This is a genomic window from Lysinibacillus sp. FW301-JW8, from assembly GCF_058788755.1.
Map to the genome: position 1 here is coordinate 1 of NZ_JBYTBB010000035.1, position 53,877 is coordinate 53,877.

The following is a 53,877-nucleotide window of genomic DNA, read 5'->3' on the forward strand; positions in this document are numbered from 1 at the left end:
GAACACGGAAGTTAAGCTCTTTAGCGCCGATGGTAGTTGGGGGCTTCCCCCTGTGAGAGTAGGACATTGCTAGGCAATAGTAAAACCAGAGTACATTACTCTGGTTTTTTCTTTTTTTCTGTAAAAAACTATTTCATGCTTGATTTGGGAGTCAGAAACTCATGATTGTTTTATTATAATAAGAAAAATTGGTATTTATCAATTACATCCCAGCGTAATTGCCGTCCAGATTTTTTCGAACTTGCTCGAAAAGTTCATCTTGATAAAAATTCCATTCATCTCGCACCTATAGAGGTGATAGTATTTTGTACCGAACTTCGCTTTCGGTACAAAAACATTTGTTGCTGTCACTCCACTTTCATACACTAAAAATCTGCTGATTTAAAATAAACTGATTACAAATAGGTAAATTTTGGATTCCTAAAATTGTGCAAATCCATTAAAACATAAAATTTGAGTTGATTTGATTGATATACTCCTGATTAGGTAGACAGATAAAATCCAACTACTTAATCAGGAGTATTTTTTATGGATCGATATAAACATCTAGTTAAAATAAAATTATAAGCGTTCATTCGAAGAGTGTAACACTGGTGAAACTGTTTGCAAACTATTAAGAGACAGCATAAGCATATGGCAGTCTCTAATTCAATGAATGAAAAAATTTGAGACAAATGGGAAGTAGAATTACCAGACTGGATGAATATAAGAAGGATAAATATTATTTACATCGTTATGACTTTTTAGACGGATTATATTTAGTTCTATAAACATCATTGCTATCTAAAGCTACACGATCTGAATCTATTGAAATTCATAGTTCAAGAGCACTTACCACTTGGCAAGGAGAAGTTCAAATCAATTCTATATGCTCCAATTCTAAAATTTAGAACTCTAAAGCATTTCGAAGATTATTTAAATAAGATTGACTTACGGGTAGTTCGCTTCCATCTTTTAAAGTAATTATAAAATTTGAAGTAAGATCTCGCGCCATTTTTTTTATGAAATAAATATTCACAATATAGGATCTATGAATGCGAATAAAGAACGAAGGTAAACGCATTTGTAGCTCCTTTAGTGTGATACTAGTTTTGAATTGATCTCCCTCCACATAAAACAACGTTTTTTTCTGTAGGCTCTCAATATGAGATATCTTATCAATAGCCACAGGATTCCATTCTTCCTCATGTTTGCCTGTTAAGAATTGAAATGGTTCTAATTTCTTTTCTGTAAAGGCTGAAGGTAATACTACAACAAGTGCTGCAGGTGCATCTAAAATGTGTATCGGATAGCCTATACCATAATAGGGTGTTTCAAATAGGGAATTATCTAAAATTGCATCTGTCCGTTTTCCTGTACGGATCACCTGCTCCGCAATGCTACCAGGTTGGACTTGTTGCCCCACTTCCAAGTTGATGTTTTGATGTCCAGAATGAAAATAAATATAAGAATTTTCGACAGCAATTGCAATGGAAGAATAGGCTGGAATCCAGTCCTTTAATATTGAAATAAACTGTTGTGAAATATCTTTTGGTAAAGAAAACGACTCATTATTCATTGTGAATATCCCCCTTGTTTGTAAACAGTTTACCAAATTTCGTCGTTGAAAAAAGTGGTTTTATCATTAAAATTTGGTCTTTTATCTAAAAATAATGAAAATTCAGATGTTCTGTTATATATTAATTTACAACAAATAAACCTGTTATGGAACAGTTAATTAAAAGTTTTTTAACAGAGTGAATTGTATACAAAGGGGAAGGTGGAATTTCAATATGTCAACACGTCAAGAAAAAATTCAAGTACTAGAAAAAGAATGGGCAGAGAACCCACGTTGGGCAGGTATTGAACGCTCATATTCAGCTGAAGAGGTTATTAAGCTACAAGGTTCTATTATACTTGAACAAACTTTAGCATCTAAAGGTGCTGCTCGACTTTGGAAGTCTCTACATGAAGAACCATTTATTAATGCATTAGGTGCATTAACTGGTAATCAAGCTGTACAACAAGTAAAAGCAGGATTACAAGCAATTTACTTATCAGGCTGGCAAGTGGCTGCTGATGCAAACCTTTCTGGTCAAATGTACCCTGACCAATCTTTATATCCAGCGAACTCTGTACCAGCAGTAGTAAAGCGTATTAACCAAGCTTTACAACGTGCTGATCAAATCGATCATGCTGAAGGACGTGTAGATCAATTCGATTGGTTCGCTCCAATCGTGGCAGATGCTGAGGCTGGCTTCGGTGGTCCTCTAAATGTATTTGAACTTGTAAAAGGAATGATTGAAGCAGGAGCTGCTGGTGTTCACTTAGAGGATCAATTAGCTTCTGAGAAAAAATGTGGTCACTTAGGTGGTAAAGTTTTACTTCCAACACAAAATGCTGTTCGTAACTTAGTTGCTGCTCGTCTTGCAACAGATGTAATGGGTGTAGATACAATTTTAATCGCTCGTACAGATGCAGATGCAGCTGATATGGTAACATCTGATATTGATCCACGCGATGCTGAATTTATTACAGGTGAACGTACACCAGAAGGTTTCTTCCGTACAAAACCAGGTATTAAACAAGCAATTGCACGTGGTTTAGCTTACGCTCCATATGCAGATTTAATTTGGTGTGAAACATCTAAGCCATCTCTTGACGAAGCACGTGAATTTGCAGCAGCTATTCATGCTGAATTCCCAGGTAAGATGCTTGCGTATAACTGCTCACCTTCATTCAACTGGAAGGCTAACCTTTCAGAAGAGGAGATTGCTGAGTATCAACGCGAGCTTGGCAAACTGGGATATAAATTCCAATTTGTTACATTAGCTGGTTTCCATGCATTAAACCACTCTATGTTCGAACTTGCGCATGATTATAAAGATAATGGTATGGCTGCATACTCTAAGCTGCAACAAGCTGAGTTCGCATCTGAATCAAAAGGTTACACAGCTACACGCCATCAACGTGAGGTTGGTACTGGTTACTTTGATGAAGTTTCTCAAGTTATTTCTGGTGGTACTTCTTCAACAACAGCAATGGCTGGCTCTACAGAAACAGAACAATTTGTTTAATTATAAATTAATTACGCTTATATCCTAAATTCATAATCATAGATTGGTCTCCTCCGCTCCTCCTAAGGCGGGGGACGACTCAACTTAAAATCACAAAGGTGGGGGAAACTACTAATGGAACAAGCAACAACAGGTAAGCTTAAAATTGTTGGGGATCAAAATGAGCAAACAAAAGAAATCTTAACACCAGAAGCCCTTGAGTTTGTTCTTGCCCTGCACGAAAAATTTGATGCTCGACGTAAAGAATTGCTAGCAGCACGTCAAGAACGTCAAAAACGACTTGATGCAGGTGAGAAGCTTGATTTCTTACCAGAAACTAAGCATATTCGTGAGGGAGATTGGACAATTGCACCACTTCCAGCAGATTTGCAAGATCGCCGTGTTGAAATTACAGGACCTGTAGATCGTAAAATGGTTATTAATGCATTAAACTCTGGTGCAAAAATGTTTATGGCTTGCTTTGAGGATGCATCATCTCCAACATGGGAAAACATGATTGGCGGTCAAATTAATATGCGTGATGCTATTAATAAAACAATTGAATTTACTCAAGCATCCAATGGAAAAACGTATAAATTAAATGAGCAAACAGCAGTGTTATTAGTTCGTCCACGTGGTCTTCATTTACTAGAAAAGCATGTACTCGTGGATGGAGAACCGATTTCAGGTAGTTTCTTTGACTTCGGCTTGTATTTATTCCACAATGCTAAAAATGCATTGGCAAAGGGTACTGGTCCATACTTCTATTTACCAAAGCTTGAAAGCCATTTAGAGGCACGCTTATGGAATGATGTCTTTGTGTTTGCTCAAGATTATATTGGCATCCCACAAGGTACAATTAAGGCTACTGTTTTAATAGAAACAATCTTAGCTGCATTTGAAATGGATGAAATTTTATATGAACTACGTGAACACTCAGCTGGATTAAATTGTGGACGTTGGGATTATATTTTCAGCTATATCAAACGTCTACGTAACCAGCCTGATGTAATTTTACCTGACCGTGGGCAAGTAACAATGACAGTACCATTCATGAAGGCATATACGTCATTATGTATCCAAACATGTCATAAACGTAATGCTCCTGCAATGGGCGGAATGGCAGCACAAATTCCAGTTAAAGGTGACGATAAAGCGAATGCAGTAGCATTTGCAAAAGTTGCTGAGGATAAGCGTCGTGAGGCAACAGACGGTCATGACGGTACTTGGGTTGCACATCCAGGTATGGTTGCCACGGCAATGGAGCAGTTTGATGCAATTATGACAACGCCAAATCAAATCCATAAAAAACGTGAAGATGTAAATGTTATTGCGGAAGATTTAGTAGCTGTTCCAGAAGGTACAATTACACTCGATGGTCTTCGTGTAAACTGTAGTGTAGGAGTTCAATATATTGCCTCATGGTTACGAGGAAACGGAGCTGCACCAATTAATAACTTAATGGAAGATGCTGCAACTGCGGAAATCTCTCGTACGCAAGTATGGCAATGGATTCGTCATCCTAAGGGTATTTTAGATGATGGACGTGGCATTACATTGGCATTCGTACTAGAAATCTTGGAAGAAGAGCTTGTGAAAATTAAAGAGGCTGTTGGGGAACAAGCCTATAACAGTGGTCGCTATGGTGAAGCTGCCGAGCTGTTTAAATCTTTAATTGAGCAAGATGAATTTGCCGAATTCTTGACACTTCCAGGTTATGAAAAATTAGCTTAATCCAAAACAATCTACTAAACGAACATATCCAACTTTCCTAAATGATTGTGGACTGAACTCGAATGCAGTCCACCCAATTCCACTATTGAAATGAGCGGGGTCTGTTCCCCCGTTCCTTTCTAAACGAAATGAGCGCGTTTTTGCAATAAAAAGGGGTCTACTTATAAAAGGTAAGAGATTTAAATGGGGTGTAAGATGTCTTGCAAGCTTAGATGGGGAGCTTGTAGGACATCTTTTTCAATATGAAAGTAGTAAGAAGGCAAAGTCAGAATGGCTTTTTTCAGGGAGATGTCTCAGCTATTTATGAGACATCTCTTTTTAATTACTTAACGATCGCTAGCACAAAGCCATCATAGCCCTTATTACCAACAGTTTGTATAGCTGTAGATTCAATTTTTGATTCTTCTTTTAATAAATCCATGAATTGTCGTACACCTTGTACTCGTTCATCTTCACTTTTTTCGTCAATTACATCGCCATTGCGCACTACATTATCAGCGACAATCACAGCTCCTGGGTTAGCCAATTCTAAAGCCCACTTCAAATAGTCTGGATTATTAGGCTTGTCTGCATCGATAAAAATGAAATCAAAAGCTGGAGCTGCATTTTTCAGGGTAGGCAATGTGTCTAAGGCTTTACCAACGATAATTTCCACTTTATTTTCATAACCAACATTCTCAATATTTTGCTTTGCTAGGGAAGCGTACTCTGGATTAATCTCAAGTGTATAGATTTTACCTTCTTTTGGAAGGGCGCGTGCTAACCATATACTACTGTATCCACCTAAAGTTCCGATTTCTAAAATGTTCTTTGCCCCTTTCATTTTAGCCAATAAATACAACAGCATGCCTTGAGTTGGTGAGACATCGATTTCTGGAATACCTGCTGCTTTATTAGCCTGTAATACAGCTTCAAGTTTTCTATCCATCGGTATTAGCTTTTCCAAAAAATAATTATCTACATGATTCCAAACAGTTGAATTAATCATTAAATATTCTCCATTTCCACATTTTCTCTTGCAGGTTAAGTGTATGTTAGAATAAATTATAATAAAAATATATTATTATTATTGATTCATAACTTAAGATTATGAGTGTGGGGTGAAACTATGAATATTCATGCATTGAAATTATTTTATCAGGTTGCTACAACAGGTAGTTTCACAAAGGCTGCTGAATTACTCTGTATTAGCCAACCAGCTGTCTCAAGTCAAATAAAAAAATTTGAACATGAAATGGGTGTTCAATTATTCAAACAGCAAGGAAGAGGTGTAGTATTAACAGATTTTGGAGGAGCCTTAGCGGAAAAAGCCAGAAACCTTGTTGCGCTTGAAGAGCACATTGAATCCTTTATCGAGGATTATCGACTTGCTAAGGCTGGTAATATACATATTGTTGCAACGTACTTACCAGCTAACTTTCTAATTCCTAAGTGGGCAGCTGCCTTTAAAGGAGCGCATGAAGATGTGAATCTAGTCATTACAACAACCAATACGAAAGATGCCTTTGAGCAGCTAGTTCACTATAAAGCTGATATCGCCGTTTATGGTGGTGGTATTTCAGAAAGACCAGAAGAAATAGCATGGGAGGAGCTGTTTGAAGATGAATTATGGTTTGTCGTTTCATCTGCTCACCGCTATGCGAATCAAACCATTGCACTTGCTGATATGGTGAAGGAACCCTTTATAATGCGAGAGGAGGGTAGCTCTATGAGGGAGCATCTTTTTTCTTTATGTCAAACCTATCAAGTGAAACCGCCAAAAATAGCGCTTCAATTCAATGGCATTAATGAAACAATTCGTTCTGTTATGGCGGGCTATGGTGCAAACTTTATTTCATCACTAGCAGTACGCGAGTATGTGGATAGTGGTCATTTGGCAAGAGTTTATGTGAAGGATATTCATATTAAACATAAAATTGCTATATGTACAAGAAAGAATGAAAGACACAGCATGCTTGTCCAAAAATTTATAGAGATGGTTAGGAGCTCTTTATAATTTAAACACTTTCTTTATACATAGCAATCAAATATTTGTTATATTGTTTATATAACAAATATGGAGATGATTGAAATGTATATTCAAATTGAGCCTCGATCTGACGTTCCCATTTATGAACAGGTAACACGTCAAATTATTGAAGGGATTGCAAGAGGAGAAATGAAACCTGGTGATACCTTGCCATCTGTGCGTAATTTAGCGGCTGATTTAGGTGTTAATATGCATACGGTCAATAAAAGCTATCATGAGCTAGAAGAAAAGGGAATTATCACAATAAGAGCCAAATCAGGAGCTATTATTCGTTCAGAGGAAGAACGAGCCTTAACACCTGAACAATTACAGCTGATTGAAAAAAATTTAAAGCCTGTTGTGGCAGAAGGAATGGTGCTCGGCGCAACTGCAGAGCAAATTGAGCATATGATGAAAAAGGTATTCGCGGATTTGCAAATATCAGTAGAAGGGGTATAAAGAAATGCTACTTGGTGTTTTTACCACAATCTACGTCATAAATTTAGCTTTACAAATTTTTATTCCCTATATCGTACGAGAAACGATTATCTTTGGTGTTACTGTACCCGAGCAGAATGTAAAACATCCAACATTAAGGAATATGAAAAAGCAATATGCACAAATTGTAGGCGTTTTTGGAATTGCGTTTTTAATCATTATGATTGTAGGTTATTCTTTTGCACAATCTACCTTTGTACAAGGGAATTTACTACTTGGGTGCTTTTTTGCTATGATTGCGGTAAGTATGGGGTTATATTGGATGAATCATCACAAAGTTTTAAAACTCAAAAAGCAAGAGCAATGGGGCTTGCATATCAAGCAAGTGCGCTCCGTTGATTTAACAGCACGTAGCAAAGATGAAATGCTTCCATGGCCATTTTATGTAGTACCTTTAGGTGTAACAATCTTTTTAGTCATTTTTACTTTGCTACATTATGAACAAATACCCGATAAAATTGCTGTTCATTGGGGGCCAAGTGGTGAGGCAGACTCTTGGAGAACTAAATCGTATTTTACAGCCCTATCTTTACCACTGATCATGCTAATGATGCAATGTATGATGTGGGGAATTGTTGATTCTATAAAACGTTCAGCGATTAAATTAGCTGTTAATCGTAAAGAGGAATCGTTAGAGGATCAACTAAAAAGTCGAAAATATATGAGTTGGAGCCTTATGCTTATAAGCTATACACTAACAATTCTATTCACGGTTTTACAGCTAAGCAATATTTATCCTTCGATAGCTGAGGGCAATAAACTGTTGCCGTTATTTATTTTATATTTAGTAATTATTCTAGGCTCACTACTTGCTTATGCATGGAAAAAACGCCAGTTGCGTGTGAAGTTTGAAGAAAATATCGATTCTAAAGTAATGGATTTAGATGATGATCGCTTTTGGAAGGGCGGACTAATCTATATGAATAAACAGGACCCTTCTGTTTTTGTAGAGAAACGCTTTGGCATAGGCTGGACGATGAATCTAGCAAATCCAAGAGGGTATATTGTCATTGGATTACCACTAATTATTATATTGTTAATTTCTATCTTCGCACTCTAAAAAACTTCTCGCTGCTACAGGAATGTATAGCAAATATTTTGCTATACATCTGCAAAAATAAGCGAGTTTTTTTGTATCCAAAAAGTAACATATGATAAATTTTAAGGAGTGTAAGGAAGGACGGAGGGTCAAACTATATGAAAATTCTTGTTGTGGATGACGATGTTCACATATTACAGCTTGTGAATATATATCTTACGAGAGAGGGCTATCAAGTATTACAGGCAGAAAATGGACAGCAGGCACTACAATTACTTGAGGGGAGCTTACCTGATTTAGCAATTGTAGATGTGATGATGCCTGGAATGGATGGTTTTACGCTTACGGAGATATTGAGCCAGGATTACGATATTCCTGTATTGCTGTTAACTGCAAAGGGAGAGCTTGAAGATAAGGAACGAGGATTTTTAGCGGGCTCGGATGACTATGTTGTGAAGCCCTTTGAACCTAGGGAATTGTTATTTCGTGTAGCGGCAATATTACGTAGATTAGATAAAAAAAATCAAATTACTATCCAAGTAGGGAAGCTATTCATTGACCGCCGAAGCTTTGAGGTTGTCGTTGGAGAAGATACACTAGTATTGCCATTAAAGGAATTTGAGCTACTAGCATTACTCGCTTCGCGCCCAAATCAGGTATTCACGCGTAGTTTCATTATGGAACAAGTATGGGGCTATGACTATGAAGGTGATGAGCAAACGTTAAATACGCATGTGAAGCGTATTCGAGAGAGATTGCACCGCTATATAACAGATGTTGAGATTACAACAGTGCGTGGTGTTGGTTATAAGCTTGAGGTTATTACATGATGAAAACATTATATAGTAAGTTCGTTGTCACAACGATGCTTGTTATGATTGGCAGCTTGTGTATAGGCTTTTTAGCGACAAACACTTATTATCATCAAGTTGTAAAGGAAAAAAATGATGCCAAAAATGTGAATATTGCACGGGAAATTGCGAGCTATATTGAGACCACAAAGCCTAAGGATCTTGATAAATATTTAACTACCCTGGGGGAAATTGGCTACCAAATCTATATTACAGATGGTGATGAAGGGCAATTTTTTGGAGGAGAATACCGAGATAAAACATTGTCTTCTGAAGTTGTTGAGCGTGTTACAGGGGGTGAAATTTATCATGGTATGCGTGAATTTCCAAAAGAGACATTTGTGACAGGCTTTTTTGCGAATGAGCTTATAAATACGATAGGTGTCCCATTTACAATTGAAAAAAAGCATTATGCATTGTTTATAAGACCCGATATTCGATTATTATTCTCTGAGGTCCATACAATTCTAGCTGGACTTATTTTAGTAATGACAGTTCTTAGCTTATTAGCAATGCTACTATTTGCTAAAGCATTAATTCGCCCCATTACACAGCTAACTGAGGCCACACATCAGCTAGCTCATGAAAAATTTGATACGTTATTGGATATTGATCGTGCAGATGAAATTGGACAACTTGCAATTAGTTTTAATGTCATGACTGAAAAATTACAGGAAAATGATCGCATACGTAAGGAGTTTATTAGTAATGTATCACATGATTTTCAGTCACCATTGCTAAATATTCAAGGTTATGTAGATTTATTAAAGAATCCTTCGCTAACAGAACAGGAGCGACAGGAATATACAATGATTATTGAGCTGGAAACAAAGCGTCTTTCTACATTAACGAAGCAGTTACTTTTACTAACTTCCCTCGACCAATCTACAAGATTGTTAAAGCGTGAATCTTATCGCTTAGATGAGCAATTAAAGGAAACAGTTAACAAATATCGCTGGCAGCTTGAGGAGGCAAATGTACAATTATCCTATCAGCTTGAGCCACTTATTTATAACGGCGATGCAGGGCTGTTACAAAATATTTGGGATAATTTATTGACCAATGCCATTAAATATAATGTCGAGAACGGAGAAATTCATATTCGTTTACAGGAGCAATCGACCTATGTTGAAGTACTAATCGAGGATAGTGGTATAGGAATAACAGCCGATCAATTACGGCAGGTATTTGATCGCTTCTATCGAGTAGATGCTTCAAGAACAAAGCAAGGGACTGGGCTTGGACTAGCCATTGTTAAACAAATCGCAGAGCTACATGAAGGTACGGTTGAGATGGAAAGTGTTATTCACACGGGTACAAAGGTTTATATCCGCTTACCAAAACTGTAATAAGGAGTTCATGTAAAGTTCATGTTCCTACGATAAACTGCTGATAGTTGAAAAAGCTTAGGGGGAATAATCGTATGGAACAAAAATGGAGTTTACGTTTAATACGCCTTGCTGCAATTTTTGCATTGTTTGGAACGTATTTAGGCTCACATATGTCTGGTTCAGGAAGTTATCAATTTAGACCAATACATGCACACGTTTTACTAGTAGGTTGGTTAAGTATGTTTGCATGGGGAATTTTTTATCGAGCGTTCAAAGTGAAGTCTCAAAAATTAGTTACTGTACATGGCTGGACAGCGATTTTAGGTGTTTTTGGCTTAACATTAGGCATGTGGTTTTATAATATAAATCCATTTAATTTTAGCAGTACATTTACATTAGTTTTCTTTATTGTAGGTGGGACAACCTTGTTAATAAGCTTTGCATTATTTATCGTTGTAACATTTATGATTCATCAAAAAGAAGAAATGAAAAATTAAAGGCTAATACCGTGTCATTTTTAAACTGGCTGATGACACGGTATCTTTGTTTAAGAGGGCTATTCTTTTATATTTTCAAGAGACATCTTGAGCCATTTTGTTGCCTCATTATAATCTTGAGCAACACCCTGCCCCTTTTTATACAACATACCTAGCTGGAATTGGGCCTTTTGATGGCCTTGATAAGCCGCTAGGCGATACAGTTGTGCGGCTTTTGCAAAATCCTTTGGTACACCTTGTCCATGACTATGCATTTGAGCTAATTGATACCGTGCTTTGGCATGACCTTGTGCCGCAGCCTGTTCAATCCACTTTGCTGCCTCAGTATAATCCTGTTTGACACCTTTTCCCTTATCAAATATATTTCCAAGCTGGTATTGAGCACCTGAATGCCCTTGAATGGCCGCTAGACGATAGCAACGCCGCGCCTCTTCTAAATCTTGTGCAATTCCTAAGCCCTGTTCATACAATAATCCTAATTGGTACTCTGCATTAATATGAGACTGATCTGTGGCTGCTCTCCACCATTTCACTGCCTCATTATAATTTAATGTGACGCCAGATCCATTTGCATATAATAATCCAAGCTCGTACTGGGCATCAGCATAGCCTTTTTCTGCGGCCTTTTTAAAGTAAGGTAACGCTTTGTCAGGCTGTTCAAGCTGATGTACATACATACATCCAAGCTCAAAACCTGCACTTATATGTCCATGGCTAGCGGCGAGCTGCAACCATTTTTCAGCTAATGCCATATCCTTCTCCTTTTGATACAACAGGCCGAGACAATATTGAGCATTTGTATGTCCGCTATGTGCCGCAAGCTTAAACCACTTAATAGCCTCTATATGGTCCTGAGCGATACCTTGACCGGTGTTATAGAGCATCGCTAATTGAAACTCTGCATTGGTATGGTCTTGGAGTGCTGCCATGTGGAACCATCTAGCAGCTTCTTCGAAATTTTGTGTGATACCACGACCTTTTAGATACATATAGCCAAGATTATATTGGGCACTTGCATCGCCTGCTAAGGCAGCCATTTCAAAATAAGTGATAGCTTCTTCATAGCTTTGCTCTACACCAGTTCCATTATGATAAAGAAATCCAAGATTATTTTGTGCGCTCGTATAGCCTTGATTGGCTGCAGCAATATACCATTTTGCTGCCTCAAAAAAATCTAAAGGTACACCAAGTCCTTGATTAAAAAGAACACCTAAATTATACTGAGCATCTGCATTTCCTAAATTCGCAGCCTCTTTATAGTAGTGAGCTGCTTTCTCATAATCCTGCGAGACGCCCTGTCCTAAATGATAAAGTACCCCTAAACTGTATAAAGCATTTGCATCTTTTTGCGCTGCTGCTCTCTCATACCACTTTCTTGCTAAAGTATAATCTTTTTTTACTCCACGTCCGTGATTATAAAGCACCCCTAAATTATATTGGGCACTTGGATTTCCCTGTTTTGCTGCCATCTCGAACCAGCCTGCTGAATTTTTATAGGCCTCGGCTGACTGTTGATCTTGATGTAGCATACTGGCATTAACAATGGATGCTAAATTTTCAAAATTAGAGCCTTTGCCTGGTAATTTGGCCTTGAAGCTTCGATCAAAGCGTTTAATAAACCACTCTACAATATCACTTATATAATCAAGTACAATTTTTGCAGCCTTTGCCTCGACAATCTCATTGCTTTGACTGGAAGCCATTTTATTCACAAGGTTCATTAATAAATAAATACGACGCGGATGTATTTTAGCGACAAAATTACGATGATTAAGTAAAGAATGTATGCTTTTCAGCCTCGGCTCTGCATGCATTTCTAACTTATAAATTTCATATAAAATTTCCTCTAGTACAAGCAGTGATTTATGTAGGGATAGAGCTGGCTTCGAAATAGCGAATGCATTTGCACCCTGTAAATTTTCAGCTAAATTTAGAAAGGATAACGCTCTTACTTTCTTACATTGATGTCGTAGGATTTCCTCTTGTCTGACGATTGTCCTCACCTCTTTCATCCTCTTTTTTCATATATCGGGAAAATATCTATATTATTGATATGTTTAATGGGATTCATCAGTTGAATTGTCATCGTTACATGATACTATGTGATATAAGGGAGATTTTCAAAAGGAATTGTTAAAAAGTACATCTGCCAAAGTTTCATTTTAATGTCGTCCGGAGGATAGTAATAATGAAAAATATCGCAGCCATTATTCCAGCATTTAATCCACAATCTTCATTAATAACCTATGTACATCAGCTTTTAACAACAAAGATTTCACAAATTATTATCGTTAATGATGGAAGTGACGATAAATATGCAGATATTTTCGAAGAGCTGAAGAGCATTAATTGCTGTCGAGTGTTACAACATGATAAAAATATTGGAAAGGGCGGCGCACTTAAAACAGCATTTTCATATATATGGTCGCAAAAAAATCTGTTTCAGGGTGTAATTACAGTCGGTGCCCACAATCAACATACAGTGCAAGATGTAAAATTGGTGTTAACGATGACAAAGGTGTTCTCAGAAGGAATTGTACTGGGAGTACGTAATTTTCATTCATCGGACAGCACACTCTTATCCTACTGGGGAAATCGTGCAACAAGCTTGTTTTTCGAGCTTCTATACCATAGAAAGCTAATGGATACTCAGACTGGTCTAAGGTATATCTCTATTAAAGAGCTTCCATGGTTGCTGCGTGTAAAGGGAGTGCGTTATGAGTATGATACAAATATGCTAGTTGCTGCCCTTAAAAGAAAATGTCCAATTTTTGAGGTGGAGATTGGACAGTTACGTATAAAGAAAAACACAATTATACAATACGATGAAATAACAAATGCAGGGACAATTATTACTAAAATGCTTATGAATTATTTAAAACCAAGGGAGAATAATTAATAAGTTGAATAAATGTGCAAAAAAACATTAATTACTCAAGAACGTAGCGAGTATGGAAAGAAGGGGCAATGATGATGGAGTATTCAGATCAAGTAAAAAATCGTGTTAAACGTATGGAAGGTCAGCTACGTGGTATTTTGAAAATGATGGAGGAAGAAAAGGATTGTAAGGCAGTCATTACCCAATTGTCCGCAGTACGTTCAGCAGTAGATCGTACGGTTGGAGTGATTGTAAGTACAAATCTTTTAGAGTGTGTACAAAATGCTGAAGGGGATGGCGAGAAAATGAATGAAGCTATTCAGGAAGCAGTTAATTTAGTAGTAAAGAGTCGTTGAAAAAAAGGGGAAAATACCCATTAAACTCACTGTTTTAGGTGGGTTTTTATTTTTTGCAAAAATATAGTTTATTTCGGTTCTAATTTAAAAAAGCTGGGGATTTTAACCTATGTAATTTTATGGTTTCTCTAGTTAAAAGTCACAGTTAGTGAACTTGTACGATAGATTTATAGTTACTTTTTCTGTTATGCTAATTAGTAAGAAGATTACCATAAAAGGGAAGGTGATTATTATGAAAAAATGGTTGATAAGTGGAGCAGCTTTATTGATGCTAAGTCCAACAGCAGCCTTTGCTCAAAATACAGATACTCATCCAGAAAATACTTCCCCAGTGATTGCTTATAATGTAGTAGCTAACTCTAAAGTAACTACTTGGGATCAATTCACAGCAGAAATCGTCAAGCAATTAAATAATTTCGCACCAGAAATTAAAATTACATATAGTGGTCCAATGACTAATTTTAAAGATAAATTTATGGAAGCCTATGAAAAGGCACAGAAGCAAGCCGTCTATGCGAGTGGTCATTTGGAGAGTACCGCTATATCTGCGGATTCAGCTGGCAATGTGACATTTAAAGTCAAATATTTCACAAACCAAACACAAGAAGTCGCTGTACAAAAAAAGATTGATCAAGTATTAAAAACAATTATTAAGCCTTCTATGACAGAGTTTGAAAAAGTAAAGGCAATTAATGATTATATTGTGTCAAATAGCGAGTATGGTACTAATACAAAGGCTAGTCCTCATAGTGCATATGCGCTGTTAATGGAAGGGCAGGCTGTATGTCAAGGTTATACGCTAGCAGCTTATAAAATGCTGGAACAAGTAGGAATCGAATCGAAGTATGTTGTTGGCTATGTGAACGGCAATGAGGACCATGCATGGAACTTAGTAAAGTTGAATGGCAAATGGTATCATTTAGATACAACTTGGAATGATCCATTACCGAATCGAGTAGGTGTTTCTTCATATGATTATTTTTTAGTAACAGATGCACAACTTAAAAAAGATCATACTTGGATAACATCAGATTATCCTGCCGCAACAAGTACAGCATATAGCTATATGCAAAATATTCATTATGCCTATCAAGATAAGAACACTTTATACTTTAGTAATACAGCAGATAATGATAAGTTGTATAAGCTTGATTTAGCAAGTGGCAAGAAGACTAAAATTATTGATAAGCGTGCCCTCTATATTACTGGTGCGGATAACTTTTTGTACTTCAGTGACTACAGTAATAGCGGTTTTTTAACAAAACTAAATCTTAAGACATTAAAAATGGAAGTGCTTGTAAAGCAATCTGTTTCAGATTTAAGAATTAGTGATAGTCATTTAGTTTACAATATGAATAAGAAAGAACAAAAACTTAAAATTAACTAGGATTCTAAAGATATAAAAAATAGAACCTCTTAAAATTAAATATCTGTAAATAAAATGTAAGCACAAAAGAACTTTCTAGTGAGTTCTTTGTGCTTTTTTTGTATATAATGAAAAGAAGAAGATGGTTGGAGGTGAGGATTTTGTGGAAAAAATTAGCCATTATCGTAATAATCGTTATATTTATTGACCCAATTTATACGGCTGGAAAGGCAGTTGTCCAACAAGTAATAACTTGGGCAAATAATGATGAAATTGAAACAATGATACTCTCAACAAAGGAAAAAATAGTAGATGTCACTGCCAAATTGTCAGAGAACGCCTCCATTGAAACAGCCACACCTCTAGAAGAGGGACCAGAAGCTGGCGTTGCTGTCACAGCTCCTGCTGCTCCAAAGCCTGAAGCAAAATTAGTTGTAACAAATGCAAAAGAAATGGCTGATGCAATGTATGCTTACTACAGTAGTTTTTCGCCAACTTTTGAGATTCAATATAAAGGAAGTACACAACGGATTGAACAAATCGTGGAAGAAGCCTATGACAATGCTATAAAGCGAGATGATTATGTATATGGACATATTAGCAAACACTCAATCCGTTTTGAATATGGCAGAAAAACAGCGACAATTTATGGTAATCAAAGCTATTTGATGACTCCAGATCAAGCCGCATATGTAGAAACGAATATTCAAGATATCGTCACTTCTATTCAAAAAAGTTCTTTAAATGATTTAGAGAAGGTTAGGGCTGTCAATGACTTTATCGTTGCTAACACAGCTTATACCGATCAAACATCCTCAAGCCCGCATAGCGCATATACTGTACTGGCTGAGCATGGTGGTGTTTGTCAGGGATATGCATTATTAGCACATTCGATGCTCCAAAAGCTAGGTATAGAAACTAAATATATAGTGGGCTATGTTGGACAGGAAGGACATGCTTGGAATTTAGTTAAGCTTGATGGCCAATGGTATCATCTCGATACGACTTGGAATGACCCAGTCCCTGATCGTAAAGGGGCGGTACGATATCAATACTTTTTAGTGGATGATCGAACGATGGCAAAGGATCATACATGGATTGCAGAGGACTATCCAAAAGCGACGAATACCATGTATAACTATTTTCATAATGTAGATTTTCCGGCTCAGGTAGGACAGCAAATTTTTTATAGTAATGTTGCTGATGATAATAAACTATATATGCTAGATTTGAAATCAGGTCAGTCAGAGCGTATTTCAAACTCTCGAGCACAATTTATCGTATATGCAGATGGCTGGCTCTATTTTAGCAATTATTCACAAGGTGCATATTTAACAAAAATTCGTCCTGACGGAAGTGGAGAACAAGTTCTAAATAGAGAGGATACGAAGAATTTATTTGTAAAAGACGGCTATTTATATTTTACGACAGATGGATTGAAAAAAATGGCGCTCTAACATTGTATAATGTGTTTTTCTATATAAAAGGCCTATGACATTATAAGTTGTCATAGGCCCTTTTTGTACGCTCTATTAGGTAATAAATAGGCTGATGCTGGCATAAGCCAACCTCAATTTGTGGATACATGGATTTCATTTCCTGTGAGAAGGTTTTAAAAATAATTGGGTTATGCTTAATAGCACCACCGTTGCAATAAAGGTTAAATGTGCCGCCATTATAGCCAATTTTTTTCAATACTGCACAAGCTAAAAGCACTAATTCATGGGCAGCACGCATGGATATTTGAGTGGCACAAGAATCCTTTTTAGTTACTGCCTCTGCCAGAAATGCACCCATTTTTGCGAGCTGTGCATTCGTGTAAGATGGACGGAACAGCCATGCCGCTAGTTCCGTAACATCTTGAATGCGTAAATAATGATAGACTGCATTTTTTAAGATCGTTGGTTCCCCACGTCCATCCTCCATCTTAAAAATAGCACGAATTACTTCTTGTCCTAACCAATAGCCACTGCCTTCATCCCCTGCACGATGTCCCCAACCACCAGCGCGTGCAATTTTAGAGCCATCATACGCATACGCAATAGCACCCGTGCCAGCAATTAGTAAAGCACCTGCCTGTTCGGCGGTGACCCCTAGTAAGGTAGCTTGTGCATCATTTTCGATAATAAGTGTATCTACTTGCAATGAGATAGAGGAGATGACGTGATGTACAATAGCTGATACAATTTCATGATCTTTATTAGAATCAATCCCAGACAATGCAAAGGTTGCTACTGCAATTTTTGAGCTCTCTTGTTTTTGTAAAAAATCATACACATTTGCTAGTAATGAATGCAATACCGCTGTAGCTGATTCAGTACCAATAGCTTGATAGTTGGAGCCCTTTGTTGAGTTTGAATATTTAATTTCACCGGATTCAGCGTGTACGACTGCACAAGCCGTCTTAGTAGCACCACCGTCAACAATAAGGAGCCATTTCGTCATTGATTCCAGTCCTCTAAAAATACAGTTAATTGCTTTTCTGCTTCAATGATTTTTGTCTCCTTTGCATGAATCCAGGCATAAAGATCTTGAGCTTTTACCTTAGATCTTTCAAGCGACGCCTTCATCGTTTCTGGTGCTGGACCACCAGGCAAAGTACGAACACCTACAAAAGTTTCAGGTTTTAAAGTGTTATAAAAATCCTCTTCAGAAATATTTAACGGTTTACCAGTAATTAGCTTAGACTGTGTATTTGCTAATCCCCATGTAAGGCTTACCAAAGATTCCTCACCGTGAGCAAGCAGTACTTTTATGCATTTGCTGACAATACTATGTGACTGACGGAAGGATATCCCCTCTGACCGTACTAATGTATCAGCAAGCTCTGTAACGTTAGCAAAGCTATTTTCTGCTCTATTTTTTAATTTTTTCTTGTTCACATTCATTGTCACAACAAGTGAACCAAATAGTTTGTAAATACCTAGTAAACGATCAATAGCACGCCATAAATAGGGCTGCATATCATCTTCTGTGTCTACGATATCTCCAAACGGTGTATTATGTACCATTTGTAATACTGTACTAGCATCCCCAACAACCGCTGAGAGCAATGAACGAGTATGCTCGATTGAAACAGGGTTACGCTTTTGTGGCATGATGGAGCTAATTTGTACATACGGACTTGCTAGTGTAAAGGCATTGAATTCCTGAGTTGCCCACAGTAAAAAATCCTGAGATGTGCGACCAAGATTAAGTGCCGCAAGCTGTACAATGCTTGCTGCCTCGGCAATATAATCTGCACCTGCAACAGCATCCCAAGCATTTTCTATAATATCATCGAATGCCAATAAATCACGCATGCGCTCTCGGCTAATTTTGAAGCCTGTCGTTGTTAGTGCCGCTGCCCCCATGCTGCTGCGATTAACTGTTTTGTAGACGTGCTGCAAACGTTCGAAATCTCGCTCCAGTTGATCGATAACAGCCTTCAAATAATGTGCAAAGGTTGTTGGCTGTGCCTGTTGAGTATGAGTATAGCCAATCATAATAGTATCCACATGTTCTTCTGCAGCCGCGATTAAATCATCACGTAATGTCAATAATTCACGCATAAGCAATAATAATTTTTTTCTTAATGTCATGCGATAAATGGCAATACCCATGTCATTACGACTTCTGCCTATGTGAAGATTTCCAGCAATATCACCAGCTAGTTCTATTAATTTATTTTCGATACGGAAGAATAAATCCTCGTATCTTGGGCTGTAATCCTCTAAGCGATAATAGTTTAAATCTAGCTTTTTAAGTGCGACGCCAATTTGTTTTGCTTCTTCATTTTTTACGAGTCCTTGTTCTTCCAGCATTTTTAAGTGTGCAATATTAATTTGTAGCATGATTGATAAAAAGTTTTTCTTTGCTTCATCATAGGCCGGTTGTAAGACAATTTTGCGATAAATATTAGAAGGGAAAATCATCCCATCTTCTTGCTGTGTTTTATTGCGGAAATCTTCAAACATGTTCATTGCCTCCTAGTAGATTAGCAGTTAGATGGCTGAGCCAGCACTGCCCTTAGATAACTTCTCAGAAATAATCAGTACAATTAAAATTAAGCAAATTTGTAAAACACCATATGCACAGGCAGTTCCAAATTTAAATGAATATAGTTTTTGGAATATAGCGACGGACAGTGGAATAGTAGATGTACTGTAAATAAGAATGGATGCTACAAACTCACCAATGCTTTGGACAAGCGCTAATAATGTACCAGCAAGAATTCCAGTAAAGGTGAGCGGTACTACGATACGTCTAAACGTATACCACCAAGTGGCACCTAATCCTCGAGATGCTTCTTCGATAGACTGATCTAATTGCACAAGTGAAGCAGATGTCGAGCGAAAGACAAGCGGTAAATGTCTAATAAAGTAAGCTAACGGTAAAATCCAGAACGTCCCAATGAGCACTTGATTAAAAGCGAAGACGTTTTCAGTACTAAAGGCTGCAATTAAGTTAACAGCTACAACTGTCCCTGGTAATGCCCATGGTACCATAATTAATATATCAAGTAACGTTTTACCTTTAAAGTTTAATCGTACCATAGCATAGGCAGCTGCAACTCCAAAAATTATATTACCAATCGTCGCAACAACACCCATTTGTATGGAATTCCAAATTGGTCGCCATGTGCGTTCATCTGTAAACAGTGCAACATAATGATTCATTGTGTATTCTGTTGGGAGAATTTGCGTTTTCCATGCACCATCCACAGAAAATGAAATTAAGACTAGTACTAATATGGGTAAAATTAAAATTAAGGTGCTGATGAATGATGCAGCAACAGCAGTTATTTTCATTCCCTTTGAAGATACTTCTGATCGATGGATACTGACGCCTTTGCTTAGATTTTGGTAGTTACGGCGATTTTGATACCAACGCATCAGCAACAGAAATGAGATGGACACAAAGGATAAAATCATAGATTGTGTCGCCGCCATATCTAGATTGCCATTTGTTCTAGATAAATAAATTTGCATTGTCATTGTACGCTCTACACCGAACATTAATGGTGCCGTGTAGGATGCCATAGATATCATAAATACTAATAATGAAGATGCCACTATTGAAGGAGTCAGCATCGGTAAAATAACCTTTGTCCATATGCGAATACGTCCAGCGCCAAGGCTCGTTGCTGCTTCCTCTAAAGCTGGATCAAGCCCCTTTATAGCAGCAGAGGCCGTCAGGTAGAAATAGGTATACATCGTGAATGTATGGACAACGATAACTCCCCAAATTCCTTTTAACGAAAAGGGTACCTGACTCAATCCAAATAAATGCTGGAAGGCACGGGGGAAGATACCGCTTTCCCCATATAAAAATGTAAAGGACAACACACCTACTAACGGTGGAAGAGCCATGGGTACTAATACCAAAACTGATAGCAGCCGTCTTCCTGGAAAATCATAACGTTCTAGTAAAAATGCCATTGTCACTCCAACAATTGCACAACATATAACACTAATGACTGAAATATATAAACTAGTCCATAACGCTTCTAAATTGGCGGGGCTAGCCAGATCAAAAAATTTTTTATAGGAGAAAAATGGATCATTTCCTGAAAAACTCTGTAAAAAAGTTTGATAGAAGGGATAAACCACATAGGCAAGCAATATTAAAAATAATGGCGATATGAGGATGTATACAAACCAATTAGAATACGTAACTCGTGACCATATATTTTCTTTAGGAGTGTTGACAGGTGTTTTGTTCATGTCAGCTTCCCCCCTATTCACCTAAAAAATATAATGCATCATAAGGAATATTTAACGTAATATCCTCACCAATCTTTTTTAATGAATCACTTGAATTAACAATCATTACTTTTAGCGAAAATTCTTGAAAATCGACAATGTAATTCACGCTAATTCCAGTAAATTCAACAAAAGAAATTTTACCAGTCAATGTATTGTCACCTGTATCTAGATGAATCGATTCTGGACGAATAGAGATAAACACTTTGTCTCCAATCATATGCGATAAAGATAGAGAGCTTTGGTGTTTTCGCCCAGTGAGAACAAGTCCATTTGCTGTTTTTGCTTGTATATGCTCGTCATCAATAGTATCAATGGTTGCTTCGATTAAGTTTGTTTCGCCGATAAAATCTGCAACGAAGCGGCTTAAAGGACGATGATAAACTTCCTGAGGGGTACCAATTTGCTTGATATAGCCATTTTCCATCACCATAATGCGATCAGACATGGCCATTGCTTCCATTTGATCATGCGTCACATAAATAGTTGTGACACCAAGCTCGCTTTGAATTCGTTTTATTTCAATTCTAGTTTCCTCACGTAATTTTGCATCTAAATTCGATAAAGGCTCATCAAGTAATAAAATATCTGGCTCAATCACAAGTGCTCTAGCCAATGCGACTCTTTGCTGCTGCCCGCCTGATAGCTCATTGATTTTTCGATTTCCATAGGGCTCTAGATGAACAAGTCCTCGAATTCGATCGACCTTTCGTTTAATTTCGCTTTTGCTAAGCTTTCTAACCTGTAAACCAAAGGCGATATTTTCATCAACCGTCATATGGGGGAAAAGAGCATAGTTTTGAAACACCATACCGATATTCCGTTTATTGGGCTGAAGCCGAGTCACATCCTGATCATCAAATAAAATTTTCCCCGCTGTCGGGTAATAAAAGCCAGCAATCATTCTCAAGGTAGTTGTTTTACCACAGCCGCTTGGACCGAGAAATGTAAAAAACTCCCCAGCTTTAATATCAAGGCTTAAATTTTTTACACCATGCACCTGACCAAATTGCTTAGAGACATTCTCTATTTTGACACTTCTCAAAAAAGTGCTCCTTTCTCGCAGAAAGTTAGAATACATGAAGGCTTCCAAATAAGAAATTCTGTTGTCCTTTCTTGTGAGCAGTAGGTGGTCATTTATACAAAAATAGCAAACTAGTGATAACACTAGTCATGTTGTTGAAATACTATTATGTCAATGACATCAAGGTGACATATAAAAAAGTATAGCCCTTTTTCAAAACGAGGGGTTGATCTCCGTTCCGACTGAGTGCTTTCCTGGGGGCGTCCGATGAGCCGCTTCACTCGCGTAGCTCGCTCCAGGGTCTCATCTGTGACGCTGAATCCCCGAGGAGTCACTCAGTCTACACTCCAATCAACCATTACTCATAGTATTTTCTATTGGCATTTCACATAAATGTGTAGTGATAAAATGAAGTCTTAACCATCACTATTTTGCGCAAAAATTGAGCTTTGATATAACATTTTTCTTTTGCGAAACAGAGCGACAGCAATAAGTGACTTTATGAAAAGTGACAAAGTGGTTTTATCCATAGAATGTAGGATAAACAACTATAGAATTGTACCACTACTCTATCTAATTAATGTTGGTAAGTAATATGCTTTTACTTTACTTTTGAGGGAAGAAAATATTCAAAGTTCGACACTATTGCTGATTGGAGTGCAAGGCAACTCGACTCCCGTGGGATAGCGAGACAGACGAGAAACTGAGGCCAACATGATGTTGGTCACGAAGGTGTTGTCACAGGACGTGACGAACTTAGCCTTCGTTCCTCAGCGCAGGAAGCCTTGCTCTGTGCGAAAGCGAAGCGTCAGCGGCAAAGCGAGTAGTCTGGAACGGAAATCACCTTCATTTTGACTAAATATTTACAAAGGGTCCCTTGACTATTTAATTTTTCAACAACATGACTAGTGATAACACTAGTAAGCTATTTTCTATAATCTTATTTGCCGCGTCCTTTAATATTATTATCCCAGTATTCCATCCACTCGGCTTCTTTTTCTGACATAAGCTGCCAATCAATATCAAAAGTTTTTAAATCTAGCTCTTGATACCATTCAGGCATTGTTGCTTTATCAATATCTGAACGTGTAGGAATTTGATAATAGTCATTAGCCAGTTGCGTGACCATACCCTTTTCAAATAAGAATTCAACGAAGAGCTTTGCATTTTCTAAGTTTTTCGCATTATTGACAACAGCTACACCATCTACTAAAATCGGTGCACCACTTTTTGGATAAATGTAATCAAATGGATAATCCGTTGTATATTTTTTTAATAAAATATCTTGCAGATTCCATAACGAAACACTGCCCTCCTGACGAGTAAGCTTTAAATAAAGTGCATTTGGATCTTGTGTATATTCCTTTGTATTGGCATCTAGTTGTAATAGCCAATCATAGCCCTTATCAGGGGAATCGGCGCCTTGACGTACAATCATGGAGGAGTAAATAGTCCGCATTGTTCCAGATGCTAAAACACCACGAATTAAAACTTTATCCTTCCATTTAGGATCTAATAAATCATCCCAATCCTGTGGTCCAGATTCTTTCGTTAATACATCACTGTTAATCATAATTACCTCAGGGAGCAGCATTTCGCCAAACCAACGTCCTTCTGCATCTTTATGTGCAGTATCGATGGAGTCGATAAAGCTAGGCTTCCATGCATGAAGCAAATCCTCATTAGCCCCAACAATAAGTGCTGATTGTGTACCGCCCCACCAGAAATCAGCCTGTGGGTTTGCCTTCTCACCGCGTAGACGCTCTAAAATTTGCTGAGCCCCCATTGTCAAAAACTCTACCTCAATGTCTGGATACTTTTCATTAAATTGATCGATTACCTTCTGTACCATCTCCTCATCACGACCAGTGTAAATAACTAGCTTGCCTGATGGTGATGTTTCTACATCTGCTTTTTCAGAATTTGACGTTTTGTCATCATTTGTAGAATTCTTGTTGTTTTCACTACTACATGCAGCTAAGACAATGAGCATCAGCACAAGGAAAAAACCGAAAATACGCGATTTTTTCATAATCTTCTCCTTTCTCATAGTGAGTAACTTGCATATAGCAGTATAATACGGAGGTAACACAATAATGTTAGAATTATTAAAAATTTCTAATTGCCCTCATCATAAACTAAATAAATATTGGTTATCAATGCCATAATTACAAAATTCGAAAAAACTCCTTAAAAAGGGATGAACCCAATATTAAGGAGTTTTAATTATGCGTTTTTATTGTTGATGGGTTCTAAAATAATATCCTTTTGCCGACGTTGGGTAATAATTGCAGGTAGCATCATCCCAACAATGACAAGAATTATCCCCATTACTTGTATAGCAGTTAATGGTTCATGTAGAACAATAACAGAAACGGTAACTGCTACTGGAAGCTCGATGGCACTTAATATGGAGGCAAGGGCACCGCCTATTTTTGGAATGGCTATTGAAAATAAATAAATCGGCAATATAATGCCAAAAAGCCCTAAAGCTAGTCCAAACTTCCATAAACCATGAACAAACAATTTTCCATTCCATATAATTTCAGGGTTAAGGAAAATGCTAATTAAAATCAGTGCAACGAAGGATACAATTAAGACACGGGCAGTAGTTGTAATACCTTCCACAGGTCGTGAGTTAAATTGAATAAAACAAGCAAAGCTAAATGCAGCAGCAAAGCCAAAAAGCCACCCTTTTATTGGGATACTACTTAGATCCACATTTAACACACCAGCGGCTAAAATGGTTCCTGCAAATAAAATAATTAGCGAAATCACTTCAGGACGACTTGGTAACCGTTTGTTTAGTGCACAATCCAGCAGTAGACCAATCCAAGTAAATTGAAAGAGCATCACTACCGCCAAAGAAGCAGGCAGATATCTTAATGATTCTCCATAGACAATACCTGTAGTGCCAGTAAGTAGCCCTGCACAAACCAAAATAACTAGCCCGCCTTTCGAAGGCTTGGGTAATTGTCTTTGCGTAATTAAAAAAATAGTGAGTATTAGTATGAAGCCAATAATATATTGACTCGACACAGCCTCTGCTGATGTAAAGCCATGTTGCATAGCTACTTTGACAATTGTCGATAATATTCCATAGCTACTAGAGGCAATAACAATCAGTAGAGGATATAGTAAATTTGATTTCATATTTTTGCGATTCACTTCCTAAATTTGCTTCACCATATGATGAAAAGGTTCATCAATAATTGACCATGGTTCTGTAATGACGAAGCCTAAACGTTCATACAAACGACGTGCACTCTCTTTTTGAGTTTCAACATTTAATGATAGTTTTTTAAAGCCTCGCTGCTTTGTTAGTTCTTCTGCATATTGCAGCAGTAATGTACCAATCCCTTTACCACGAGCCTCAGATGAAACACATACTGTATCAATATAGTATTCGTCCTCGTGAGCCTCTCGATCAATGATAATAGAAGGCGCATTTTTAGCCTTCAGCCACTTTACAAGGTTAGCATCCATCTCAATAGCCTGCTCGCCATTATAATAAACAAGAATTCCTAATACGTGCTCATTCTCAACGACTACATAAGTATTTAAATAAGAATGTCGATTATCCTCACGTTTGAAAAGGTTTGTTAATTCTCGTTTAACAGCTTCCTCTGTTTGTTCACCAGTTAAACGATTGGCAATATCACCAATAGCATCCATTATTAATGGAACAACGGCATGGGCATCCTGTGGTTGCGCTTGTCGAATTGTTATACTCATTGTCAAAATCCCTACCTTTCTATAGGCAAGTATAACAAAGATAGAAGATGACTCAAGTTTTAAGAGAATGATGCTCGCTTTCCTATTTTTCAGAAAACTTTATACACAAGCCCGCCGTTATGGAGGATTAAGGAAAGGCGTCCTCATGAAGTTTCACTTTATGCAACAACTATTTTCATGTTAATCTATAATGAATAGACTTTTGGGAGGACAACAATGACAAAGGATGAGAAGGATTTTATATTAGTCTATGGAGATGCTTTTATTGACTATATTGCTGATGATGTAACAAATACATCTTTTACTAAATATATGGGTGGTGCAACGGTAAATGTTGCGGCAGGTATTAGCCGTATTGGTGCGCCATCTGCATTAATTACCATTACCGGGGATGACGAGGGCTCACAATTTGTGAGAGATGGGCTTGCACAAGAAGGGGTGACTCTGGATTATGCAGTTTTTAACCCTGCAAAACGTGTAAGTGGTGTCTATGTGCATTTAACTGAAGCATGTGAGCGAATTTTTAAAGATTATGTCGATGAGACGCCAGATTTACAAGTAGAAGCGTCTCAATTAAATGAAGTAGCATTTAAACATGCATCTGCGTTAACTGTTTGCTCAGGTACAATGTTCCATCCTACAGCACTTGAAACAACACGTGTTGCGGTTGATATGGCCAAGGAAAAAGGAGCCATTATTGCGATGGATGCGAATATAAGACCTCTACGCTGGAGCAGTGAGGAGATCTGCCGTGAAACAGTTACATCTTTTTTTGAGCAGGTAGATATTTTAAAGGTCACAGATGATGAACTTTACTTCCTCACAGAGACAATAAATTTGGCAGAGGGAATTGAGCATTTAAACAGCTATCTAGTGCCGATTATTTTAGTAACTGTTGGCGAAAATGGCACATATGCGGTATTAAATGGTGAGACTATTCATGTACCGACAGAGAAGGTAGTGCCAGTAGATACTACAGGTGCTGGGGATGCATTTATGGCTGGTGTTTTACGTGATGTTCATTACAATGGTTTACCTACAACAGAAGAGGAGCTTATTCGTTGTGTAAGCTTTGGTAATAAACTAGGTGCTTTAGCGGCAACAAAAGCGGGGGCTTTAACAGCTCTTCCTTATTACGATGATATTAAGCACTTGCTTAAATAATCATGTGGAGCGTGTATAGATGGAGAAGAACTATGATGTGTTAGTGAAGGATCGATTATTTTTCGGTGGGGCAAAGGATGCTGAAGCGGCTTTTGAGCAAGAGTCTGTTGATGTCGTAATAGATGTTCGGATAAATGGTCTTACCTTAGAAGAACAGAGTGAGTCTTCTTATCTGTACAAGCATTTACCAATAGCTGATGAGGATTTAGAAGTAGCGCCATCTATAAAAAAAGTAGCCAATGAAATCGTTTCTGCCTATGAGAGTGGACAGAAGGTATATTTTCATTGCGGAAGTGGAGGTGGACGAGCAGGTGTTGCAGCCACAGCTATATTGATGGAGCTTGGATTTGCCAGCTCTTTAGAGGAAGCTGAAGCTACTGTAAAGGAAGCCCGTCCACAAGTAACAATCCGTCCAAAAATGGCAGATGCTTTGCAGAAGTTATATAAATAATGAACAGGGAGTACCATAAAATAATTTGGTACTTCTTTTTTTGTGCCAGAAATCTTTTTTGATATATTATTACTATATTATTATTAATAATATCAAAAAAGTGACATTTAAATTTACTAAAAATGGAATACCCTTCACTTTGTTCTATACATATTAGAACAAAGTTGTTATAGTAATGGTATAACAATAAATTGAGGTGATCAGTATGATAGAGCAGTTAGGGGATATTCCATGGGCAATCATAGCACCACTAATCGTCGTACAATTAATTTTAATGATTGTAGCTCTATTTGACTTAAGAAAAATCCACGCAACGAATGGTCCAAAAATTTTATGGGTTTTTATTATTGTGTTTGTTAATCTACTTGGACCCATTTCGTACTTTATTGTTGGGAGAAAACAAACATGACAACATTGCTTGAAGTAACAGGTCTGACAAAGCAATTTGCAGAGAAGGTCGTAGTGGATGGTATTGATTTCACACTAGAAGAAAATACATCAACAGCTTTGATTGGACCGAATGGTGCAGGGAAAACAACAACATTATCAATGTTAACCGGCCTTTTAAAGCCAACATCTGGAAGTGTAAAGATGCAGAAGGATGAAGTTAGAGCTAACATTGGCTTTTTACCACAATATCCACAATTTCATCCTTGGCTAAGTGCGATAGAGTTTACAGAAATGGCTGCAAAATTAAATGGTGTCTCTGCTAAGAACGCCAAAAAAGATGCACAAAAAACGCTTGAATTTGTAGGATTGGGTAATGATTTAAATAAGAAAATTGCTACATTTTCAGGTGGTATGAAGCAACGTCTTGGCATTTCCCAGGCAATTGTGCATAAACCTAAATTACTGCTATTAGATGAGCCTGTTTCTGCTTTAGATCCAGTAGGACGAAGGGAAGTTCTTGATTTATTAAAGGGCTTACAGCAAGAAACAACTATTTTATATTCAACACATATTTTAAATGATGCAGAGGAAATGACAGATCAATTATTATTTTTACGTGATGGAAAATTAGTAGAGCAAGGAACATTACTGGAGGTACGACAACGCTTTGATGAGCTCCATTTTGTCGTTGAATTTAGCTCCGAAGAAGAAGCAAAACATTTTATTGATCAAAATGAGCTGAAAGGCAAAATCAAGGGCTGTTTTGTATATATAGAAATTATTGATGAGAAGCCAAGTATGCAGCAACTACTACAATATTTAAGTAAGACACCTTATAAAATCCGAAAAGTGGAAAGACAAACGGCATCACTTGAAGAAATTTTTATGAAGGTGGCGAAAAAAATATGAGAGGTTTTAACGTACTTCTGCAAAAGGAATTTAGAGAAGCTTGGCGAAGCAGGAAGTTTTTATGGATACCTCTTGTATTTGTATTACTAGGTATGAGTGATCCACTGACAAACTATTATATGATGGATATTTTAAATGCTGTTGGAAATGTACCAGAAGGGTTTGAAATGTTACTGCCAGAGTTAATGCCTGTCGATTTATTACAGGCTTCTATTGGACAGTTTCAAACAATAGGGTTACTGGTGATATTGGCTGCTTTTGTTGGAGCAATTAGTAAGGAACGCGCTAATGGAATGGCGACACTCTTATATGTGCGTCCAATTTCATTTGCTGCATATTTTCTAAGTAAGTTCACGGTTTTAAGTGTTATAAGTTTGGTAAGTATTATAGCAGGCTTTACAGGTAGTGTTTATTACACAGTCATTTTATATGGATCAATTGATGCAGCAACACTTCTAGCAAGCTTTTGTACTTATTATGTTTGGTTGCTATTTGTACTAGCAGTCACACTTCTAATGAGTGCAGCATTTAAAACAACTATTGCTACAGCATTTACGTTCATAGTGATTTTTGTTGGGCAGATTATAGATGCATTGTTGGGCTCATTTTGGACCATATCACCGTGGAAAATGCCGACATATGGTGTACAGCTTATCCGTGTTACGATGGAAATGTCATATTATTGGTGGAGTATGCTTCTTACGATTATGCTACTTCTAGCTTGTGTTGTTTTAGGGATATGGGCCATGAAGAAGAATGCTGCAATGACAAAGATTTAAAGCAATTAAAAAAAGAGTGAGGGGGCTGGCAAATAAAGTGCTAGTCCTTTTCTGTTGTATAGTATATAGTTTTTTAATGGATTTCTAAAAAAATGTAATGATTCAGAGCTTGAATGAAAGGGAGGTGTGAGATGGCATCCATAATCTATTATATAGTACAGGTAGAGAGCAGCTATTATCATGGGTTAAACGATATGCTCATGCTTACTGAAGATGAAGAGCATGCATTTGCTTTTACGAATAGTAAGGCTGCTGAGCAATTAGCCGCTAAAGTTAATGGAACTGTTCTAACAAGAGAGGTCAGCTTTGAAGAACTAGAGGAACTCTCAGCAGACCATTGGACAGAATATAATGCACTGCCAAAAGACGAACGTGACATAATTGAATCCTTTTGCAGCAAACTTCAACTAGGCATAGATGAATAAATTTCAGTGAATCCAGCTCATTTTATCCCTTCAAATAATGTAAATTCACAATTTGTTCAATGAAAGCGTTTTGAATTTGAACAGTTTGTGAAAAACCTCACATAATGCTTTTCTTTTGAAAAAATCGGAGTAGAATAGGAATCAAGTTAGAAGTTGTTATAAAACAGTTAGACAAAAATATTACCAGTAGCTTAATTGTTATAATACAAAAAAACAAATTGATGGGGGATTTTACTATGTGGGTTATTACAGTATTTGAGCAAAAAGATGTTCGTATTTTTGAATATACAAATAAAAAGGAAGCTACACAAGCGCTTCAGCATTTTAAGAAAAATGCGGTATTGTCTTACACAAAATAATTTTAACCCTTAGCTATGGTCAAAACATAGCTAAGGGTTTTTTTTCAGTGAATATGCAAATTCCGAAATATATTTTGATAATTTTAATTATTCCTATAAATATACTTGACTTTGTAAATTTCAACATTTATGATGTAGCTAACAATCATAAATAAGTAACTCACTAATCAACTCGAAACATACTCTATAGAAAACCGACTACGGTAATAGAGATATCTCATTGATAGTAGGTCTGCTAGACGACTAGAGACTTCTTAATTTTAGAATTAAGGAGTTTTTTGTGTTTTGTTAAAAGGAATATAAATTTTTTTAGCATTAATATTTATTATACTTATAAGTTCAATATGAATAAGGAGGAGTAAATGATGACATTGCAATTTGCTTATTGGGCTCCAAATGTTAGTGGTGGATTAGTCATTTCTAATATTTCACAGCATACTGATTGGTCTTTTGAAGCGAATAAACGCTATGCCCAAATTGCAGAGAATGTTGGGTTTGATTATGTATTATTGCAAACACGTTTTTTTGCTAGTTATGGAGCAGAGAATCAGTTAGAGGCATCCGCACTTGCAGCAGCCTTAGCAGCATCCACGACCAAATTAAAAATTATTACAGCCGTGTTGCCTGGTTTATGGCATCCAGCAGTTATGGCAAAGATCATTTCAACTGTGGATCAAATCAGCAACGGTAGGGCCGCAATCAATATTGTTAGTGGTTGGTTTAAAGGTGAATTTACAGGATATGGTGAGCCTTGGTTAGAGCATGACGAGCGGTATCGTCGTTCTGAAGAATTTATAGATATTTTACGTGGTCTTTGGTCACAGGACGAATTTACGTATAAAGGTGATTTTTATAGAGTAAATCAAGCTCCATTAAAGCCGAAGCCAATTCAAGCACCGAAAATCTTTCAAGGTGGCAATTCTCAAGCTGCAAAAGAAATGGCTGGCCGTGTATCAGATGTTTACTTCATGAACGGTGACCCACTAGATAAAATTAAAGCTCAAATTGAGGAGGTTCGAGTGCTTCGAGAGGCAAATAACAACGGACCAATTGAATTTGGCATTAATGGATTCGTTATTGTTCGAGATACAGAGGAAGAGGCTCAGCAAGTATTACGTGATATTGTGAAACAAGCAAATGATGAAGCTGTTTTAGGCTTTAAAGAATCTGTTAAGCAGGCTGGTCAATCTACAGGTGACAAACAAGGAATGTGGGCTGAATCAACTTATGAGGATCTTGTTCAGTATAATGACGGTTTTAAAACGAGATTAATTGGTACTGCAGAGCAAGTGGCTAATCGAATAATAGAACTAAAGAAAATTGGGATTAATATTGTGCTAACAGGCTTCTTGCATTATGAAGAGGATCTAAAGGCATTTGGTGAAAAAGTCATTCCTTTAGTAAGAGAAAAAGAGGCTAATTTACAATTACAAAATCATTAATAAAGAAAGGGCAGATGTTTATATGTCAGAACACATCACTTTAAGCTCCATTGTAAGGCCCAATAGTGAGGAACTAAAAAAATTGTTAACAGAGATTGCAGAAGATGCAGCAAAACGTCGTAAAGAAAGTTCAACAACACACCCTCATCATGCGATTCAGCTAATTAAAAATGCACGTCTCGGTGCATTAAGATTACCAATAGAACTGGGAGGAGCAGGTGCAGCTATCCATGATGTATTTGATGTGCTCATTCAATTGGCAGCAGCAGATCCAGATGTAGCACATAGCTTACGTTATCATTTTTATGCTGTAGAGCAGTTTTTACTAGATAAAGAGAATCCTCAAAGTGCCAGATGGCTAGAAGTAATTGCAGGAGGAGATTTAATCGGGAATGGATTTACGGAGCTAAATGGTACCAATGCAGGACTTTTCCAGTTTGAAACAAAGCTAACCGTAGATGGAGAAGGTTATCGTCTGAACGGTACTAAATATTTCAGTACAGGTACCCTATATGCGGAGTGGGTAGAAATTATGGCTTCTGATGTTAATGGCAAAACGGTTCGGGTGATCCTTCCGACTGATCGAGAGGGTGTTGAAGTAGTAGATGATTGGGATGGTTTCGGTCAAACTTTGACAGGTAGCGGCACTACCAACTTAAAGAATGTATCTGTTGAAAAAACTGAAATTTTTCCTATTTCAGAAAACTCAACGCCGTTTAACTCACATTTACAATTATTTTTACAGGCTGTTATTGCTGGGATTTTACAAAGTGTTGTGCAAGATGCTGCGAATTTACTATCAACTAGAAAACGAACATTTAGTTTTGCCGCTGCAGAAAAGCCAACTGAGGATCCACAACTATTACAGGTTATAGGAGAATTATCAAGTCGTGCATTTGCTGCTAAAACAATCGTGCTAGCAGCGGCAAAAGAACTGGATAAGGCAGTCCTAACAGCAGAAAAGGACATTATAGAGTATAAGGCGAGCCATCAGGCATCATTACGTGCAGCTCAAGCTAAGGTTATAGTAGACAAATTAGCTCTTGAAGCATCCACACTGTTATTTGAAGTGGGCGGTGCCTCAGCAACGCGCAGAACAGCTTATTTAGATCGTCATTGGCGTAATATTCGTACGATTTCTTCTCATAATCCGACTGTCTACAAGGCAAGAGCAATCGGAAACTATGAGGTAAACAGAATAGAATTGCCAATTAATGAAGTGTATTTCTAGGTTAAACCATTTACAAAAGGAGGCAGACGAATGAGTATAGTAGCAGAAAAGAAAAGTAGATATTCGAGGGAATTTGTAGAGGAGATTCGTCAGCGAATTCAACCCATTATTGAAAATGTTATAAAACCAAATGCAGAAATAATTGATAAAGAAGCTAAATTCCCACGAGAAAATCTTGAAGCCTTAGCCAAGGAAGGCTGGAATTCCGTGACAATTGATGAGAAATGGGGCGGACTAGGATTAGGCTATTTAGGTTTTGCAATTGCTGCGGAGGAAATTGGAAAGGTGGATGCTTCGACTGCACTAGTTTATGCTATGCATGTGGGTGGAGCACAGGGAATTCATTTATATGGCAATGATGAACAAAAAGAACGCTGGCTTTTACCGATTCGCAATGGATTAATTGGTACATTTTCTATCAGTGAAAAAGCAACACGTGGTCATGTATGGTATAGCTTGAGTCAAGCGGAACGTCAGGCAGAGGGTTATATCATTAATGCAGAAAAGTCATTTACTACTAGTGGCGGTCAGGCAGATTTTTATTTACTACAGACAAGAACACCTGACACTGAGGATGTAAGTGATCTGAGTTTCTTCATCGTGGATGGAAAAAGTAAAGGTATTTCAGCAAAGCCCTGGAAGGCATTAGGTGTTCGTGGAAATCATAGTGGTCCCATCCGATATGAAAATGTCATTGTACCTAAGCGGGACCTGTTAGGAAAAGAGGGCTTAGGAAAAGATATTATTACGGAAGGTATAAATCCTATTTATTTAGTGGGTTTATCCTCAGCTTGGTTAGGAGTCGCTCAGGGAGCACTAAATGCTGCGATTAATCATGTGAAGAATGCTGTTAACAAAGGATTTAATAAACGATTGGCAGATTACCAAGTATTGCGGGCAAGGATAGCAGAGGTTCAAATTCAAATCACCGCTTTAAAGGCATGGCAACTAGAATTAGCTCGTCATCATGATGAGTTATTAGAAAAAGGAGAATCTCTTTCTTCATTAGGTAGAGAGATAGTAGAGTTCAAGGTGCAAACAACAGAGCTGGCTGATTTTGCAGCACGTGTTGCGATGGAAGTTGCGGGTGGCTACGGTTATTCGGAGGGGATTTTTGAACGATTATATCGAGATGCACGTGCAGGTATTCCAATGGCTCCATCCAATCATATTGGGCGTGATCAGGTGGGAAAATTAATCCTAGACTTACCATTAGATTTATGGGGAGAAGAAGGTACAAATCCAACAACTGCGAAGTAAAACCTACTAATTTAATATATTTAATAGGAAACTCCTGCTTTTTTTTTGTGGAGCAGGAGTTTATATGCTGAGTATAGAGAGGAAGAGCATGTTATGAAGAAAAAGCGTATTTATTTAAATGCATTTGACATGAATTGCGTAGCACATCAGTCTCCAGGTTTGTGGAGACATCCAGATGACCAAGCTTGGCGATATAAGGACATTGATTATTGGGTAGAGTTAGCAAAAATACTGGAAAAAGGTCGATTTGATGGCTTATTTATTGCGGATGTGATTGGGATTTATGATGTTTACGGCAATGATAAAGCCACAACTGTGCGGGAAGCAACGCAAGTTCCTGTCAATGATCCAATTTTACTTGTTTCTGCTATGGCATATGCCACAAAGCATTTAGGGTTTGGTATGACATGTTCGACGACATTTGAGCATCCCTATTCTTTCGCGCGTCGTATTTCCACGCTTGATCATCTAACAAACGGTAGAATTGCATGGAATATTGTCACCTCTTATTTAGAAAGTGGAACAAAGAATATTGATATTGGTGATAAGTTTCAGCATCAAGAACGTTATAACATTGCAGATGAGTATCTAGAGGTATGCTATAAGCTTTGGGAGGGTAGTTGGGAGAACGGAGCTGTTATACGTGATAAAGAAGTAGGTGTATTTTCAGATCCTACAAAGGTGCATGAGATTCAACATAAAGGAAAGTATTTTGAAGTGCCAGGAATTCATTTATGTGAACCATCTCCACAGCGCACACCGGTATTATTTCAAGCTGGCGCTTCAGGCGCAGGAAAGAAATTTGCGGCAAAGCATGCCGAATGCACATTTATTTCTGTGCCTTCAAAAGAAGCAGCAGCAGCTTATGTCCAAGACTTACGCCAAGAAGTTAAAAACGCAAATAGAGATTCAGATAATGTGAAAGTATTTGCACTAATCACACCGATTGTTGGAAAAACAGAAGAAGAAGCTTGGGCTAAATATGAAGAGCTGTCTAACTACATTAGTCTTGAAGGAGCGCTCTCCCTATTAAGTGGATGGTCTGGTGTTGATTTTTTGCAGTATGATTTAGATGAAGAGATTAAGTATATCGAGACAAATGCCATTAAATCAATGCTGGAGGTATTAACAAAATTTAGCCCTAATAAAAAATGGACAGTAAGAGAATTAGCGACATTTGCAGGCATAGGGGGAATGGGTCCAGTTATTGTAGGAACTCCAGCACAAATTGTTGATAAGTTTGAGGAGTGGATCGATGAAACAGATATTGATGGTTTTAACATCGCATATGCGATTACTCCTGGTACATTTATTGATTTTGCAGATTTGGTGATACCTGAACTTCAAAGGCGCGGGTTATTAGCTCCAGAATATGAAGAAGGTGTTTATCGTGAAAAATTATTTGGTAAAGGCAAAGCGAATTTATCAGATGAACATATAGGGTCAAAATATAGAAAACTGCATAAGCTAATCAATACCTAAATATGAGTGGAAAAATGAAGGTATAATTACATTCATCTAAAAATAAACTAATTTTACAGTATTTATAAAACATATTGACTTTATCTATTTCGTAAATTAATATAACTTTTAAGCATTTATCGCTAATAGCGAAACAATCTAAAAAATACCGAATAGCCAACTATGCGTAATAGAGGCACTTATTCATAATGACTACTGACATTATGAATAAGTGCCTTTTGTTTTAGAAAAGATGAGCGATCAGCAGCATAGCTTTGGATAAAATAAAGTAGGTCTATGATGACTAAAGCGATTAAGCAAGGTTTTAAAGTACTCAGTTTTCACAAAAGTGACAGTTCATTAAAGTGCTTTGAAGGAAGGAATGAAATAATGACAGTAACCTTAGATCCTACAATCAGTGCTATTGTAAGTGATTTGATTAAAACATTTGCAGAAACTGCTAGTGAGCGTGATAAAGAAGGTGGAACCGCTAAAGAGCAGCGAGATTTGATTCGCCATAGTAAATTATTGGGTTTAATAACACCTAAGGAGTTAGGTGGTTACGGACAAAGTTGGTTAGATGTGTTAACCATAACCAAACAAATTGCACAAGTTGATAGTTCTCTAGCACATTTATTTGGTTATCATTTCTTATGTTTAGCCACTGTAGACCTTTACGGTTCAGAGGAACAGTTTGAGTATTATGCTAAAAAAACTGCTGAAAAAAAGTTATTTTGGGGTAATGCATTTAATCCATTAGATCACCGTGTGACAGCCATTAAAACCACGTATGGCTGGGAAATCAATGGTGAAAAAAGTTTCTGTTCTGGTGCAACAGACTCTGATCTTTTATTGATTTCCGCGCAAAAGATAGAAGGAGAGGGCTTACTAATTGCTATAATACCTACTAAAAAGACGGGTATAGTAATTAATAATGACTGGGATGGTTTTGGGCAAAGACAAACAGATAGCGGAAGTGTGCAATTTAATAGTGTGAGGGTCTTAGAAGAAGAGATACTTGTTGGGTATCAGCAAAATTCAACAAATCTTAAATCAACAATTCGTACGCATATTGCACAGTCCATTTTAAATCAAGTATTGCTAGGAACCGCTGAAGGGGCTTTTCAAGAAGCAAAGGAGTATACCAGGGATTTTACGAGACCGTGGTTAACATCAAATGTACAGAATGCTACAGAAGACCCGTACTACGTCTATCGTTATGGTGAGTTTTTTGTAAAATTGCAGGCGGCCCTAGCCTTATCCAACATTGCCAATGAAAAGCTGCAAATGACTTGGCATGAAAGACAGCAACTTACTTTAGAATTGCGTAGTGAGTGTAGTATAGCTGTTGCAACAGCTAAAGTTCAAATCGTAAAAACAGCATTAGAGGTAACGAGTCACATGTTTGAGCTGATGGGTGCACGTGCGACATCGGCAAAATATAATTTTGATCGTTATTGGCGGAATGTGCGTACACATACTTTACATGATCCAATTGATTACAAAATAAGGGATATCGGACAATTTGTCTTAAATGGGAAACACCCTGAAATTTCACCATATTCTTAAGGAGGAACAATAATGGAAGTATTTTGGTTTATTCCAACAAATGGCGATGTACGTTACTTAAATTCATACGATGGGGCAAGGCCAGCAACCTTTGATTATACCCGCCAAATTGCACTGGCTGTCGATCAGCTTGGTTATACAGGTGTATTAATTCCAACAGGAAAAACCTGTGAAGAAGGTTTTATTGTTGCTTCTAGTTTGATTGCTGCTACAGAAAATTTGAAATTTTTAGTGGCAGTACGACCAGGATTAATGTCTCCAAGCTTTGCAGCAAGACTATCATCTACACTTGATCGTTTCTCAGGTGGTCGGCTACTAATTAATGTAGTGGCAGGAGGAGATCCCGTAGAACTAGCAGGAGAGGGATTCTTCCTTGATCATGACGAGCGCTATAAGCTAACAGATGAGTTTTTAACAATCTGGCGCAATTTATTTACAGAAGATTCGGTTGATTTCGAGGGTAATTATTTAAAAGTCGAAGGTGGTCAATTGCCCTACGAGACTATTCAGCAGCCTTATCCACCATTGTATTTTGGAGGGTCTTCTAATATTGCGATGCAAGTAGCAGCTAAACATATTGATGCCTATTTAACTTGGGGAGAGCCACCTACACAGGTAGAGAAAAAAATTGCAAAAATGCGAGCGTTGGCGGAGGAGCAGGGGCGAACTATCAAATTTGGCATTCGTCTTCACCTTATTGTCCGCAGAACAGAGGAAGAAGCATGGAAGGCAGCAAATGATTTAATTCAGTATGTTGATGATGAAACAATTGAACAAGCTCAAAAAGTGTTTAGTCGTATGGATTCTGAAGGGCAACGTTTAATGACTGAGCTTCATAAAGGAGATAAATCAAAGCTGGAAATTAGTCCAAATCTTTGGGCGGGTGTTGGCCTTGTTCGTACAGGAGCCGGAACTGCATTAGTAGGTGATCCAGATACAGTTGCTGCCCGCATCCAAGAATATGCAGATTTAGGGATCGAAACATTCATATTCTCTGGCTATCCACACTTAGAAGAAGCTTATAATGTTGCTGAACTATTATTCCCTAAACTACCAATTCAGAAGAAGACTAGTACAAATGAGCGTGTATTTTTTAGTCCATTTGGCGGAGACATAAAATCTGTGACGTTGAAGTAATTAAATCATATATATACCTTCGTATTATAGGAAGAGCATATTATTACGAAGGTATGATTTATCTTCATCCAGCAAATGTTTTTTGTATTGAAAGCATAGCGGCAGATGTTTTATGCGCGTAAGCGTAGAGGCAGCGGCAGATACAGAAGATTCCCACCTCTACAGGTGGTGAGATGAATGCGGTTTTGGTTTCTTTTGCTGTGACAGCTTCGTAATATGATGTTTCTGGTGAGTTTCCATTTGAGCATTACTGAATTTTGGAAAAGGGAGGCTATTTGAAATTAACTATTCCAAAAGAATATAGAGGGCATGCACTATCCTTATATGAAATTTTACTAGTGCAGGAGAGATTGGTATTGCAGGAGGACACTCTTTGTCTAGAAGCTTACCGCTTGAACGGTATTTTCGAGATGTACAGTGCGGCGCATATAACCCTCCATTAAATGATATGGTACTGCAAAATATTGCGACAGCAGCCATTCAGCATTTTAATTAATAAATGAACAGTCTGACATGATGAAAATAGATGAGGTAATTATTGAGGTTCGTTTAAAATACTCATTTGGTTTTAAATCAATTAAATACATAATAACGTATCAAGTTTATAGATAAAGAGGATAGTAGTTTGGAATAGCTAGTTAGAAAGTAAAGCCCAATCAAATAGCAAATTTGCTTTAGGCTTCTCATAATCCAATGGATAAGGAGGGTATTAAATGGCTGAGAAGGAAGAAAAAATTCATTTACAAATTATTGATAAGGTTTTTAATGAAATTGCAGAGGATGCTATACAAAGACGAAGCAATGATGATCGATTACCACCATATTATGCAATGGAAGTCATTAGAAGAAAAAAATTAGGGGCACTACAGCTACCAGTCCAACAGGGAGGCATGGGCTATAACTTACGTCAACTCTTTCAATTCGTATCGCAATTGGCTGAAGTAGATTCAGATGTAGCTCATATTTTACGAGCCCATTATGGTTATGTTGAGCAATTATTACGTGAAAATATAGATGGACGCCATACAGCACTATTAGCTCAAATTGCAGATGGCATTATCATTGGTAATGCCGTAACGGAGAAATCTTCGCATCATGTGGGCAGTTTAGTATTTAATACGAAATTGACAGCAGATGGGCAGGATTTTCGACTAAATGGCATCAAATATTTTAGTACTGGAACATTATATGCAGATTATGTTGTTGCGACGGCATCAGACGTTGATGATAATCCAGTGGCAGTTATTATTCCAACAGATAGAACAGGTGTCACGATTGAGGATGATTGGGATGGTATTGGGCAGGAGCTAACAGGCAGTGGAACAACAAAATTTCAAAACGTCAAAGTGCATCGCAATGAACTTTTTAAAAAGTTACAAGGAAAAACACCATTCAATGCCTTCCCCCAATTATATTTACAGGCGGTGATTGTTGGTATTTTAAACAGTATTGTGGCGGATAGCGTGTCACTTGTTCAAATTAGAAAACGTACCTTCAGTTTTGCAGCAGCACAATTACCGAGGCAGGATCCGCAGCTACTACAAATAGTTGGTGTCTAGTATTGCATTTGCCGCACAATCCATGCTACTTACAGCTGCAGATGCATTAGATCAAGCAAGCAGTCAGGCTGACCAAGGTGCTATTTCTTTTGACTTAAGCCATCAGGCATCGTTAGCCGTTGCGCATACAAAAGTTATAATTGACGAATTAGCATTAAAGGCAGCGACAAAATTATTTGATGTCGGAGGAGCCTCTGCAACAAGGAAAAGTGCTTTTTTAGATAGACATTGGCGAAATATAAGGACACTTGTTTCACACAATCCAAGCGTTTATAAAGCAAGGGCGATTGGCGATTTGGTAGTAAACAATCAGTTATTGCCGATAAAAGAGGTTTATTTTTAATCTAAAACCTAGTAAATTTATACATTTAATGATAAAAGGACTGATCCATATGGTAAAGCCACTTTCTTTTTCAGCTTTTGTTATGAATACAGCATCTCATATTATACATGGCCTTTGGCGGGATGAAGTAGGTAAGCAAATTAATTTTCAAGATATTAACTTATGGATTGATTTAGCAAAGAAATTAGAGGCTAGCGGTTTCGATGCGATTTTCTTTGCAGATGTTATAGGTCTCTATGGCAATTATAAAAATGGCTGGGAGCATCATATAAAAGCAGGCTTACAAATTCCAAGCAATGATCCAATGACGATCATATCTGCATTAGCTGTTAATACAAATCGTATCGGGTTGGCGTTTACAGCAGCACCGTTACAAGAGCCGCCCTTCAATTTTGCACGTCGGATATCAACACTGGATCATGTTTCTAATGGGCGTATTGCTTGGAATATTGTCACGAATGCACAGGAAAATGCCTACCGCAATTTTGGCTATGAAAAATTAGTCGCACATGATGAACGTTACCGATGGGCTGATGAATATGTTGATGTGTTGTATAAGCTTTGGGAAGGATCATGGGATGAAGGAGCACTTTTACAGGATCGCGAACGAGGCATTTATGCTGATCCAGCAAAAGTCCACAAAATTCACCACAAAGGTGAATATTATCAAGTAGAGGGTCCACATCTTGTAGCACCATCTCCACAACGTACACCTGTCTTATTTCAAGCTGGAGCATCAACTGTTGGAAGGGATTTTGGTGCACAACATGCGGAGGCGATATTCATTATTTCTCCAAATCCTAACAGTGCTAAGGAGCTAATACAAGAAACCAGAGATTTAGCAGTAAAGCATGGCCGATCAGCAGCAGATATTCAATTTTTTCAAGGTTTATCATTTGTTATTGGTGCAACGGAAGAAGAGGCAAGGAAGAAAGCAGCAGAGCTTGATAGCAAAATAGATATAGATTCAATTTTAGCGCATGCAGGTGGAGGAATAGGTGTTGATTTAGGTCACCTAGAATTAGATGCACCAATCGAGAACATTGAAACAGAAGGAATACAAAGCACACTACAATGGCTTAAGCAAAGTGAAGTAGGAAATGTATCAACGGTCAGAGACCTCCTTTATCTAAGAAGTAAAGCTAGCCGAATTGTAGGAACACCAGAGTCGATTGCAGATCAATTAGAGCTATGGCATAAAGCTGGAATTGATGGCATCAATGTTATTAACGCGACCATTCCTGGTTCATATGAGGAATTTATCAATTATGTCTTGCCAGTGCTACGGAAACGAGGTTTAGCAAAATCGTTAGAGCAATTAGAAGATGGTCAAACATTCCGTCATTCTCTGTTTGGCGAAAATAAATTAAATGAGCGTCATCCTGCAGCACAATATAGAGGTGCATTTCATAAAGAAGTAAATAATTAAGAATTGAATGTCATTCTACTTAGGCTTGATGGTTTCTGATTCTTTAAAACATATAATACTTATAAAAATACTTTACTTTAATTCTCCTATTGCTTATTATATGAAATAGATAATGTTTTGTACCCACTAGTCGACTAGAGGTCCCTTGTTCATTTACTTGATAAGGGACCTTTTCTGTTTATATTGTAGTAGCTGGGCGTTCAGCAAAATATCAGGATAATAAGCAATCAAATGTGTGGTTAAAGGACAATAAAACTAACTGATGAAAGTTGCCATTCAGAGGTATAAAGAGAACCCCTTTCTGAATGAAGTTTCAATAGATATGGTAAGGAGGGGTAGGAATGAATGTAAAAACTGAATTCGATGAGATTTATCATATACCTGATTTAAGATTTGCTAAATGGTGCGAAATGACATTTTCTATTAATCGGGGAGTTTATAATACTATTGATGAAAGGCTCTTTGATGTAGGCTTTTATCATATTTATGATAGAAGAAAAGCCATTGTAGCATTTTTAGAAAAATATGTTCAGCCAAGTGAAACAACTAAATTCTTTAAGTTTGGTCAAGGAAATCTATCCTTTGCTTTACAGCAATTTAGTACAGAAGAATTAAATGAAAGCATTCAGTGATTTTATAAGAAGGAGAGATTGAAATGGTAGCATTACTTGATTCAACTTTTCAATATATTGAAGGAAATGTGGAGCAAGGGAAGCAGCTTGGACGAACAATTGGTTTTCCAACTGCAAATATAAAGGTTCCTGTCCGTAACATTCCTAAGAATGGTGTATATGGTGTAGAAGCTTTTTTGAATGGTAAGCAATATTATGGTGTTATGAATATTGGTAATCGACCAACTTTTACTGATGGTAGCCATCTAACAATCGAGGTGCATATTTTAGATTTTCATGACACCATTTATGATGAGCAATTAATTGTTAAAGTTGTGTTTCCGATACGGCAAGAAAATAAATTTCAAAGCATTGAGGCACTCATTCAACAGCTTGAACTAGATGTGCAATATGCCAGAAATCGCTTTAAAAGTAAATTATCGCGGGGTGTTACGATATGACTATTATAAGAGAAGATGTGTTAAAGGAGATTGTTGATAATCTATCAAATATAAGCTACGGCATAATAATAGTCACTGTTCACAATGGTGATATTACACAATTAGATGTGACAAAGAAAAAGCGCTTTGACCGTGTAGAAACGCGGCAGGTGATTCCTAAGCTATCAAGAAAGTAGTTCGCAAACTCTAACGTACAAAGGTATAGATAGAATAATAGAGAAATCATCTAGCAGGCTTAGATTCACATGCCTGCTAGAATTCCTTTATTTTCTATTATATTTACTCCCGACAACGATATTCCTCTCCTTTCTTCCCTGTAGTTCACATGTACCTTTTCTTGGAATCTTAGTCATTTAGGCATATAATGTAGCTATAACTCGAAATTTGTCAAATAACTCGGAAAATATGAAAACTAACATGTGAAGGAAGGTTAGTAAATTGACAATACAAAATTCCGATCGTTTTCTTACAGCATTTAATCGGATAGATCATAGGCTAAGAGATATTGTCGGTGCAAAAGATTTCATGCCCTTTTACCGACTAATTGATCAAGCCAAGAAGAAGGATGTACTAGTTAAGAAATACGAAGATGATTTGAGGTCCTATGCAGACTTGAGAAATGCTATTGTACATCATCGAACGTCGATGGATTTTGTGATAGCTGAGCCTCATCTTGATGTAGTTGAAAGAATTGAGCATATCGATTCAACAATTGCTAAGCCTACATTGGTTGGTCAAATGTTTCGAAAAAAAGTGCTTGTTTTTCAAGAAAGGGATTCCTTAAAGCATGTATTGAAGGTCATTCGTCAACGTAAATTCACGCAGTTCCCTGTATACCATAAGGATCAATTTAAAGGATTAGTAACGACAGTTGGTATTACTAATTGGTTGGCTACGATGATGGGAGGCAATCAAATTCCAAAACAGATTCCAACCCTACATGATATATTAATGCATGAAAAAAATCGAGTGAATTACAAATTTGTGAGTAGATACATAACGATTTATGAGGCTGAAGATATTTTTAAGCAAGGTGTGGAGCGTGGTCGACGATTTGAGGCATTATTAATAACTGAGCATGGGAAGCCGCAGCAAAAGCTAATTGGCATCGTTACCCCGCTAGATATTGTGAAAATTGATTAAGCAAGACGATACAAGCTGTTAAGGGCTTGATCGTCTTGCTTTATCCTTTAGACTGATATATAATGAACCGTTTGCTTGAACTTGGGCAAAATAGACATCATCAACTGTTTGGACATTCTGCTTTTTCAGCTTTTTCATTAGCCAGTCTTCTGTTAAATCAAGTTCGACTAGGTTTTCATAAATAAGCTGTCCATCTGAAACCACTTCTGTTGGAATATAGATTGGCGGTGTAACATCAGCCTTCACATCCTGCTTGGTTGCTGGTTGTTCAGCAGGCTTTGGAAGCACACTCAATTTACCGGTAGTTTCAAGCAACGCATATTGAACATCCTGAACCGAGAAAACAGCCTGTTCTCGAAGCATCATTGTTAGCTCATCCATATGCAATCGATTTTTCTTTAAGGCAGATTCTAAAATTAGACCGTTTTGAATAACAATGGTTGGCTTGTCGTCGATTAATACTCGAGCCTTTTTTGACTTAATGGTAATAATAGTCATTAAATAGGTTAACACACTCCACCAAATTAACGCTATAAGACCATCTAAAAAGGGGGTCTCTGCCTGTGCTGCTATTTCAGAAGCAATCGAACCAAATGTAATACCTGTTGTATAGTGGAAGAATGTGAGCTGCCCAAGCTGCTTCTTTCCCAGTACTCTAGCTAAAATAAGTAATGCAAAAAAGGAAAGTGTAGCTCTTAGGATCATTTCCCAAAAATTCACGTGAAAAAATTCGTCCATATTCATACATCCATCAACTCCTTTACACTGCTGTCGGAAATTAGCTTGTGCAAAAAGACCAAGAGTATGCGATAATCATTTATCTTCATTCAGTATATGACTCCCACCTCTACATGTGGTAATATGAATGATGTTTTGGTTTCCTTTTCAGTGGGTGTCCCAACATCCACTGAATGAAGATAAAGCCTCCGGTGGATGTCACGGATTTTCAAAGGAATGAATTGTGTAGGCACAATTCAAAATCCGGACGCAATTACGCCAAGGCGAAATTGATTATTATCGTAATTTGAGAAAAATTAGAAAGTGGGTGTGCAGCATGAACAAGTCAGTAGAAAATGTTAATAATCCAATCTATCCTATTATGATTGCAATAGCTGTTGCCCATCTTATTAATGACACGATGCAGGCGGTAATACCAGCGATGTTCCCAATATTCAAGAGTGATTTAGGTTTAACCTTTACACAAATTGGACTAATTTCATTTGTTTTAAATATGTTCGCTTCTGCATTACAGCCAGTGGTGGGCTTTGTTAGTGATAAAAAGCCAATGCCTTATGCTTTGCCAATTGGTATGATAAGTTCATTCATAGGTATTGCTATCATTGCATTTACAACCCAATATTGGGTAATTATTATATCAGTATTATTTTTAGGCTTTGGCTCAGCTATATTTCATCCAGAAGGTTCTCGTGTTTCATTTATGGCAGCAGGCTCTAAAAGAGGGCTTGCACAATCGATTTATCAAGTGGGTGGTAACTCAGGTCAAGCACTGGCGCCATTGATTAGTGCCTATATTTTTAGTGTTTTTGGTCAACGCGGTGCCGCAATGGTATTAGTTGTAGCTGCGATTGGTATTGTTGTATTAAGTAAAATTGCTGCATGGTATAAAAAGAAGTTAGAGCAGGAACGTCTAGCAAAGAAAAAGCGTGTATTAGTATCCACCTTACCTCCATTAACAAAAAATCAAGTGGGTATTGCGCTGACGTTATTATTTACTATTATTTTTGCACGATCATTTTATACAACCAATATTACAAGTTTTTATGTATTTTATTTGATGGATCATTATGATGTTAGCCTTCGACTTGGGCAAATTCTTATTTTCAGCTTTATGGCATTTGGTGTTATTGGAACATTTTTCGGCGGTTCATTATCTGATCGAATTGGTAGAAAGAATGTTATATTATTATCCGTTATTGTACCAATGCCATTCTGTCTAGCTCTTCCATATGTTCCTTTATGGACAGCTATGATATTCTTAGTGATTATTGGTACACTCATTATGATTAGCTTCTCAGTGACAGTTGTATACGCACAGGAGCTAGTCCCTTCAAAAATTGGTACAATGGCTGGTTTAACAACGGGCTTTGCTTTCGGTATGGGAGCAATTGGAGCTATGGTCATTGGTGTTTTAATGGACCATAAGGGAATTGATTTTACGATGATGGTCGTTTCCTTGTTGCCTTTATTGCTATTAGTAGCCTTTTTCTTACCAAAGGATAAACCTGCGTCAGCAGTATAAAAACTAAAACGCGTCTCAAAATTTTAAAGAACCTGGAAAGGACATTTAAAATTTGAGAACGCGTTTTTTATTGTCGTAATGGTGATAAAAATTCTGCTGGTAGATTTTCTTTATCTATAACGTAGCCCTCTGATATATGAACTTCATGCATTTTATCGTTATAGGTAAATTTAAAAATGCCATTGTCAAAGTCGGTGCCAATTTCTTTAAAGAAAATACCCTCAATCGATACATATTTCGGACATGTAAATGCTACTTTAAAGCTTTCATGCTCTTTGATTAAATAAGCGCGTACGCCTTTCTCATATATGTCATTAGCATCATCATCAGTTGGGCGCTGAACAGCAACAATATGGAAGTCGACAAAGGGAACCTCTTTTAACAGTACGTTTAAGAATGAGCCTTTTGTGATCTCTTCCCAACGACTCTGCGCACTTTGACCTACAATTATTTGTGATATCCCAAAATTCTTTGCTACTTCTGCGATAACTTTTTGTATAGGGCGTTTTTCATCATCTAATAAAATGAATTTTTCAACATCTAGCTCATCCGATAGCTTTTTCCATTGCTCAATATAGCTAGATTTTTCTGCATCAAATGCATCAAGGGGCTGCGAGTCTACAGAAAGAATATAGAGTGGGCAATCTAACATTGTGGCCATCTTATGTCCACGGCGTATTAAGCGTTCCCCGTTAAGCCCGTAATAAACACAAACTAAAATACTTTCGTCTAAACGCCCTTTCACATGCTTCATAAAAAATTTACACCTCTTATCTTGTTGTTATTTTGTTATTTCCACTGTCGATTTTGAAAAAATTATCCTAAAACAGCTAGAATTGATGCTGTTACAGTGCATTATGCTCATTTATATTGTATACTTAAAAATGTATAAAAGTTAATGACAATATATCGAGAAAGCCTTGAGAAATTAAGTTTATATCTATAACTCACAGGTATTTGATTTATGCATTTTGCGCATTTAAACGAATAGTCTCTATATGCCACACTATTATGCAGTGAGTTAAATAGATAGTCAAGTCTCTCGGTATTCCTTAGTAAAATTGCGTTTAATTTTAATAAGCTTCCATTTTAAAATAACCTTAGTTACCAACTCTAAGTTCCCCTAGTTTTTTCTTACAGCACTACCATAAAAGCTTACTGAATCATAAATTAAGTTGCAATAAAAAATCCTAATTCTCACTGTTAATTCATCAAATCATGATATCTTCTAAAACCCCTTAAGGATTATTCAAAGGAATTTCTGATATATTCGTTTAGCTTTACTATATTCATAACAGCATTTTTTCAGCAGGTAATGAATACTAGCTGAAATAAATAAAGTGTCCTCAATTACGTATTTGATTTTGATTGTTAAGTAATAAAGCGTACTATCTTCATCAGATTAGGGAATACTTTATTATCGGCATCATTAAAATCAATCAACAGTCTGCAGGACGAATTCGATAGTAGGAGGTTTTCATTTGGTTACAGTTCTTATTGCAATACTTTTTCCATTTGTCTGCGCTGCGCTTATTCCACTTCTTTATAGGCGACTGAGGCGTGTTGCACATCTTGGCTGGTTTGTGTTAGCCGTTCCATTCATCTTGTTTCTTTTACTCGCTCGCTCTATTCCTCAAATTGCCGAGGGTAAAACGTTTATTTATACATATGAGTGGATTCCCTCTTTTAATATAAATTTCACAACATACCTAGACGGTCTCAGTATGATTTTTGGCTTACTGATTACTGGTGTAGGTAGTTTGGTTATTTTATATTCTATTTTTTATTTATCAACGAAAGAATCTCTTCATCACTTTTACTGCTATCTATTACTATTCATGGGCGCTATGCTTGGTGTCGTTTTTTCAGATAATTTAATGGTATTATACACGTTTTGGGAATTAACAAGCGTGTCATCATTTTTGTTAATAGCATTTTGGCATCACCGAAAGGCATCCCGAGCTGGTGCGAGAAAAGCCATGACAATTACTGTTTTTGGTGGCCTATCCATGCTAGCTGGTTTTTTAATGCTTTTTGTGGCTTCAGGATCATTTAGTATTCGTGAAATTGTAGCCAATGTTGAAGTAATACGTGATCATACACTGTTTACGCCAGCATTAATCCTTATATTAATAGGTGCTTTTACAAAGTCAGCACAATTCCCATTCCATATTTGGCTACCTGATGCAATGGAGGCACCAACTCCAGTCAGTGCTTATTTACACTCCGCAACTATGGTAAAGGCCGGAATCTATTTAGTTGCACGTTTTTCCCCTGTATTTGGCGGTGAGGCCATTTGGTTCTGGCTTGTTAGTGTGGTTGGTCTTGCAACATTATTCTGGGGCTCATTTAATGCCGTACGCCAAACGGATTTAAAAGCCTTATTAGCTTTTTCAACAATTAGTCAGCTTGGGTTGATTATGAGTTTATTTGGCCTAGGATCGGTTGGTCATTATTACGGCTATGCTGAAAATACTATTATTTATACGCAGGCAAGCTTTGCGGCGTTATTTCATCTTGTCAATCACTCCACTTTTAAGGGTGCACTCTTTATGATGGTAGGGATTGTCGATCATGAGGTGGGGACACGTGATATACGCCGTCTTGGTGGCTTAATGGCGTTGATGCCTGTAACGTTTACAATTGCCGTAATTGGTGGTTTTTCGATGGCTGGATTACCACCATTTAATGGATTTTTAAGTAAAGAAATGTTTTTTGCCGCAATGCTGGCTATTCGTAATGTAGAAGCCTTTTCAATTACTGATGTAGGGCTATTATTTCCGATTATCGCTTGGGTGGCGAGTATTTTTACATTTGTCTACAGCTTAATTTTAATAAGTCGCACGTTCTTTGGAAAATTACAGCCAGATAAGATTGATAAAAAGCCACATGAAGCGCCAATTGGTATGCTAGTTTCGCCAATTATCCTAAGCATCCTTGTAGTGGGAATCTTCTTCTTCCCGAATATGCTAGGACATTATATTTTAGAGCCCGCAATGGCAAGTATATATCCAACTTTCCCGTCAACAAGTGAGCTAACACCGCATATTCATGCATGGCATGGCATAAATGCAGAGCTATTAATGACACTAGGAGTAATCATTATTGGGGCTATATTATTTAAAACGTTAAAAAGCTGGAAGCCTTTATATCGAATATTCTCTCAAAAGTATACGTTTAATACGTATTACAATCGTCTCATTGAAATGAGCGAAAATGGCTCAGCAAGGCTGACTAATCGCTATATGACAGGTAATTTAACTCATTATTTTATCTATATATATGTATTTTTTGTAGCGCTTATTGCGGGCTACTTTATTTGGTCGGATGCTATTGCATTTGATTTTGCTAAGGATTCTACAATTGAGTCCTATGAGCTGATTCTAGTGTTTGTAATGATGTTCGCAGCAGTATGGATGATTTTCGCAAAGGGTCGTGTGACGGCAATGTTGTTAAATGGTGTGCTTGGTTATTCAATTGCCTTTTTCTTTGTTATTTTCCGTGCTCCTGATTTAGCGTTGACGCAATTAGTTGTTGAATCTGTGACGACCGCTTTGTTTCTCCTATGTTTTAAATATTTACCTGATTTAATGCCCGAATCAGCACATAAAAAGGTCCAATGGTCAAATGCCACAATATCTATTTTAGTTGGTGCTACCGTTACACTGGTGGGCTTGGCCGTAGTTCACTTTGATCGCTTTGAGCCTGTTGCTACTTACTTTAATGATGCTTACGAGCTTGCAGGAGGCTCGAATATTGTGAATACGATACTGGGCGATTTTCGGGCATTTGATACGATGCTAGAGGTTGTCGTTCTTCTAATTGCTGGCTTAGGTGTGTATACACTCACGAAGCTAAAGCCACGAAAGGAGAAGACTGACCATGAAAATTAATGACGTTATTTTACGTACAATAACTAAAGCAGTCGTATTCATTATTTTAACCCTAGGCGTTTATTTGTTCTTTGCAGGGCATCATGCTCCAGGTGGAGGCTTTATAGGTGGTCTCGTACTTGCCTCGGGTATTGTTCTGTTGTATCTAGCCTATGATATTGAAACCGTGCATAAAGGAATGCCGTTTGATTTTAAAAAAATGGCGGCGCTAGGAGTATTACTTGCTACAGGAACGGCTATTGGATCACTATTTTTTGATGTGCCATTTTTAACACAGGCACATACCTATATTGATGTTCCGATATTTGGGAAAATGGGCTTTTCAACTGTCACCATTTTTGAGGCTGGTGTAGCGTTAACGGTTGTAGGTGTTGTAGTGACAATTATTTTAAGTATAAGTGAGGATGAGTAGCCAATGGAATCTTTAATACTTGTGTTAGTTGGTGTATTAGTAGCTGTTGCGACGTACTTAATCCTCTCGAAACAGTTATTGCGTGTAATTTTAGGAACTGCGGTTTTATCACATGCAGCCCATCTCCTAATTTTAACGATGGGCGGGCTAAAAAAAGGGGATGTACCACTTTTAGGAGAATCAGAACGTCCCTATACAGATGCACTGCCTCAAGCGTTAATTTTAACTGCAATCGTTATTAGCTTTGCAGTGACAGCATTTGTGCTTGTTCTTGGCTACCGTGCCTATAAAACAAATGGTTCAGGGAATTTTGACGAATTGAGAGGTACGCCGGATGAGTAATTTGATTGTTTTACCATTAATCGTACCCGTTATTACGGCAATATTGTTAGTATTTTTACGTGAACATATTATCTTACAGCGCATTATTAGTGTATTAACATTAAGCTTTGTGGTTTTGATTGGTATTGTGCTATTGATAGCTATTCAGGAGCAGGGTGTGTTGCGGATCGATTTTAGCGGATGGGGACCACCGTTTGGTATTCTATTTGTTGCAGATTCATTTGCCGTTTTGCTTGTTTTAATAGCGAATATTGTCGCAGTAATTTGTGTGCTATATGCCTTGTTTACGATTGGCAACAGCTATGAAAAAATGTATTTCTATCCGTTCGTCTTACTTATGGTAGCAGGAGTCAATGGTTCATTCTTAACAGGGGATATATTTAATCTGTTTGTGTGCTTTGAGGTAATGTTACTGGCCTCATATGCACTTATAAGTTTAGGTGGCGATAAAATCCAGCTTCGCGAGGCATTAAAATATGTACTTATTAATATTGTGGCCTCTTGGATTTTCTTAGTAGCATTAGCCTTTTTATATGGAACTGTTGGAACATTAAATATGGCACATATTTCTGTTCGTGTAATGGAGGCTGGGGCAGATCCTGTTATTACAACTGTTGCCCTGATTTTCTTAATAGTCTTTAGCTTAAAGGCAGGTTTATTATTGTTCTTCTGGTTACCTGGCTCATACAGTGTACCACCTACAGCAATTGCTGCACTTTTTGCTGCGTTATTAACAAAGGTGGGCATTTATGCGCTCGTTCGCACCTTTACTTTGCTATTTCCAAACAATCCGGATGTTACACATACTGCACTCGGAATTATGGCAGGGCTTACGATAATTGCTGGGTGTATGGGCGCATTGGCAGGACGAGATGTAAGAACTATTGCATCTTATAATGTCCTCATTGGTGTTGGATTTATAGTAGCTGGTCTTGCGATTGGTACAGAGTCTGCGCTACAAGGAGTAACCTATTATTTAATGCATGATATGGTAGCGAAAGCTATGCTATTTTTGGCAGTAGGTATGATGATTTATGTTACGGGTGAAACGTTAATAGATAAAATGAGCGGGCTGATTCGAAATTATCCTCTTTTCGGCTGGTTATTCTTTATTGTCATGTGTTCACTTGCTGGTATACCGCCATTAAGCGGTTTTTTAGGTAAGGTTTTAATTGGACAAGGTGCGATAGAAGGAGGGAATTTTATCCTGTTGGGTCTAGGGTTTTTATCAAGTTTAATTGTCTTGTATTCCCTTCTACGAATCTTTCTTTCCTCATTCTTTGGAGAAACAATTATTAGTCTAGAAGATGAGAAGCCGTTACCGAAACGCATTGTCTTGCCTTTAGCATTATTGGCAGTTTGCACAATTGCTTTAGGGATTGGAGCTGAGTGGATGGCGCCATACGTAACAGATGCAGCAGAAACACTTTATACGCCATCGATTTATATTGATGCTGTGTTAGATGGAGAAGCTTGGCAGGGTGAGGTGAGTAAATAATGGCAATGCAATTTATTTTAAATTTATTTATCGCAGCACTTTGGTTATTGCTACAAGATGAGGTGGTCCCGCAGTTTTCCACATTTTTAATTGGCTTTATTGTAGGTATTGGAATTTTGTATGCGTTGCATCGCTTTTATGGCACACAATTTTATTTGCGACGTGTGTTTTCCATTATTAAATTACTATGGCTCTTTAATTGGGAGCTACTATTATCGAGCTACAGCGTGTTAAAACAAATAACTACGCCAAGACTTACGATTACCCCTGGCATATTTACGTACAAAACTGTTCTAAAGGGAGATTGGGAAGTAACAGCACTTGCGTTGCTACTCACACTTACTCCAGGATCAGTAGTGATGGAGGTTTCTGAGGAGGGTGACGTGTTCTATATTCATGCAATGGACATTGAACAATCGAAGGATGCTGTCATTCGTTCTATAGGTAAATTTGAACAAGCAATAATGGAGGTGACACGTTAATGATTGAAAATATTTTGCTCTTAGCTTTAGCTTTATTTAGTGTTTCTATCGCGCTGTCACTGTATCGTGTTATTCGAGGACCATCGATGCCCGACCGTGCTATCGCTCTTGACACAATTGGTGTAAATTTATTGTCAGCAATCGCCATCGTGTCGATTGTATTGAAAACAAAGGCATATTTAGAAGCAATTTTGATATTAGGTATTTTAGCATTTATCGGTACAATCGCTTTTACAAAATATATCGAAAGAGGTGTGATTGTTGAACGTAAATCAAATGATTGAATGGGCGGCTGTCATCCTCATTTTGATTGGCTCGATTGTAAGTGTTATTAGTGCATATGGGATGATCCGTTTACCTGACGTTTACACGCGCTCCCATGCTGCAACGAAAAGTTCTACGCTATCGGTATTAACATGTTTATTAGGTGCATTTATTTATTTTTGGGTACATGATGGATTTGTAAGTGTACGTTTAATATTAGGTATCCTTTTCGTCTTTGTAACAGCTCCTGTAGCAGGGCACTTAATTTGTCGTGCCGCCTATCGCTCTCGCGTTCCTTTGGCTGAGGGCTCTGGTGAGGATGAACTGAAGCCCAAGCTGTTTCCAGAAGAAAAATAGAAAGAAGACTGTTTGCCAAAGCAAGCAGTCTTTCATAGTGTTGAAAAATTAAATAGTCAAGGGACTCTTTGTAAATATTTAGTCAAAATGAAGGTGATTTCCGTTCCAGGCTACTCGCTTTGCCGCTGACGCTTCGCTTTCGCGCAGAGC

General features: G+C 37.5%; 53 protein-coding genes and 1 rRNA gene. 42 read left to right on the top strand and 12 right to left on the bottom strand.

Annotation, left to right across the window (positions count from 1 at the left end; genetic code table 11):
• A 5S ribosomal RNA gene (rrf, locus tag AC3WOM_RS14745) occupies window positions 1–75 on the top strand; the annotation flags it as partial.
• Window positions 76–886: 811 nt separating this feature from the next.
• Here rrf and AC3WOM_RS14750 read toward each other — a convergent pair.
• Window positions 887–1,558, bottom strand: coding sequence for a LytTR family DNA-binding domain-containing protein (locus AC3WOM_RS14750; protein ID WP_492447387.1), 672 nt, complete (start codon window positions 1,556–1,558; stop codon window positions 887–889).
• Between the two features lie 214 nt (window positions 1,559–1,772).
• On the opposite strand from AC3WOM_RS14750, the gene aceA reads away from it, so the two are divergent.
• Together aceA and aceB are read left to right on the top strand one after the other, a co-directional pair.
• Entirely contained in the window at window positions 1,773–3,056 is a 1,284-nt protein-coding gene (gene aceA, locus AC3WOM_RS14755) for an isocitrate lyase (protein ID WP_427539397.1), read from the top strand.
• Window positions 3,057–3,170: 114 nt separating this feature from the next.
• Window positions 3,171–4,769, top strand: coding sequence for a malate synthase A (aceB, locus tag AC3WOM_RS14760; protein ID WP_492447388.1), 1,599 nt, complete (start codon window positions 3,171–3,173; stop codon window positions 4,767–4,769).
• A gap of 322 nt (window positions 4,770–5,091) precedes the next feature.
• Here the strand turns inward: aceB and AC3WOM_RS14765 are convergent, their stop codons facing one another.
• Window positions 5,092–5,757: an O-methyltransferase gene (locus AC3WOM_RS14765; protein WP_492447389.1), complete on the bottom strand. Its 666-nt coding sequence runs from the start codon at window positions 5,755–5,757 to the stop codon at window positions 5,092–5,094.
• Between the two features lie 120 nt (window positions 5,758–5,877).
• Between AC3WOM_RS14765 and AC3WOM_RS14770 the strand changes: the two genes are divergently transcribed.
• The 6 genes from AC3WOM_RS14770 to AC3WOM_RS14795 all read left to right on the top strand — a co-directional run bounded on the left by AC3WOM_RS14770 (window position 5,878) and on the right by AC3WOM_RS14795 (window position 10,993).
• Window positions 5,878–6,765: a LysR family transcriptional regulator gene (locus tag AC3WOM_RS14770; RefSeq protein WP_492447390.1), complete on the top strand. Its 888-nt coding sequence runs from the start codon at window positions 5,878–5,880 to the stop codon at window positions 6,763–6,765.
• 75 nt (window positions 6,766–6,840) lie between these two features.
• Window positions 6,841–7,236, top strand: a complete 396-nt coding sequence (locus AC3WOM_RS14775; protein ID WP_492447391.1) for a GntR family transcriptional regulator — start codon at window positions 6,841–6,843, stop codon at window positions 7,234–7,236.
• A 4-nt stretch (window positions 7,237–7,240) separates the two neighbouring features.
• Window positions 7,241–8,335: a DUF1648 domain-containing protein gene (locus AC3WOM_RS14780; protein ID WP_492447392.1), complete on the top strand. Its 1,095-nt coding sequence runs from the start codon at window positions 7,241–7,243 to the stop codon at window positions 8,333–8,335.
• A 137-nt stretch (window positions 8,336–8,472) separates the two neighbouring features.
• Complete coding sequence (locus tag AC3WOM_RS14785; RefSeq protein ID WP_427539415.1) at window positions 8,473–9,144, top strand: response regulator transcription factor; 672 nt, start codon at window positions 8,473–8,475, stop codon at window positions 9,142–9,144.
• On the top strand, window positions 9,144–10,514 hold the full coding sequence (locus AC3WOM_RS14790) for a sensor histidine kinase (protein WP_492447418.1): 1,371 nt from the start codon (window positions 9,144–9,146) through the stop codon (window positions 10,512–10,514). Before AC3WOM_RS14785 ends, AC3WOM_RS14790 begins: the two co-directional genes overlap by 1 nt.
• Before the next feature lie 74 nt (window positions 10,515–10,588).
• Window positions 10,589–10,993 carry a hypothetical protein gene (locus tag AC3WOM_RS14795; RefSeq protein ID WP_427539418.1) on the top strand — a complete coding sequence of 135 codons (405 nt, stop codon included), beginning with the start codon at window positions 10,589–10,591 and terminating at the stop codon, window positions 10,991–10,993.
• Window positions 10,994–11,052: 59 nt separating this feature from the next.
• Here AC3WOM_RS14795 and AC3WOM_RS14800 read toward each other — a convergent pair whose 3' ends face one another.
• Entirely contained in the window at window positions 11,053–12,996 is a 1,944-nt protein-coding gene (locus AC3WOM_RS14800) for an SEL1-like repeat protein (RefSeq protein ID WP_492447393.1), read from the bottom strand.
• 185 nt (window positions 12,997–13,181) lie between these two features.
• Here AC3WOM_RS14800 and AC3WOM_RS14805 point away from each other — a divergent pair, with 185 nt between their 5' ends.
• The 4 genes from AC3WOM_RS14805 (at window position 13,182) to AC3WOM_RS14820 (ending at window position 17,050) form a co-directional block, all read left to right on the top strand.
• Window positions 13,182–13,892, top strand: a complete 711-nt coding sequence (locus AC3WOM_RS14805) for a glycosyltransferase family 2 protein (RefSeq protein ID WP_427539424.1) — start codon at window positions 13,182–13,184, stop codon at window positions 13,890–13,892.
• Between the two features lie 74 nt (window positions 13,893–13,966).
• A complete protein-coding gene (locus tag AC3WOM_RS14810) occupies window positions 13,967–14,227 on the top strand; it encodes a metal-sensitive transcriptional regulator (protein WP_004233098.1) in 261 nt (86 codons plus the stop codon).
• 232 nt (window positions 14,228–14,459) lie between these two features.
• A complete protein-coding gene (locus AC3WOM_RS14815) occupies window positions 14,460–15,614 on the top strand; it encodes a transglutaminase domain-containing protein (RefSeq protein WP_492447394.1) in 1,155 nt (384 codons plus the stop codon).
• A 131-nt stretch (window positions 15,615–15,745) separates the two neighbouring features.
• The gene (locus AC3WOM_RS14820; protein WP_492447395.1) at window positions 15,746–17,050 is read left to right on the top strand and encodes a transglutaminase domain-containing protein; all 1,305 of its coding nucleotides are present in this window, start codon (window positions 15,746–15,748) and stop codon (window positions 17,048–17,050) included.
• Between the two features lie 40 nt (window positions 17,051–17,090).
• On the opposite strand, the gene AC3WOM_RS14825 is transcribed toward AC3WOM_RS14820, so the two are convergent.
• The 7 genes from AC3WOM_RS14825 to AC3WOM_RS14855 form a co-directional block, all read right to left on the bottom strand.
• A complete protein-coding gene (locus AC3WOM_RS14825; protein ID WP_427539433.1) occupies window positions 17,091–18,038 on the bottom strand; it encodes an N-acetylglucosamine kinase in 948 nt (315 codons plus the stop codon).
• Window positions 18,035–19,549: an argininosuccinate lyase gene (gene argH / locus AC3WOM_RS14830; protein ID WP_427539436.1), complete on the bottom strand. Its 1,515-nt coding sequence runs from the start codon at window positions 19,547–19,549 to the stop codon at window positions 18,035–18,037. The genes AC3WOM_RS14825 and argH overlap by 4 nt, the downstream gene beginning before the upstream one ends.
• Before the next feature lie 27 nt (window positions 19,550–19,576).
• Window positions 19,577–21,298, bottom strand: coding sequence for an ABC transporter permease (locus AC3WOM_RS14835; RefSeq protein WP_427539439.1), 1,722 nt, complete (start codon window positions 21,296–21,298; stop codon window positions 19,577–19,579).
• A 13-nt stretch (window positions 21,299–21,311) separates the two neighbouring features.
• Entirely contained in the window at window positions 21,312–22,382 is a 1,071-nt protein-coding gene (locus AC3WOM_RS14840) for an ABC transporter ATP-binding protein (RefSeq protein ID WP_427539442.1), read from the bottom strand.
• A gap of 919 nt (window positions 22,383–23,301) precedes the next feature.
• The gene (locus AC3WOM_RS14845; protein ID WP_492447396.1) at window positions 23,302–24,393 is read right to left on the bottom strand and encodes an extracellular solute-binding protein; all 1,092 of its coding nucleotides are present in this window, start codon (window positions 24,391–24,393) and stop codon (window positions 23,302–23,304) included.
• Window positions 24,394–24,587: 194 nt separating this feature from the next.
• Complete coding sequence (locus tag AC3WOM_RS14850; RefSeq protein ID WP_427539448.1) at window positions 24,588–25,514, bottom strand: EamA family transporter; 927 nt, start codon at window positions 25,512–25,514, stop codon at window positions 24,588–24,590.
• 18 nt (window positions 25,515–25,532) lie between these two features.
• Window positions 25,533–26,096 carry a GNAT family N-acetyltransferase gene (locus AC3WOM_RS14855; RefSeq protein WP_427539451.1) on the bottom strand — a complete coding sequence of 188 codons (564 nt, stop codon included), beginning with the start codon at window positions 26,094–26,096 and terminating at the stop codon, window positions 25,533–25,535.
• Window positions 26,097–26,312: 216 nt separating this feature from the next.
• Between AC3WOM_RS14855 and AC3WOM_RS14860 the strand changes: the two genes are divergently transcribed.
• The 21 genes from AC3WOM_RS14860 (at window position 26,313) to AC3WOM_RS14960 (ending at window position 44,219) form a co-directional block, all read left to right on the top strand.
• Window positions 26,313–27,260: a carbohydrate kinase family protein gene (locus AC3WOM_RS14860; RefSeq protein WP_492447397.1), complete on the top strand. Its 948-nt coding sequence runs from the start codon at window positions 26,313–26,315 to the stop codon at window positions 27,258–27,260.
• 19 nt (window positions 27,261–27,279) lie between these two features.
• Complete coding sequence (locus AC3WOM_RS14865; RefSeq protein ID WP_492447398.1) at window positions 27,280–27,711, top strand: protein-tyrosine phosphatase family protein; 432 nt, start codon at window positions 27,280–27,282, stop codon at window positions 27,709–27,711.
• Between the two features lie 205 nt (window positions 27,712–27,916).
• Window positions 27,917–28,120: a PLDc N-terminal domain-containing protein gene (locus AC3WOM_RS14870; protein WP_492447399.1), complete on the top strand. Its 204-nt coding sequence runs from the start codon at window positions 27,917–27,919 to the stop codon at window positions 28,118–28,120.
• Window positions 28,117–29,010 (top strand): ABC transporter ATP-binding protein, encoded by an 894-nt coding sequence (locus tag AC3WOM_RS14875; RefSeq protein WP_492447400.1) that lies wholly within the window; start codon window positions 28,117–28,119, stop codon window positions 29,008–29,010. The genes AC3WOM_RS14870 and AC3WOM_RS14875 overlap by 4 nt, the downstream gene beginning before the upstream one ends.
• On the top strand, window positions 29,007–29,789 hold the full coding sequence (locus AC3WOM_RS14880; RefSeq protein ID WP_492447401.1) for an ABC transporter permease: 783 nt from the start codon (window positions 29,007–29,009) through the stop codon (window positions 29,787–29,789). Before AC3WOM_RS14875 ends, AC3WOM_RS14880 begins: the two co-directional genes overlap by 4 nt.
• Window positions 29,790–29,920: 131 nt before the next feature.
• Entirely contained in the window at window positions 29,921–30,214 is a 294-nt protein-coding gene (locus tag AC3WOM_RS14885; RefSeq protein ID WP_492447402.1) for a hypothetical protein, read from the top strand.
• Window positions 30,215–30,450: 236 nt separating this feature from the next.
• Window positions 30,451–30,573: a hypothetical protein gene (locus AC3WOM_RS14890; protein WP_283870306.1), complete on the top strand. Its 123-nt coding sequence runs from the start codon at window positions 30,451–30,453 to the stop codon at window positions 30,571–30,573.
• Window positions 30,574–30,938: 365 nt separating this feature from the next.
• A complete protein-coding gene (sfnG, locus tag AC3WOM_RS14895; protein WP_492447403.1) occupies window positions 30,939–32,015 on the top strand; it encodes a dimethylsulfone monooxygenase SfnG in 1,077 nt (358 codons plus the stop codon).
• A 22-nt stretch (window positions 32,016–32,037) separates the two neighbouring features.
• Window positions 32,038–33,246, top strand: coding sequence for an acyl-CoA dehydrogenase family protein (locus AC3WOM_RS14900; RefSeq protein ID WP_492447404.1), 1,209 nt, complete (start codon window positions 32,038–32,040; stop codon window positions 33,244–33,246).
• A 30-nt stretch (window positions 33,247–33,276) separates the two neighbouring features.
• Window positions 33,277–34,506, top strand: a complete 1,230-nt coding sequence (locus AC3WOM_RS14905; protein ID WP_492447405.1) for an acyl-CoA dehydrogenase family protein — start codon at window positions 33,277–33,279, stop codon at window positions 34,504–34,506.
• Between the two features lie 93 nt (window positions 34,507–34,599).
• Window positions 34,600–35,988, top strand: coding sequence for an LLM class flavin-dependent oxidoreductase (locus tag AC3WOM_RS14910; protein ID WP_492447406.1), 1,389 nt, complete (start codon window positions 34,600–34,602; stop codon window positions 35,986–35,988).
• A gap of 369 nt (window positions 35,989–36,357) precedes the next feature.
• The gene (locus AC3WOM_RS14915) at window positions 36,358–37,536 is read left to right on the top strand and encodes an acyl-CoA dehydrogenase family protein (RefSeq protein ID WP_492447407.1); all 1,179 of its coding nucleotides are present in this window, start codon (window positions 36,358–36,360) and stop codon (window positions 37,534–37,536) included.
• 12 nt (window positions 37,537–37,548) lie between these two features.
• Window positions 37,549–38,673, top strand: a complete 1,125-nt coding sequence (gene ssuD, locus AC3WOM_RS14920) for an FMNH2-dependent alkanesulfonate monooxygenase (RefSeq protein WP_492447408.1) — start codon at window positions 37,549–37,551, stop codon at window positions 38,671–38,673.
• Between the two features lie 373 nt (window positions 38,674–39,046).
• Entirely contained in the window at window positions 39,047–39,169 is a 123-nt protein-coding gene (locus tag AC3WOM_RS14925; protein WP_492447409.1) for a hypothetical protein, read from the top strand.
• 217 nt (window positions 39,170–39,386) lie between these two features.
• Entirely contained in the window at window positions 39,387–40,232 is an 846-nt protein-coding gene (locus AC3WOM_RS14930) for an acyl-CoA dehydrogenase family protein (protein WP_492447410.1), read from the top strand.
• Window positions 40,225–40,575 (top strand): hypothetical protein, encoded by a 351-nt coding sequence (locus AC3WOM_RS14935; RefSeq protein ID WP_492447419.1) that lies wholly within the window; start codon window positions 40,225–40,227, stop codon window positions 40,573–40,575. The genes AC3WOM_RS14930 and AC3WOM_RS14935 overlap by 8 nt, the downstream gene beginning before the upstream one ends.
• Before the next feature lie 49 nt (window positions 40,576–40,624).
• The gene (locus AC3WOM_RS14940; RefSeq protein ID WP_492447411.1) at window positions 40,625–42,004 is read left to right on the top strand and encodes an LLM class flavin-dependent oxidoreductase; all 1,380 of its coding nucleotides are present in this window, start codon (window positions 40,625–40,627) and stop codon (window positions 42,002–42,004) included.
• Window positions 42,005–42,345: 341 nt separating this feature from the next.
• Complete coding sequence (locus AC3WOM_RS14945) at window positions 42,346–42,636, top strand: hypothetical protein (protein ID WP_492447412.1); 291 nt, start codon at window positions 42,346–42,348, stop codon at window positions 42,634–42,636.
• A gap of 23 nt (window positions 42,637–42,659) precedes the next feature.
• The gene (locus AC3WOM_RS14950; RefSeq protein ID WP_492447413.1) at window positions 42,660–43,076 is read left to right on the top strand and encodes a riboflavin kinase; all 417 of its coding nucleotides are present in this window, start codon (window positions 42,660–42,662) and stop codon (window positions 43,074–43,076) included.
• Window positions 43,073–43,252: a DUF2292 domain-containing protein gene (locus tag AC3WOM_RS14955; protein ID WP_492447414.1), complete on the top strand. Its 180-nt coding sequence runs from the start codon at window positions 43,073–43,075 to the stop codon at window positions 43,250–43,252. The genes AC3WOM_RS14950 and AC3WOM_RS14955 overlap by 4 nt, the downstream gene beginning before the upstream one ends.
• 262 nt (window positions 43,253–43,514) lie before the next feature.
• On the top strand, window positions 43,515–44,219 hold the full coding sequence (locus tag AC3WOM_RS14960) for a CBS domain-containing protein (RefSeq protein WP_492447415.1): 705 nt from the start codon (window positions 43,515–43,517) through the stop codon (window positions 44,217–44,219).
• An 18-nt stretch (window positions 44,220–44,237) separates the two neighbouring features.
• On the opposite strand, the gene AC3WOM_RS14965 is transcribed toward AC3WOM_RS14960, so the two are convergent.
• Entirely contained in the window at window positions 44,238–44,957 is a 720-nt protein-coding gene (locus AC3WOM_RS14965; protein WP_427539481.1) for a DUF421 domain-containing protein, read from the bottom strand.
• A gap of 316 nt (window positions 44,958–45,273) precedes the next feature.
• On the opposite strand from AC3WOM_RS14965, the gene AC3WOM_RS14970 reads away from it, so the two are divergent.
• Window positions 45,274–46,479: an MFS transporter gene (locus AC3WOM_RS14970; RefSeq protein ID WP_427539484.1), complete on the top strand. Its 1,206-nt coding sequence runs from the start codon at window positions 45,274–45,276 to the stop codon at window positions 46,477–46,479.
• A 67-nt stretch (window positions 46,480–46,546) separates the two neighbouring features.
• On the opposite strand, the gene AC3WOM_RS14975 is transcribed toward AC3WOM_RS14970, so the two are convergent.
• Complete coding sequence (locus tag AC3WOM_RS14975; protein ID WP_427539487.1) at window positions 46,547–47,233, bottom strand: histidine kinase; 687 nt, start codon at window positions 47,231–47,233, stop codon at window positions 46,547–46,549.
• 727 nt (window positions 47,234–47,960) lie between these two features.
• Between AC3WOM_RS14975 and AC3WOM_RS14980 the strand changes: the two genes are divergently transcribed.
• From AC3WOM_RS14980 to AC3WOM_RS15010, 7 genes are read left to right on the top strand one after another with little or no spacing between them, the layout of a single operon-like run.
• Window positions 47,961–50,372 carry a Na+/H+ antiporter subunit A gene (locus tag AC3WOM_RS14980; RefSeq protein ID WP_427539490.1) on the top strand — a complete coding sequence of 804 codons (2,412 nt, stop codon included), beginning with the start codon at window positions 47,961–47,963 and terminating at the stop codon, window positions 50,370–50,372.
• Window positions 50,362–50,784 carry a Na(+)/H(+) antiporter subunit B gene (locus AC3WOM_RS14985; RefSeq protein ID WP_427539493.1) on the top strand — a complete coding sequence of 141 codons (423 nt, stop codon included), beginning with the start codon at window positions 50,362–50,364 and terminating at the stop codon, window positions 50,782–50,784. Before AC3WOM_RS14980 ends, AC3WOM_RS14985 begins: the two co-directional genes overlap by 11 nt.
• Window positions 50,785–50,787: 3 nt before the next feature.
• Entirely contained in the window at window positions 50,788–51,126 is a 339-nt protein-coding gene (locus AC3WOM_RS14990; RefSeq protein WP_492447416.1) for a Na(+)/H(+) antiporter subunit C, read from the top strand.
• Window positions 51,119–52,624: a Na+/H+ antiporter subunit D gene (locus tag AC3WOM_RS14995; protein WP_492447417.1), complete on the top strand. Its 1,506-nt coding sequence runs from the start codon at window positions 51,119–51,121 to the stop codon at window positions 52,622–52,624. Before AC3WOM_RS14990 ends, AC3WOM_RS14995 begins: the two co-directional genes overlap by 8 nt.
• Window positions 52,624–53,106: a Na+/H+ antiporter subunit E gene (locus tag AC3WOM_RS15000; RefSeq protein ID WP_427539499.1), complete on the top strand. Its 483-nt coding sequence runs from the start codon at window positions 52,624–52,626 to the stop codon at window positions 53,104–53,106. Before AC3WOM_RS14995 ends, AC3WOM_RS15000 begins: the two co-directional genes overlap by 1 nt.
• Window positions 53,106–53,390, top strand: a complete 285-nt coding sequence (locus tag AC3WOM_RS15005; RefSeq protein ID WP_054771958.1) for a Na(+)/H(+) antiporter subunit F1 — start codon at window positions 53,106–53,108, stop codon at window positions 53,388–53,390. The genes AC3WOM_RS15000 and AC3WOM_RS15005 overlap by 1 nt, the downstream gene beginning before the upstream one ends.
• Entirely contained in the window at window positions 53,368–53,727 is a 360-nt protein-coding gene (locus tag AC3WOM_RS15010) for a Na+/H+ antiporter subunit G (protein ID WP_427539505.1), read from the top strand. The genes AC3WOM_RS15005 and AC3WOM_RS15010 overlap by 23 nt, the downstream gene beginning before the upstream one ends.
• The last annotated feature ends 150 nt before the right edge of the window (window positions 53,728–53,877 follow it).

Bases quoted from the DNA above. Each gene is read 5' to 3' on its own strand.
- AC3WOM_RS14990 (WP_492447416.1), top strand. From the start codon at position 50,788: ATGGAATCTTTAATACTTGTGTTAGTTGGTGTATTAGTAGCTGTTGCG.
- AC3WOM_RS14780 (WP_492447392.1), top strand. From the start codon at position 7,241: ATGCTACTTGGTGTTTTTACCACAATCTACGTCATAAATTTAGCTTTA.
- AC3WOM_RS14940 (WP_492447411.1), top strand. From the start codon at position 40,625: ATGGTAAAGCCACTTTCTTTTTCAGCTTTTGTTATGAATACAGCATCT.
- AC3WOM_RS15005 (WP_054771958.1), top strand. From the start codon at position 53,106: ATGATTGAAAATATTTTGCTCTTAGCTTTAGCTTTATTTAGTGTTTCT.
- AC3WOM_RS14855 (WP_427539451.1), bottom strand. From the start codon at position 26,096: ATGAGTATAACAATTCGACAAGCGCAACCACAGGATGCCCATGCCGTT.
- AC3WOM_RS14975 (WP_427539487.1), bottom strand. From the start codon at position 47,233: ATGAAGCATGTGAAAGGGCGTTTAGACGAAAGTATTTTAGTTTGTGTT.
- AC3WOM_RS14955 (WP_492447414.1), top strand. From the start codon at position 43,073: ATGACTATTATAAGAGAAGATGTGTTAAAGGAGATTGTTGATAATCTA.
- AC3WOM_RS14910 (WP_492447406.1), top strand. From the start codon at position 34,600: ATGAAGAAAAAGCGTATTTATTTAAATGCATTTGACATGAATTGCGTA.
- AC3WOM_RS14845 (WP_492447396.1), bottom strand. From the start codon at position 24,393: ATGAAAAAATCGCGTATTTTCGGTTTTTTCCTTGTGCTGATGCTCATT.
- aceA (WP_427539397.1), top strand. From the start codon at position 1,773: ATGTCAACACGTCAAGAAAAAATTCAAGTACTAGAAAAAGAATGGGCA.
- sfnG (WP_492447403.1), top strand. From the start codon at position 30,939: ATGACATTGCAATTTGCTTATTGGGCTCCAAATGTTAGTGGTGGATTA.
- AC3WOM_RS14770 (WP_492447390.1), top strand. From the start codon at position 5,878: ATGAATATTCATGCATTGAAATTATTTTATCAGGTTGCTACAACAGGT.
- AC3WOM_RS14865 (WP_492447398.1), top strand. From the start codon at position 27,280: ATGGAGAAGAACTATGATGTGTTAGTGAAGGATCGATTATTTTTCGGT.
- AC3WOM_RS14750 (WP_492447387.1), bottom strand. From the start codon at position 1,558: ATGAATAATGAGTCGTTTTCTTTACCAAAAGATATTTCACAACAGTTT.
- AC3WOM_RS14860 (WP_492447397.1), top strand. From the start codon at position 26,313: ATGACAAAGGATGAGAAGGATTTTATATTAGTCTATGGAGATGCTTTT.
- AC3WOM_RS14795 (WP_427539418.1), top strand. From the start codon at position 10,589: ATGGAACAAAAATGGAGTTTACGTTTAATACGCCTTGCTGCAATTTTT.
- AC3WOM_RS14790 (WP_492447418.1), top strand. From the start codon at position 9,144: ATGAAAACATTATATAGTAAGTTCGTTGTCACAACGATGCTTGTTATG.
- AC3WOM_RS14965 (WP_427539481.1), bottom strand. From the start codon at position 44,957: ATGGACGAATTTTTTCACGTGAATTTTTGGGAAATGATCCTAAGAGCT.
- AC3WOM_RS14805 (WP_427539424.1), top strand. From the start codon at position 13,182: ATGAAAAATATCGCAGCCATTATTCCAGCATTTAATCCACAATCTTCA.
- AC3WOM_RS14835 (WP_427539439.1), bottom strand. From the start codon at position 21,298: ATGAACAAAACACCTGTCAACACTCCTAAAGAAAATATATGGTCACGA.
- AC3WOM_RS14810 (WP_004233098.1), top strand. From the start codon at position 13,967: ATGGAGTATTCAGATCAAGTAAAAAATCGTGTTAAACGTATGGAAGGT.
- aceB (WP_492447388.1), top strand. From the start codon at position 3,171: ATGGAACAAGCAACAACAGGTAAGCTTAAAATTGTTGGGGATCAAAAT.
- AC3WOM_RS15000 (WP_427539499.1), top strand. From the start codon at position 52,624: ATGGCAATGCAATTTATTTTAAATTTATTTATCGCAGCACTTTGGTTA.
- AC3WOM_RS14880 (WP_492447401.1), top strand. From the start codon at position 29,007: ATGAGAGGTTTTAACGTACTTCTGCAAAAGGAATTTAGAGAAGCTTGG.
- AC3WOM_RS14905 (WP_492447405.1), top strand. From the start codon at position 33,277: ATGAGTATAGTAGCAGAAAAGAAAAGTAGATATTCGAGGGAATTTGTA.
- AC3WOM_RS14950 (WP_492447413.1), top strand. From the start codon at position 42,660: ATGGTAGCATTACTTGATTCAACTTTTCAATATATTGAAGGAAATGTG.
- AC3WOM_RS14815 (WP_492447394.1), top strand. From the start codon at position 14,460: ATGAAAAAATGGTTGATAAGTGGAGCAGCTTTATTGATGCTAAGTCCA.
- AC3WOM_RS14870 (WP_492447399.1), top strand. From the start codon at position 27,917: ATGATAGAGCAGTTAGGGGATATTCCATGGGCAATCATAGCACCACTA.
- AC3WOM_RS14915 (WP_492447407.1), top strand. From the start codon at position 36,358: ATGACAGTAACCTTAGATCCTACAATCAGTGCTATTGTAAGTGATTTG.
- ssuD (WP_492447408.1), top strand. From the start codon at position 37,549: ATGGAAGTATTTTGGTTTATTCCAACAAATGGCGATGTACGTTACTTA.
- argH (WP_427539436.1), bottom strand. From the start codon at position 19,549: ATGTTTGAAGATTTCCGCAATAAAACACAGCAAGAAGATGGGATGATT.
- AC3WOM_RS14970 (WP_427539484.1), top strand. From the start codon at position 45,274: ATGAACAAGTCAGTAGAAAATGTTAATAATCCAATCTATCCTATTATG.
- AC3WOM_RS14825 (WP_427539433.1), bottom strand. From the start codon at position 18,038: ATGACGAAATGGCTCCTTATTGTTGACGGTGGTGCTACTAAGACGGCT.
- AC3WOM_RS14885 (WP_492447402.1), top strand. From the start codon at position 29,921: ATGGCATCCATAATCTATTATATAGTACAGGTAGAGAGCAGCTATTAT.
- AC3WOM_RS14875 (WP_492447400.1), top strand. From the start codon at position 28,117: ATGACAACATTGCTTGAAGTAACAGGTCTGACAAAGCAATTTGCAGAG.
- AC3WOM_RS14890 (WP_283870306.1), top strand. From the start codon at position 30,451: ATGTGGGTTATTACAGTATTTGAGCAAAAAGATGTTCGTATTTTTGAA.
- AC3WOM_RS14900 (WP_492447404.1), top strand. From the start codon at position 32,038: ATGTCAGAACACATCACTTTAAGCTCCATTGTAAGGCCCAATAGTGAG.
- AC3WOM_RS14850 (WP_427539448.1), bottom strand. From the start codon at position 25,514: ATGAAATCAAATTTACTATATCCTCTACTGATTGTTATTGCCTCTAGT.
- AC3WOM_RS14775 (WP_492447391.1), top strand. From the start codon at position 6,841: ATGTATATTCAAATTGAGCCTCGATCTGACGTTCCCATTTATGAACAG.
- AC3WOM_RS14930 (WP_492447410.1), top strand. From the start codon at position 39,387: ATGGCTGAGAAGGAAGAAAAAATTCATTTACAAATTATTGATAAGGTT.
- AC3WOM_RS14785 (WP_427539415.1), top strand. From the start codon at position 8,473: ATGAAAATTCTTGTTGTGGATGACGATGTTCACATATTACAGCTTGTG.
- AC3WOM_RS14995 (WP_492447417.1), top strand. From the start codon at position 51,119: ATGAGTAATTTGATTGTTTTACCATTAATCGTACCCGTTATTACGGCA.
- AC3WOM_RS14985 (WP_427539493.1), top strand. From the start codon at position 50,362: ATGAAAATTAATGACGTTATTTTACGTACAATAACTAAAGCAGTCGTA.
- AC3WOM_RS14765 (WP_492447389.1), bottom strand. From the start codon at position 5,757: ATGATTAATTCAACTGTTTGGAATCATGTAGATAATTATTTTTTGGAA.
- AC3WOM_RS14945 (WP_492447412.1), top strand. From the start codon at position 42,346: ATGAATGTAAAAACTGAATTCGATGAGATTTATCATATACCTGATTTA.